At 59.3% G+C, this 43972-nt stretch carries 35 protein-coding genes and 5 pseudogenes (1 of these 40 running past the window's edge); 9 read left to right on the top strand and 31 right to left on the bottom strand.

Going from position 1 to position 43972, the window contains the following annotated elements; translation table 11 throughout:
• Positions 1-134: 134 nt before the first annotated feature.
• Positions 135-302: pseudogene (locus AKN84_RS45925) on the top strand (transposase); the annotation flags it as partial.
• Positions 303-496: 194 nt separating this feature from the next.
• On the opposite strand, the gene AKN84_RS23470 reads toward AKN84_RS45925, so the two are convergent.
• The 26 genes from AKN84_RS23470 to AKN84_RS23360 all read right to left on the bottom strand — a co-directional run bounded on the left by AKN84_RS23470 (position 497) and on the right by AKN84_RS23360 (position 27522).
• Entirely contained in the window at positions 497-1744 is a 1248-nt protein-coding gene (locus tag AKN84_RS23470) for a cysteine desulfurase (protein WP_050422967.1), read from the bottom strand.
• Entirely contained in the window at positions 1741-3063 is a 1323-nt protein-coding gene (sufD, locus tag AKN84_RS23465) for a Fe-S cluster assembly protein SufD (protein WP_050422966.1), read from the bottom strand. The genes AKN84_RS23470 and sufD overlap by 4 nt, the downstream gene beginning before the upstream one ends.
• Positions 3064-3082: 19 nt before the next feature.
• On the bottom strand, positions 3083-3835 hold the full coding sequence (sufC, locus tag AKN84_RS23460) for a Fe-S cluster assembly ATPase SufC (RefSeq protein WP_050422965.1): 753 nt from the start codon (positions 3833-3835) through the stop codon (positions 3083-3085).
• 71 nt (positions 3836-3906) lie between these two features.
• Positions 3907-5403: a Fe-S cluster assembly protein SufB gene (gene sufB / locus AKN84_RS23455; protein ID WP_050422978.1), complete on the bottom strand. Its 1497-nt coding sequence runs from the start codon at positions 5401-5403 to the stop codon at positions 3907-3909.
• Between the two features lie 192 nt (positions 5404-5595).
• Entirely contained in the window at positions 5596-5790 is a 195-nt protein-coding gene (locus tag AKN84_RS45920) for a 4Fe-4S dicluster domain-containing protein (protein ID WP_128971097.1), read from the bottom strand.
• Positions 5791-6431: 641 nt separating this feature from the next.
• A complete protein-coding gene (ald, locus tag AKN84_RS23450; protein ID WP_050422964.1) occupies positions 6432-7544 on the bottom strand; it encodes an alanine dehydrogenase in 1113 nt (370 codons plus the stop codon).
• A gap of 401 nt (positions 7545-7945) precedes the next feature.
• Positions 7946-8992 carry a hydrogenase expression/formation protein HypE gene (gene hypE, locus AKN84_RS23445; RefSeq protein ID WP_050422963.1) on the bottom strand — a complete coding sequence of 349 codons (1047 nt, stop codon included), beginning with the start codon at positions 8990-8992 and terminating at the stop codon, positions 7946-7948.
• Positions 8989-10131: a hydrogenase formation protein HypD gene (hypD, locus tag AKN84_RS23440; protein ID WP_050422962.1), complete on the bottom strand. Its 1143-nt coding sequence runs from the start codon at positions 10129-10131 to the stop codon at positions 8989-8991. The genes hypE and hypD overlap by 4 nt, the downstream gene beginning before the upstream one ends.
• Positions 10128-10364 carry a HypC/HybG/HupF family hydrogenase formation chaperone gene (locus AKN84_RS23435; protein WP_094193819.1) on the bottom strand — a complete coding sequence of 79 codons (237 nt, stop codon included), beginning with the start codon at positions 10362-10364 and terminating at the stop codon, positions 10128-10130. Before AKN84_RS23435 ends, hypD begins: the two co-directional genes overlap by 4 nt.
• Before the next feature lies 1 nt (position 10365).
• Positions 10366-12624, bottom strand: a complete 2259-nt coding sequence (hypF, locus tag AKN84_RS23430; protein WP_050422960.1) for a carbamoyltransferase HypF — start codon at positions 12622-12624, stop codon at positions 10366-10368.
• A complete protein-coding gene (hypB, locus tag AKN84_RS23425) occupies positions 12621-13568 on the bottom strand; it encodes a hydrogenase nickel incorporation protein HypB (protein ID WP_050422959.1) in 948 nt (315 codons plus the stop codon). The genes hypF and hypB overlap by 4 nt, the downstream gene beginning before the upstream one ends.
• Entirely contained in the window at positions 13568-13909 is a 342-nt protein-coding gene (hypA, locus tag AKN84_RS23420) for a hydrogenase maturation nickel metallochaperone HypA (protein WP_050422958.1), read from the bottom strand. Before hypA ends, hypB begins: the two co-directional genes overlap by 1 nt.
• Positions 13902-14996, bottom strand: coding sequence for a hypothetical protein (locus AKN84_RS23415; protein ID WP_050422957.1), 1095 nt, complete (start codon positions 14994-14996; stop codon positions 13902-13904). Before AKN84_RS23415 ends, hypA begins: the two co-directional genes overlap by 8 nt.
• 94 nt (positions 14997-15090) lie before the next feature.
• Positions 15091-15954: a hydrogenase expression/formation protein gene (locus AKN84_RS23410; RefSeq protein WP_050422956.1), complete on the bottom strand. Its 864-nt coding sequence runs from the start codon at positions 15952-15954 to the stop codon at positions 15091-15093.
• A 48-nt stretch (positions 15955-16002) separates the two neighbouring features.
• On the bottom strand, positions 16003-16401 hold the full coding sequence (locus AKN84_RS45915; protein ID WP_128971092.1) for a hypothetical protein: 399 nt from the start codon (positions 16399-16401) through the stop codon (positions 16003-16005).
• A 186-nt stretch (positions 16402-16587) separates the two neighbouring features.
• Positions 16588-16878, bottom strand: coding sequence for a HypC/HybG/HupF family hydrogenase formation chaperone (locus AKN84_RS23405; protein WP_050402936.1), 291 nt, complete (start codon positions 16876-16878; stop codon positions 16588-16590).
• Between the two features lie 16 nt (positions 16879-16894).
• Complete coding sequence (locus tag AKN84_RS23400; protein ID WP_050422955.1) at positions 16895-17494, bottom strand: HyaD/HybD family hydrogenase maturation endopeptidase; 600 nt, start codon at positions 17492-17494, stop codon at positions 16895-16897.
• Entirely contained in the window at positions 17491-18210 is a 720-nt protein-coding gene (gene cybH / locus AKN84_RS23395; RefSeq protein WP_050422977.1) for a Ni/Fe-hydrogenase, b-type cytochrome subunit, read from the bottom strand. The genes AKN84_RS23400 and cybH overlap by 4 nt, the downstream gene beginning before the upstream one ends.
• A gap of 4 nt (positions 18211-18214) precedes the next feature.
• A complete protein-coding gene (locus AKN84_RS23390; protein ID WP_050422954.1) occupies positions 18215-20005 on the bottom strand; it encodes a nickel-dependent hydrogenase large subunit in 1791 nt (596 codons plus the stop codon).
• Positions 20006-20028: 23 nt separating this feature from the next.
• Entirely contained in the window at positions 20029-21120 is a 1092-nt protein-coding gene (locus AKN84_RS23385; RefSeq protein ID WP_050422976.1) for a hydrogenase small subunit, read from the bottom strand.
• Between the two features lie 207 nt (positions 21121-21327).
• Positions 21328-21621, bottom strand: coding sequence for a hypothetical protein (locus tag AKN84_RS45910; protein ID WP_128971090.1), 294 nt, complete (start codon positions 21619-21621; stop codon positions 21328-21330).
• Between the two features lie 309 nt (positions 21622-21930).
• On the bottom strand, positions 21931-23193 hold the full coding sequence (locus AKN84_RS23380) for a serine hydrolase domain-containing protein (RefSeq protein ID WP_050422975.1): 1263 nt from the start codon (positions 23191-23193) through the stop codon (positions 21931-21933).
• 102 nt (positions 23194-23295) lie between these two features.
• Positions 23296-23976, bottom strand: coding sequence for a molybdate ABC transporter permease subunit (locus AKN84_RS23375; RefSeq protein ID WP_050422953.1), 681 nt, complete (start codon positions 23974-23976; stop codon positions 23296-23298).
• Positions 23977-24725: 749 nt separating this feature from the next.
• Positions 24726-25706 carry a PDR/VanB family oxidoreductase gene (locus AKN84_RS23370; protein ID WP_050422952.1) on the bottom strand — a complete coding sequence of 327 codons (981 nt, stop codon included), beginning with the start codon at positions 25704-25706 and terminating at the stop codon, positions 24726-24728.
• A 10-nt stretch (positions 25707-25716) separates the two neighbouring features.
• A complete protein-coding gene (locus AKN84_RS23365; RefSeq protein ID WP_050422951.1) occupies positions 25717-26469 on the bottom strand; it encodes a GntR family transcriptional regulator in 753 nt (250 codons plus the stop codon).
• Between the two features lie 3 nt (positions 26470-26472).
• A complete protein-coding gene (locus AKN84_RS23360) occupies positions 26473-27522 on the bottom strand; it encodes an aromatic ring-hydroxylating dioxygenase subunit alpha (protein ID WP_050422950.1) in 1050 nt (349 codons plus the stop codon).
• A gap of 1606 nt (positions 27523-29128) precedes the next feature.
• Here AKN84_RS23360 and dctA point away from each other — a divergent pair.
• The 5 genes and pseudogenes from dctA to AKN84_RS51000 all read left to right on the top strand — a co-directional run.
• Complete coding sequence (dctA, locus tag AKN84_RS23355) at positions 29129-30433, top strand: C4-dicarboxylate transporter DctA (RefSeq protein WP_050422949.1); 1305 nt, start codon at positions 29129-29131, stop codon at positions 30431-30433.
• Positions 30434-31513: 1080 nt separating this feature from the next.
• Positions 31514-34186, top strand: coding sequence for a PAS domain S-box protein (locus AKN84_RS23350; RefSeq protein ID WP_050422974.1), 2673 nt, complete (start codon positions 31514-31516; stop codon positions 34184-34186).
• Positions 34183-34854, top strand: a complete 672-nt coding sequence (locus AKN84_RS23345; protein WP_050422948.1) for a response regulator transcription factor — start codon at positions 34183-34185, stop codon at positions 34852-34854. The genes AKN84_RS23350 and AKN84_RS23345 overlap by 4 nt, the downstream gene beginning before the upstream one ends.
• Before the next feature lie 93 nt (positions 34855-34947).
• Complete coding sequence (locus tag AKN84_RS23340) at positions 34948-35334, top strand: response regulator transcription factor (protein ID WP_050422947.1); 387 nt, start codon at positions 34948-34950, stop codon at positions 35332-35334.
• A 980-nt stretch (positions 35335-36314) separates the two neighbouring features.
• Positions 36315-36410: pseudogene (locus AKN84_RS51000) on the top strand (hypothetical protein); the annotation flags it as partial.
• A 574-nt stretch (positions 36411-36984) separates the two neighbouring features.
• On the opposite strand, the gene AKN84_RS23330 reads toward AKN84_RS51000, so the two are convergent.
• Positions 36985-38949, bottom strand: coding sequence for a glycoside hydrolase family 127 protein (locus AKN84_RS23330; protein ID WP_050422945.1), 1965 nt, complete (start codon positions 38947-38949; stop codon positions 36985-36987).
• Positions 38950-39737: 788 nt separating this feature from the next.
• On the opposite strand from AKN84_RS23330, the gene AKN84_RS45900 reads away from it, so the two are divergent.
• Positions 39738-39995 (top strand): hypothetical protein, encoded by a 258-nt coding sequence (locus tag AKN84_RS45900; protein WP_244485434.1) that lies wholly within the window; start codon positions 39738-39740, stop codon positions 39993-39995.
• Between the two features lie 11 nt (positions 39996-40006).
• Here the strand turns inward: AKN84_RS45900 and AKN84_RS23320 are convergent, their stop codons facing one another.
• On the bottom strand, positions 40007-40630 hold the full coding sequence (locus AKN84_RS23320; protein WP_244485440.1) for an IS66 family transposase: 624 nt from the start codon (positions 40628-40630) through the stop codon (positions 40007-40009).
• A 213-nt stretch (positions 40631-40843) separates the two neighbouring features.
• Here AKN84_RS23320 and AKN84_RS48565 point away from each other — a divergent pair.
• Positions 40844-41029 (top strand): annotated as a pseudogene (locus tag AKN84_RS48565) (IS110 family transposase); the annotation flags it as partial.
• A 3-nt stretch (positions 41030-41032) separates the two neighbouring features.
• Here AKN84_RS48565 and AKN84_RS23315 read toward each other — a convergent pair.
• The gene (locus AKN84_RS23315; RefSeq protein ID WP_050422943.1) at positions 41033-42130 is read right to left on the bottom strand and encodes an ISAs1 family transposase; all 1098 of its coding nucleotides are present in this window, start codon (positions 42128-42130) and stop codon (positions 41033-41035) included.
• 90 nt (positions 42131-42220) lie between these two features.
• Here AKN84_RS23315 and AKN84_RS23305 point away from each other — a divergent pair.
• Positions 42221-43056, top strand: a pseudogene (locus AKN84_RS23305) (IS110 family RNA-guided transposase); the annotation flags it as partial.
• Positions 43057-43145: 89 nt separating this feature from the next.
• On the opposite strand, the pseudogene AKN84_RS50995 reads toward AKN84_RS23305, so the two are convergent.
• Positions 43146-43680 (bottom strand): annotated as a pseudogene (locus tag AKN84_RS50995) (IS66 family transposase).
• A 226-nt stretch (positions 43681-43906) separates the two neighbouring features.
• Positions 43907-43972 carry the 3' end of an IS66 family transposase gene (locus AKN84_RS49255; protein ID WP_244485432.1) on the bottom strand. 321 nt of this gene lie beyond the right edge of the window, so 66 of the gene's 387 nt are visible here — the last part of the coding sequence; the start codon falls outside the window, past its right edge; the stop codon is at positions 43907-43909.

Genomic DNA, 43972 nt, shown 5'->3' with positions numbered 1-43972 from the left:
AGCAAGCCCGGCCAAGTCCGCTATGCCGCCGAAAGCGGAAGCATATGCAAAGCGTTACCGGTACGGCCGCGGGGCGTTGCCGGTTGATGGCGCGGCCCGAGAACATGATTCAAGCTTCGAAACTGGAGCCTCGAATCATGCGCTACGAACTCAGCGATTACGAATGGACCGCCATCAAACCGATGCTGCCGAACAAGCCGCGCGGCGCTCAGCGCGTAAATGTCCGTCGCGTGCTTAACGGCATCTTTTGGGTCCTGCGTTCAGCTGCGCCATGGCGCGACCTGCCGTTAGAACTACGGCCCCCGCGCTCGACGAAGGCGGACGCAAAGGAAAAACGGCTGCAAGGTGCCCTGGCCGACCAGGCTTGCCAATGCGAACTTTGCTTGCCGAGACCTCAGGTGTTGACCTTCTGCGATGACGATGATCAGGCACTACGTCATTCTACTTCGCAGCTCAATGCAGCCTCCCTCTCACCTTGACGCAGCACGCCCGCCGATCACGCCAATAGCTGGCGTGCCTTGATAAGTGCGCGCGCGAGCACATCAATTTCTTCACGGGTGTTGTAAAGTCCAAGGGACGCACGGCATGTTGCCAGTGTGCCGAAGCGCTTGAGCAGCGGCATCGCGCAGTGCGCCCCCGCCCGCACCGCTACGCCGGCGCGATCGACGACGGTGGCAATATCGTGCGCATGCGCACCTTTCACATCAAACGAGATGATCGGCCCCTTCTCGGCCGGCGTCCCGATCATGCGCACGAAGTTGATGTCCCCGAGCTTCTCCTGCGTGTAAGCGAGCAGTGCGCTCTCGTGCTTGCGGATCTGCACCTTGCCTATCGAATTGATGTAATCCACGGCTGCGCCCAACCCGATCGCCTCAACGATCGGCGGCGTACCCGCTTCGAACCGGTGCGGCGGATCCCCATAAATGACGCCGGAACGCGAGACCTCGCGGATCATCTCGCCGCCGCCATTGAAGGGCGTCATCGATGCCAGATGCTCGGATTTTCCGTAAAGCACGCCGATCCCGGTCGGACCATAGAGTTTGTGGCCGGTCATGACGTAGAAATCGCAATCAATGTCGCAGACGTCGACGCTCAGATGGACGCATCCTTGCGAGCCGTCGACCAGCACCGGGATACCACGAGCATGTGCGACCCGCACAAGGTCTTTCACCGGCAAGACCGTGCCGAGCACGTTCGACATCTGTGTGATTGCGACCATCTTGGTGCGCGAGGTCAGCAGTCGTTCAAATTCATCGAGCAAGAAGTTACCGTCATCATCCACTGGAGCCCATTTGATGACTGCACCGAGCCGCTCCCGAAGAAAATGCCATGGCACAATGTTGGAGTGGTGCTCCAAAATTGACAGAACGATCTCATCACCCGAGCTGATGCGCTCACGACCAAATGTCTGTGCGACCAGATTGATCGCCTCGGTCGCGCTGCGGGTGAAGATGATCTCTTCGTTCAAACGCGCGTTCACAAACCGCGCTACTTTGGTACGGGCGCCCTCATACGCCTCGGTCGCCGCATTGGCGAGATAGTGCAAGCCACGATGAACATTGGCATATTCGCTGGAGTACACCTGCATCATGCGGTCAAGTACCGCATTTGGCTTTTGCGCGGACGCAGCGTTATCGAGGTAGACAAGCGGCTTGCCGTACACGGTCATGGCCAGCGCCGGAAAGTCACTGCGCAGACGATCGACCTCGTAACGACCATTGCTGACCGCGGGATGTTCGCTCATTGCCGTTCCTGCAGCCAGTGTTCAGCTTGCGCGGTCACAAAATCGCGCAGGTTATCGGCCAAGATCTCCTCAATCGACTCTCCAATGAACGCTTTAATCAGCAACATCTGCGCATCCTTCTCGGACAGCCCCCGCGCGCGCAAATAGAATACGAGGTTGCCGTCTAGCGCTCCTGAGGTCGCTCCGTGGCCGCAGGTCACGTCGTCGGCCGAGATTTCAAGTTCCGGCTTATTGTCCGCCTCGGCCTGATCGGATAAGAGCAACGCTCGGGTCGACAGGCTGGCGACGGTCTTCTGGGCGACGGGACGAACAACGATTCGGCCCTGAAACACCGAGCGGCCGCAATCATCAACGACCGCGCGGAACTTCTGCCGACTGGTGCAATGCGGCACGGCGTGGTCTACCACGATTGTTGTGTCGGCGTGCAGTTTATCTTTGATGAGATTAACCCCGTTCGCAGAGAGCTTGGATCCCTCGCCACCCAGCGTCACGAATCCCTGATAGCGATTGATGGAGCCGCTGCACGTCATGCTGAAGAGATCGAGCTTAGCTCTGGTGCCGACCGCGATGATCCCCGACGAGATGTTCACCGCATCAGCGGCGTCAGCCGCTATGCGGAGATGCGAAAGGCTCGCCTCGTCCCCAGCCAGGGCGATTAAGACATCGTTGGCCTGATAGCCGCTCGCGCCTTCGGCCGAGATGAAACTTTGCACCACGGTCGCATGCGCCCCTTTATCGAGCTGCAGATATGAGCGTGTAAAAGCGGACACCGACGATCCCGTTGCGACCTGAACGATTTGAATAGGGCGTCTAATCGTGTTGCCTTCGGCAATCGAAATTACCAAACCATCTGAGGCCATTGCCGCATTGAGCGAGATCACCGCATCGTCCGTCGTCGAAAGCACCAACCCGGCCATTGCGCCAGTGGCCGAATTCTCCAACACCTCTCGCAGTGACTGCACATGGAGCTCGTTTTCCAGCTCGCCGAGATCCGATAGCTCAGGCGCGAATATGCCGTCCACCAAGACCAATTTGACCGCCTGATCGACAGCCACTAGCCTGGCCGACGCCTTTGCGCGCGCCAACGCCGCTGCATCCGGTCGCGGAGCGAGTGGCAACACCTCGCCGATCAGGGTACGAAGATCCGTGTATCTCCAGGCCTCCATGCGCCGATGCGGCAGGCCGGCGCGCTCATAGGCTTCGAATGCCCTCGCACGGATATGGGGGACGAGGCCCGCGCCAGGCAACCGTCCGAGCGCGGCTGCGAGAAAATTGCTCGTTGCGCACCCGGCATCGGCCTTAGCCAATACTTGCTTCATGGGGAAATCCCTTGAGCCGTCAGGCCGCGGTTTCGAACTGGGCGTAGCCACAGGCCTCGAGTTCCAGCGCGAGTTCCTTGCCGCCACTCTTCACGACGCGGCCTTTCGACATCACGTGCACATAATCGGGCACGATGTAATGAAGGAGCCGCTGATAGTGGGTGATCACGATCATCGCCCTTTCCGGCGAACGCAGGCCGTTGATGCCGCTCGCGACAATACGCAGAGCGTCGATATCCAGCCCGGAATCGATCTCGTCCAGTATGCATAGACTCGGCTCGAACAACGCCATCTGCAGTACCTCGTTGCGCTTCTTCTCGCCGCCCGAGAAGCCGACATTGACGCCGCGCTTGAGCATATCCCGGGTAATGTTGAGTGACCCGGCCACCTCACGGATCTTTTTCAGAAATTCGGGCGTGGATAATTCCCCTCGGCCGCGCGCCTTGCGCTGGGCGTTCAGCGCCGTGCGCAGGAAGTTCATGGCGGTGACGCCGGGGATCTCGACCGGGTACTGGAACGCCAGAAACACGCCCTTGGCGGCGCGCTCATTGGGCTCCATCTCCAGGAGGTCCTCGCCCCTGAACAGGATCTGGCCGCCCGTGACTTCATAGCCCGGCTTGCCGGCGATGACGTGCGACAGCGTCGACTTGCCGGAGCCGTTCGGCCCCATGATCGCGTGCACTTCGCCCGCATTGACCATAAGATCGAGGCCACGGATTATTTCACGACTGTCGACACCAACATGCAGATCTTGGATTTCGAGCAGCGTCATTTTTGATCTGATCCCTCAAAATGCGTCGTCCGGAACGGCGAGCCGCGTTCGGGGGCTCGCGGGACGTTTGGTTATCCGACAGATCCCTCGAGAGAGATCGAGATCAGCTTCTGCGCCTCCGCTGCGAACTCCATCGGAAGCTTTTGCAGGACATCTTTCGCGAAACCGTTGACGACAAGGCCGATGGCCTGTTGCTCGCTCAAGCCTCTTTGCAAGCAGTAGAACAGCACGTCCTCGGAAATCTTCGACGTCGTCGCTTCATGCTCGAACGTCGCCGAGGAATTCTTGGCCTCGACATAGGGCACGGTGTGCGCGCCGCACTTGTCGCCGATCAGGAGCGAGTCGCAGGCGGTGTAGTTGCGCGCGCCGGTCGCCTTGCGATGTGCGCTGACGAGGCCGCGATAGGTGTTCTGCGACTTGCCGGCAGCGATGCCCTTGGAGATGATCCAGCTCGACGTGTTCTTACCGAGATGAATCATCTTGGTGCCGCTATCGACCTGCTGGAAACCGTTCGAGATCGCGATCGAGTAGAACTCACCGCTCGAATTGTCGCCGCGCAGGATGCAGCTCGGATACTTCCAGGTGATCGCCGAACCGGTCTCGACCTGGGTCCAGGAAATCTTCGAGTTCTTGCCGCGGCAGTCGCCACGCTTGGTGACGAAATTGTAGATGCCGCCCTTGCCCTCGGAATTGCCGGGGTACCAGTTCTGCACCGTCGAATACTTGATCTCGGCGTCATCGAGCGTGACCAGCTCGACCACCGCGGCGTGCAGCTGGTTCTCGTCGCGCTGCGGCGCGGTGCAGCCTTCGAGATAGGAGACGTAGGAGCCCTTGTCGGCGATGATCAGCGTGCGCTCCAACTGGCCGGTGTTGCGCTCGTTGATACGGAAATAGGTCGACAGCTCCATCGGGCAGCGCACGCCCGGCGGCACGTAGACGAACGAGCCGTCCGAGAACACCGCCGAGTTCAGCGTCGCGAAGTAGTTGTCCGAGGTCGGCACCACGGTGCCGAGATATTTCTGCACCAGATCGGGATGCTCGCGGATCGCCTCCGAGATCGGCATGAAGATCACGCCGGCCGCCTTCAGCTCCTTCTGGAAGGTGGTCGCAACCGAGACCGAATCGAACACAGCATCGACCGCGATCTTGCGATTCGGCGTCTGTTCGCCACCGGGCGGCGGCTCGACGCCTTCCAGGATCGCGACCTCGCGCAGGGGAATGCCGAGCTTCTCGTAGGTCTTGAGGATTTCCGGATCGATCTCGTCGATCGACGACAGCGTCTTCTTCGGCTTCGGCGCCGCGTAGTAGTAGATGTCCTGATAGTCGATCTTCGGATAGTCGACGCGCGCCCAGGTCGGCTCGGTCATGGTCAGCCAGCGGCGATACGCCTCCAGGCGCCACTCCAGCATCCAGGCCGGTTCATTCTTCTTTGCGGAGATAAAGCGGACGGTGTCTTCCGACAGCCCCTTCGGGGCCTTGTCGGATTCGATCTGCGTCTCAAACCCATATCGATACTGGTCGACGTCGATGCGCCGGACGCGCTCGACCGTCTCTTGTACAGCTACCATTGCCCACTCCATTCGCGCATGGACGCTCTCCGACGGCGATGATTGCGTCGCCTCTCCTCCGAGCAGATCGCCCAAGTCACGGCCGACTTGCAGCCAGGGTGTGAAAGAGCTAGGAGACCGACCCAAAAGGTAGCCGCCCTCGATAGGATTTCGATCATGTCTTGCGCCGGAGGCCCCCGTCGGCTACTCGATCTATGCTGGCACACAGGTATCGGGCACCGGACAAACGACGGCGCATTGCGGCGCATCAAAATGCCCTTCACATTGAGTGCACTGGCTCGGATTGATCACATATATGTCGTTCTTCAGGCTGATCGCGGCATTAGGGCATTCGTACTCACACGCACCGCAGACCGTGCATTGTGACGCGATTATTTTGTAGGCCATCACTCCGATTCCATAAGCAAAGGTGCGGGACTTCGCCTTGCCTTCAAGTCTCATGCCAAGGAGTCTTGTGCTTGATTTGTCTCGGCTACTTTCGATAGCGCAAGCCGCCGCCTCGACCAGGTGTCGTAAACCCTACAATCGGCATCGCAGCTGCTTGATCTCGTAGCTTGCGCATTGTCGAGATTTCGCGATAGCCAGCGATCATGTGAAGGGGTTCGCCAATAAGACGCAGCTCGGCTCGACCTGACGTGGCGGCGGAGCGCTTTTGAAGTGGTATCGATTGTAGCCGTGCCACCGCCTCGGTGGGGATCGCAGATCGCCCTCTGGTGATGGCTCTGCTCACCCGGACAGCGGCAGCGAAGGCACCACGATGTCAATCGGGCGACGTCGTCATCGGCTCAACCAACGCCTCCATATCGCAACCAGAAAAATCGTCGCGATGGCGCTAGATAAAGCCGCTCCGGTGATCGAGGCCCCCTGGCCGAGCCGGCGCACGCAAATGTTCAAATCTCGCAGATTACGGCCGCGCTCGGCGTCGCAAATAAATCTCAGCGGATCCCAGCAGATTGACAGAGCCGAAAAAAAGCCACCCCGGAGGGTGGCCCAAGTTAGGGAGGAAACGCCCGTAGGGGCCTCTGGGATCAGGCTGCAGCCTGCTCGATCGGTGAGAACGGGAGCCCGAGACTGTCGGCCACCGCCTTGTAAGTCAGCCGGCCTCGATGGACGTTGAGGCCTGCACGCAAATGCGGATTTTCCAGCACGGCGGAAAAACCCTTATTGGCCAGAGCCAAGCCAAACGGCAGCGTGGCGTTATTTAGCGCCTGGCTCGAGGTCAACGGCACGGCGCCGGGCATATTGGCCACGCAATAATGAATGATGCCATCCACTTCATAGGTTGGATCGGCGTGAGTGGTTGGGTGCGAAGTCTCAAAACAGCCGCCCTGATCGATAGCGACATCCACGAGCACGGCCCTCTTACGCATCGAGCTCAGCATGCTCCGGCGGATCAGCTTCGGCGCACTCGCACCTGGAACGAGCACGGCACCAATCACAACATCGGCCGCAAATACCTCTTCCTCCACAGCTTCGATGGTCGAAAACCTGGTTCGAACGCGCCCTTCGAACAGCTCATCCAACTCGCGCAACCGAGGTATCGAGCGGTCGATGATGCTCACCTCTGCACCCAGACCGACCGCCATCCGTGCCGCGTGCGTACCAACGACGCCACCACCGATCACCACGATGCGGGCCGGCTGAACACCGGGCACGCCACCGATCAACAGCCCTCGTCCGCCTGCACTGCGCTTTAGGGCGCTACCCGCCGCTTCGACCGCGAGCCTGCCTGCGACCTCGCTCATCGGAGCCAGCAGCGGAAGGCCACCATGGCCATCAGTCACGGTCTCATAGGCGATCGCGGTGCAACCCGATTTTAGAAGCCCCTTGGCCTGCTCCGGGTCCGGTGCCAGATGCAGATATGTGAACAGGATCTGGCCCTCCCGCAGCTGGCTCCATTCGGACGGCTGAGGCTCCTTGACCTTCACGATCATTTCGCTCGATGCGAATACCTCAACTGCAGAATCCAGAATCGCTGCGCCGGCGCTGCGATAATCGTCATCGGTTGCACCGATGCCAGCGCCGGCATTGGTCTCGATCATTACGCGGTGTCCTGCTGCCGCGTATTCGCGGACGGCTCCAGGGGTCAGGCCCACTCGATATTCGTGTGCCTTGATTTCCTTGGGAACTCCGACCTTCATTTGCAAACTCCCTGCCTAGTGAGCCTTTCTAATTGAAAGAGCGCAGCGATATTGCGACGCAGCAGCCCAAATTGCGCAGGAATTCAGCGATCTTTGACCAGCCGTGCAGGTTTTCGATGCCGAATGGGTTGAGCGACCGTGCTCGCTAAGCTTAACCGTCGTACTCCGCGATGGAGATGACGCGCTTAATCGGATTCTCGGCTCGCGGAAAAGTTAATAATGATTCCAGTCTTGCCGACCTTGTTAAAGAACGAACAACGTAATCTGCCAGTGAGGCAGGATTTGCCCAGCGGCTGGATTGTTTGCCACCGCTGATGGCCAAATGACCATTGATCATCAATCTGATTCCTAGATGCGCACGCTTGACGCCTTCATGCTCGTCGCAAATGGGCGTGGATTGTTCAACAAATCCGAGGCAACTGTTCGCCTGACAACCAATCGACGATCCGTCCGCCGCCGAAACTGGTCGCTATCTGCACAAATTTGTGATCGTCAGCTACCGTCTCGCCAATATCAGCAGCATCGCGTCCGAGCGGATGCGCCTTCATAGCTGCAAGCACTGCATCGGCCAAATCGGGCGCGACGATCGCGACGAGCTTGCCCTCATTGGCGACATGGATCGGATCAAGCCCAAGGAGTTCGCAGGTTGCCGCGACCGCTGCCTTCACCGGAATGGCTGCTTCCTGTAGACGGAAGCCAAGGCCCGATTGATGCGCAATTTCGTTGAGGGTTGCGGCAAGACCGCCGCGCGTGGGGTCGCGCATCACCCGGATGCCGGCGCCGCCAGCCGCAATCATAACGGCGACAAGGTCATGTAGCGCTGCGGAATCCGACACGATCTCGGTTTGAAACGCGACGTTCTGGCGTTTTGACATGATCGCCACGCCATGGTCGCCAAGGCTGCCGGACACCAACACACGGTCCCCGACCATAGCCTTATCGGCGGAGAGATCGAACCCGTGGGCCAGAGCCCCGATTCCGGTCGTGGAGATAAACAGACCATCAGCCTTGCCGCGCTCGACGACCTTAGTGTCCCCCGCAATGATGTAGACGCCCGCGCCGCGTGCTGCCGCGCCCATCGAATCCGCAATCGTCTTCAGATCAGACAGCGGGAACCCCTCCTCAATGATGAAGCTGGCCGACAGATAGAGAGGGCGCGCGCCGGACATCACGACGTCGTTGATCGTCCCGTGCACAGCGAGTGAGCCGATATTGCCGCCAGGAAAGAACAGCGGCGAAACCACATAACCGTCGGTCGTCATCACCATTTTACCCGTCGCAACGTCAAAGGCCGATTGATCATTGCAGCGGGCAAGCCATTCATTACCGAAGGCTCGGTGAAAAAGGCTGGAGATCAGCTGTGCCATCGCTCGTCCCCCGGCCCCATGGGAAAGATCAACGCGTCCGTTCTCGAGATCGAGCTTGCGTTGATAGCCCTGTACGCTCATGACGTTCGCCTCACCTGATCATCGCGAACCCGGCCATATGTCCAATACGCCGCACAGGCGCCTTCCGATGAGACCATGCAGGATCCTATGGGAGTTTCCGGCGTGCAGAGGGTTCCAAACAGCTTGCAATCGACTGGCCGCTTGGCGCCGCGCAGGATGGCGCAGCACTCGCACGCCGGATTGTCGGCGACCCGCAGTTCGTGCATCGCAAAACGCGCCTCCGCGTCGAACCGCGCGTAGGCCCGCTTCAGCTTCAGTCCACTATTTGGTACGAAACCGAGCCCGCGCCATTCGAACTGCTCACGCGGTTCGAATGCCTGCGAGACCTCGTCTTTGGCGCGCCGATTGCCTTCACGCCTCACTGCACGGCTGTATTGGTTCTCCACGTCGTAGCGGTCTTTGTTCACCTGTCGCACCAGCATCAGGATCGCCTGCATCACGTCGAGCGGTTCAAATCCCGCGATCACGATCGGCTTGCCGAATTGTTCCGCCAGGAGCTCGTAAGGCTGCGTCCCGATGATCGTGCTGACATGTGCAGGCCCGACGAAACCGTCGATTGCAGCCCCGCCGATATTGCGGATCTTCGGGTTCTCGAGAATGCTCTGCATCGCAGAGGGTGTAAGCACGTGATTGCAAAACACGCTAAGCCTCTTCAGCCGCTTCTTCTCGGCTATCCGGATCATCACGGCCGTCGGGGGTGTCGTGGTCTCAAATCCGATGGCAAAGAACACGACCTCGCGGCTCGGCGCCTGTTCGGCGATCCGGATAACGTCGAGCGTCGAGTACACCATCCGGATGTCTGCGCCGAGCGCCTTGGCTCGCAACAGGGACTGTCCTTGCGAGCCAGGCGCCCGTATCAGATCGCCGTAGACGCAAAGTGTGACCTCCGGCCGCTCGACGAGACGAATCGCCATGTCGATCCGGCTGGCAGGTAGAACACAGACCGGACAACCGGGCCCGTGGATCATGCGCACATTCGCGGGCAGCAGATCCTCAAGGCCATAGCGTGATATGGCATGAGTGTGTCCACCGCAGAATTCCATGAACCGATAGGCTTTTTGCCGATCGGCTTCGGCGCTAATCGCAGCGGCGAGCCCCTGCGCAAGGGTCTTGTCGCGAAATTCGTCGGTATATCTCATGGCCGGAGTTCCTGCCCTGTGCTGCCTAGCTCCTGCAGGAGCTCCAGCGTGCGCTTGGCTTCTATCGGATCGATCTTGGCCAGCGCATACCCAACATGGACAAGGACGTGATCACCGACGTCGAGCTCGTCGATAAGAGCAATCGATATCTCCAGGCTAACACCATCGATGCACACGGCGGCCATGTGGTCAGGAAGAATTTTTACGATCTTTGCCGGAACCGAAAGACACATATCAGCCTCTCCCTTCGCTGGCGGACGACTGTTCAGCAATCTGCAAAGCGGCAATCCAGGCTTGGCCAAGGCTCAAACCACCGTCGTTTGGCGGCACCCGCTGTGGCACCAGCGGGGTCAGGCCGGCAGCGCAGCACCCGCGCCAGATTTCATCCATCAGTATCGCGTTCTGAAAGCAGCCTCCGCTCAGAACGACGGTATTGACGCCGGTTGTCCGCGCGGAGCGCATGACCCAGTCAACGCAGGCAGCGGCGAAGGTGCCATGAAACAAGCCGGCTCCGCCCGCAGCGTCAATGTCGTCCGCAATCAACCGCGCAAACAGCGGACGAAGCGACAGCACGCCACCATCGATCGTCCACCCGGCCTCTAGAATCGCAGTCCGCCGCACTAGCGCCTCGAGCTTGATCGCGGCTTCTCCCTCATAGCTCTGCCAACTCACAATCCCCAGCAGCGCCGCCACCGCGTCGAATAGCCGGCCCGCGCTGGTCGTGGTGGCCCCGCCCGACTGATCGAGCAAGGCCGAGATACATCGAGCATGCCGTTGCGCTGCAAAGCGCGGCGCGATTTCGTTACCCCGTCCGAGCCAGTGTAGTATCGCGCTCGCCATGCGCCACGGCTCACGGGCTGCGCGATCACCACCAGGCATTTGCAGCGGCGCGAGATGCCCGATGCGTCGGCACATCGCGCCTTCGCACAACAATAGCTCGCCACCCCAGTTACCAGCATCCGAGCCAACGCCATGGCCGTCGAGCACCAGAGCTAGCGCCGGTCCCGCATGGCCATGTTCAGCGATCACGGCGGCGGCGTGTGCGTGGTGGTGCTGGACTGCAATCAGCGCGCGGCCGCTTGCTTGCGCAAAGCGGGTGGATGCCACGTCGGGATGCAGATCATGAGCGATGACGACAGGCTCTACCTCAAGGATCGATGTAAGGTGTTGGATCGTCCCCTCGAACACACGGATGCCTTCGGGCGTATTGAGATCGCCAATATGTTGGGAAACGAACGCTTGGTTGTCGCGCGTGATGGTGACGGTCGATTTCAGCGCGCCGCCGACGGCGAGCACGGGCGGCACAGATTGCGCGAGCTGGATCGGTTCGGGAGCATAGCCACGAGCGCGACGAATGAATTGGGAGCGGCCAGCCACCACCGCGACCACGGAGTCATCAGCACGCGTTAAGATATCCCGATCATGGGTCACGACAAGGTCGGCGATCGCCTCGAGTCGGCGCAGCGCCTGCGCGTTGTCGATCAGGAGCGGCTCGCCGCAAGGATTGGCACTCGTGACGACGATGACCGGGCTTGGTTCCGCAATCCACGCTCCTGTCGAGCGAAGCGCATGAAAGATCAGATGATGCAGCGGGGCTACAGGCAACATGACGCCAACGCGAGACAAGCCGGGCGCTATGGCGGGCGCCAGACATTTGCGCGAAGTTAAAAGCACAATGGGCCGCGCTGCGGATTCGAGTAGCGCGAGCTCGAGAGCGTTCGCTTCCGCGATCTCGTTGACGCACTCTATGGAACCGAGCATAACTGCAAACGGCTTCTGACGGCGCTGCTTTCTGCTGCGCAGGCGCTGCACAGCGTCCTGGTTACGGGCATCGCAGAGGAGCTGGTAGCCGCCGAGACCCTTTATGGCTATGACTTGACCGCCTGCGATTGCAGCGACAATGGCGTTGATCCCATGGCTAAGCCGAGGGCCGCATTCTGGACACGCGATCGCCTCCGCATGAAACCTGCGGCTCGCCGGATCCGCATATTCGGCCGTGCAGGCGGCGCACAGCCTAAACGCCTTCATCACCGTGTTGTGGCGATCGTATGGGAGCCGCCCGGCAATAGTGTAGCGTGGACCACAATGGGAGCAACTAATGAAGGGATAAAGGTAATGGCGATTCTCTGGATCGAATAGCTCGCTGAGGCATTGCCCGCAGGTCGCGGCGTCGGCGATGATGTGCGTTGACAATTTTCCGCCTTCGCTCGCGCCGATCGAAAAGTTTTCTGTCGCGAGCGCCGCTGTCTCCTGAACGCAGATGTGGTCGATGCGCGCCAACGGAGGCGCCTCGAGCGGCAATGTGGCAAGAAATTCTGACGCACGGCCACCTTCGACTTCGATTGTGACGCCCTCCGGGCCGTTGGCGACAAATCCCGCCAATCCGTACCGCGTAGCGAGGCCATAGACGTAAGGACGAAAGCCGACCCCTTGCACCGCTCCGCTCACGCGCACGCGCAGTCGTGTTCGGTCGCAAATGGTTGCGGCGCTCATCGCCTGGCGTCCTCTACGGCCTGCCTTTGGTGGGCCACCTGTCTATCGATCCAAGCGTAGAGCGCGCCAAAGCCCTCGCCGGTACGGGCCGAGACCGTAAGCACTTCGATCTTTGGATTGGCGCGTCTGGCATATCCAATGGTCTTGTCCAGATCGCACTCAAGCAGTGAGGCCAGATCGATCTTGTTGATCACCATGAGTGAAGAAGCCGCGAATATATCGGGATATTTCAGCGGCTTGTCTTCACCTTCGGTCATCGACAACACAACGATCTTGCAGGCCTCGCCAAGATCGAAGGCCGCGGGACAGACTAGGTTACCGACGTTCTCGATGAAGAGAATACCGCGCGTGAGCCGCGGCAAGCGGCGATAAGCCTCGCCAATCATTGCAGCATCGAGATGGCACCCCTTACCCGTATTGACTTGAATAGCTGGCACACCGGCCGCTCGAATGCGCTCGGCATCGTTTGAGGTCTGCTGATCGCCCTCGATGACTCCGGTCGGATAGCTGAGCTTGAGCTCGGATACGGCGCGGACGAGCAGCGAGGTTTTGCCCGCACCGGGACTCGACATAAGATTAAATACCAGCAGCTCATGGGCCGCAAAGAGCGTCCGGTTGTCGGCCGCGATCGCATTGTTCTTACCGAGGATGTCACGCTCGACCCAAATGATGCGTTCGCGGCTCGTGCCCTTGACCTTCAATCCAGCTGGGCCGGCGCCGCAGCTCAGAAGCGCTTGCCGACCATCACTCTGATAATGTTCGTGATCATGACTGTGGCGGGCGTGGGACGAATGCTGCACCCTCTCGTCGCCGTGAAAATGCGCGTCATGGCGCTCGCCATCGTCCTGCCTATGAGGACAGCAACGGCCTTGGCTCTCCGGATCACGCCCTCTGGCAAGTTCGATCGAAGACGTCGCTTGGCTGCAACCGCAAACGGTACACATCAATCGATCTCCAGTTCTTTCACTCGCATCTGCTCGCCGCCGGTTACTTGCAACTGATAGCTCCCGCAGCAAGGACAGGGGTCACCGCGGCGAGCAATTTCGACACTGCTAGAACAGCTCATGCACCAGGCGATCCCCGGGAGTTCGAGGATCTCAAGAGCTGCCCCCTCGGCAATCGTTCGCGTTGCAACGGCAGCAAAGCAGAACCTGATCGCATCAGGTGCGACATGGCTCAGCGCCCCGATTTCGAGACAGATGCTCCGCACCCGCGACAACGATCGGTGACGCACCTCCTCCTCGACGATTTGGATGATGCCCAGACAAACCGCCATTTCATGCATCGTCAACTTTGCGAAACCTGAGTGTGAATCCGACACAGGGGTCGAGCGATTCAATCACCGCACGAACCGCTTTCTGATGCCGTCTCGCCGTCAGCACCGCGCCCTGCAGGTTCCGGACAACCGGTCCGCTCCTATGGAAATTCCATTCCGTCGGAGCAAGAAATTCGAAGCGGCATATCTGGCCCTGAGGATCAAGCTCGACCGCGTGATAGAGCCTGCCCCTGGCGCATTCGACCGCGGCCGCGGCGCGTCCCGAACCCAACCGGTAGCTTTCGATGATCCCAGGCTCCGCTGAGTCGATATGAGCGCCGGACTTGAGCCAATCGCAGAGCCGAACGATTTCTGCAGTTCTGGCCTTCAGCCGCTCGACCGCACCCGACCGACCCAGCCAGAGCCGATCACGCGTCATTTGGCGTGCCCATGGACCCGTCTCGGGCGCACGCCCCCCAAGGTCGGGACAATGACAAAATGTCGGGTCATCGCCGAGCAGCCGTTCAATGATGTTTCGGTCGTCGGCAACGGACAGGAACGAGTGCGCGATCCGGATCGATTTCAGGTCGATCTCGTCCAGCGCGGCTATACGAATTGCCAATGGGCTGCCGGGCCTGGGCGCGCCATCTCCGTTCGGCATGCCGATCGCGGCCAGCCCAGCCACAATTCTTGCCGTCGCTTCGCGTCGAGCAGCACCGCAGGCCGGTTGTCCGCTGCCGATAAGTGCGGACATTCCCTGCATCACGGAACGAATCGCGGCGGCACCGGCGATGTCCTGCGCAAGGTGTCCGACCAAGAGGCCCCGCAGCAATTCCGCGATGCGCTCGGCAACGACCAGCGCAATACGATGCTGTTTCGTCGTGCGGGTAATCGCTTCGTCACGCGCCGTCTCGATCGCAGACAGCAGCGCGGTTTGCTGCGCAACAGCACACAATGCGAAGAGCCGTGGGATCTGTTTGAGCAGCGACGAAGCCGGTCTGCCGGCGAACAGCCGCGCCAGCAGTGGCCGGGCTCGCGGCAGGATCTCGACCGCGGCAATTACGTCGGCAGCAAGCCAGACCGTGACATCGATTTTGTTGCGGATCGCGAAGCTCATATGCACCGCTGCGTCATTAGCTTTCGCGGAACGGCAGCCGCGCTGCCCGCGCTGTCTGCGAGATCCCACTGGATTTCGAGTATCTTTAAGTTCTTCATGTGAGGTACGCCTCCATAATTTCCTGCAGGCGCCCGGCGGAGTCCTCGAAATCCTCGTCAGCAGCCAAGGCTACGATCGGCACGTCTCCCACCTCCACCGTATCGAGGATGACGTCGTCCAAAGAATTGAAGTACTGTACCGACCAGACGTTCCTCACCCCGGTCGCCTGCACGCGGCATGTGCCGTAACCGCGGAAGATAAGCTGGACCGGACCATTGCCCAAACTTTGCTGTAGGAACGCCATGTCCACAGCACTCATCGGCAGCAACGTCAGATTGATAACATGCGCCCGCATGCCCGACCGCCAGACACGCGCCCGCTCGCGTATTTCCGCAAGTACCGCGAGCACGTTCATGGCGCCGTCCGGCGCCGCGCCGATCAGAAAGTCGGCAGACGTCAACTCAGTTGCGGCGCGCTGCACAATCTGCGGGATTGCCCCAACCTCGACATATTCGTGCGTCGGCTCGGCCCCGATACGCACGCGCCAGATTCCTGCAAGGACCGCCTCCCGGAGTTGCGCAAAAGAGCCATCTGGCAGCGCAACCACGCCGGCGACCTCGCCCTCCCCGAGCACCTCGCCAATCAGCTTGCGCTCGAGCTCGCTGAGATTGGCGAGTCCGTACAGCTGCGTCCGAGTGCTCTGCCTCTGGCCGCGAGCGGCGGCGGCGACATTCGACAACAGCACCGTGACATTCGGATAGTTCCTTGCAAGCTCGTTGCCGTCGCGCCGGGCGCGCTTGGCTACCGCCTCCATAGTCGTCAGCCCGCTATGGAATACATCGAGACTTTCCGTGCCCGTGGCAGACTTGCTCACCACCTGCTCGACGTCCCCGGATACGACGCGGACCGCTGTCTTCATGATACGATGTCCCGTTGGATATATCGGGAGGCATAGCCGGCACAAATGCTACCCGCGTACAGCCAAACGATCGGTACGACGATGCGGTCGATCTTGACCAAACGGACCAGGCGCCTGCCGATCAGGCAGAGCGTATCGTGCCGATGGCACAAAATTGGCGTCGATCGACGACGCGGGCCGCGTCTTCCGACCAGCTTTCCAGCCAACGCATGCGCAGGCCCTGCGCCTTGCACGCAACGCCGAAAAGCCTTGATCAATTAAAGCCTTGATCAATTCAGGAAGGGATAATGCGACATGGACGGCCCGGAGCGAATGCATGGCAGCGACCGCCAGCAGCACTTCGGGCGCGCTCGCGGAAGCGTGCGTGGCCAGGCGTGCATGCGCGCTGATGCTCTCCACCTCGGACGGACAGGGTGCGAGATCATGCCGCGCCGGCTGGAACTTCATCAGACTCCCTTCAGATAGTCCTTGGTTTGAGCTAGGTGAGATGTAGCAAGGCACGTGCCAATCATCGTCGGGCTGTGAGGGAGACTGGAATCATCGCTCGAAGCATTGACCTTTCCATGCGGAAGGTGCGCGCGATTGATCGATTTGCGAGCAGGCGTAGTCACCGCAACATCCGCAGCAGAACCGCTAACGTAGATGCTCGGGCAATTGCGGCTCACGACCGACCAGGTCCGCAAAGAAGGGGCCGCAGTCCTGGCCGTTACGGCTGGCGTCAAGCCCGTCGAGTGCTTCCGAGATCAGTCTTGCTTCATCCTCATCCAAGAGTCGCACGGCGGTGTCGATATGAACGAGCACCCTGGCGCCGACCGGGGCGCAGTAGAGCAGCATGACCGAGACACGCCGCTGTTCGTTGCGATACTCACAAAGTGCCGTGATGTCGTCCGTCTCAACAATCATCATTGGTAAGCCAAGGCACATGATCAATCGCGGGCCGCTAGATCGGCTGCGCTCCCATCTCATAACTTGCATGGTCGATACTGTTCGCCAACAGCCGTTCTGATGCAGGCAGCGGCGCCGTTCGCGGTGCGGCCGGCGAGCCCCACTGCGCCAGGAGTTTGCAAGCCAATTCGATCGCCGGCGCAATCTGGAAGCGCACCGGAGCTGTCAGCGGACCGCCCCAGTGCTGCAGGTCCAGCGCCTGACATCCGATGAGAGCGAGGTCTCGCGGGCAGCGGCCAAGCAGATCGGCCGCACTCAAGACCTCCTGAAAGCCGGTCTGATGTAGGCTTATCTTCTTGGCACCAGCAAATTTTGGCACCTCGGCATCCCGCATGAGCTTCAACTCTCCGGGCGGGAGTGCAAAGTCGATGGCATCGAACACGATCAGGCAATCGGCCTGCTCAAGATAGCTCACGAGGTAGAGCCCCTGCGTGCCGCCATCAAGGATGGTGACGTTGTCAGCGACTACATAGCGGCGATGGAACTCCTCTACCGCCCGCACGCCGAACCCCTCATCGGCCCACAGGATATTGCCGATGCCAAGCACAAGGATCCGTTGCTTGTTCTCCGGAACTAGTAACCGCGTGCCATTCAATCGCGAAACTCGCGCTCACCCGAAATCATGGAGGAGATGCTCCGGCGCGACATGATGTCCTCCCGGATCACTGCGTAGATGTGAACCAGAACAAAGACCAAGATCACCCACAGGCCGAGATGATGCCAGGTATGGACGTCCTGGCTATTCGGCCAGATTGAAAACACCCAGCCGAACAGCCTGTCCTGCCAACTGTCGCTACCGGCGCCTTGCCCATAAAGTGCAAAGCCTGTGACGATCATGAACGTGATCGTTTGCGTAAACATAAGGAACATTGCGAGCTGAGCCAGGGGGTTGTGCCCGACGCGTCTGTCGGGCTCAACTGCAAGGAACCCGTACCGGCGAATCTCGTGGAGCACGTCGCGCCAAAAGCACCCGCGCCAGAGCGGAACACAAAAGATCTGCGTGGCATGTCGATTTCCAATCAGGGCCGAGTAAATGCGCAGAACAAAGCCGACGCTGAGGACATATCCCGCAGAGAAATGCGCAAATCGGATATAGCCGAACAGGAAATCGCCGCTTGCTTGTCCCGACATCGCCGGTGTGCCCGTTCCAATCAGATAGCCGGTTAAGGCCAGCATCAGAATGGCCGCCGCATTGACCCAGTGCCACAGTCGCACCGGCGCGTCATAAACGTAGGCGCCGCGATGGCCGATGCCGCGCTCGGTCGGTGCCGCATCGACGGCAGCGGGGGGCTGCCGAGCCTCGTTTCGCATGTCCCTAACGAACATTGACTAAAGCCATTTCTTGGCCGTCAAAACTCATTACATGGGTCGAGCACGCCAGGCACGGATCAAAGGAATGGATCGTACGCAAGATCTCCAGGGGCCGCAGCGGATCGGCCAACGGGGTGCCGATCAGCGAGGCTTCAAAGGCGCCAATATTGCCCTTGGGATCGCGAGGAGATCCGTTCCATGTCGTCGGCACGACACATTGATAGTTGTCGATCTTTGTGTCCTTGATCTTGATCCAGTGTCCAAGCGCACCGCGCGGCGCCTCAGCGAAACCGTAGCCCATGGCCTCCTTGGGCCAGCTTTCCGGCTTCCATCTTGTGACATTGGCAGTTGCCGTATTGCCTGCCTTAATGTGGACGACCAACTTATCTTGGAAATAACGCAGCTGATGCGCCGCCCACTGACATTCGAGTGCCCGCGCCGCGGTACGGCCGAGCGTCGAGAACATCGCCGTCAGGGGAAGATTCAGTCCCTTGAGCAGTCTGTCGGCCGGCTCCTTGAACTCGGCTTTGCCCTGCGCATAACCGATGATGTATCGCGCCAAAGGCCCGACCTCGACGGCGTGGCCGCGCCAGCGCGGCGCTTTGATCCACGAATACTTGCCGCCTTCGTCGAGTTCCTTGATATCAGTCTGACTGCCCTTGACTTTTGGCCCGAGCTCGAAACTCGGTTCGGTGATGCCATCCCATGGATGCAGTCCACAGCAATCGTGCGGGTATTTATACCACGAATGCGTGACGAACTCCTGGATCTGCTCCGGATCACTATGGTCGATCGGCAATATCTCCGTGAGGTTGCCATCAAGGATCACGCCGCGCGGCAGCTTGAGATTGTTCGAAGAACAGTCGTTGGCGTTTTCGAGGATGTCGCCATAGGACATTACGCTTTTGCTTGAAAGTCCGCCGCCATGGAGCCAATCCTTATAGAACGAGCCGATCATTGCGACGTCGGGCAGATAGACCTGCTCGACAAACTCGATCGAACGGTCGATGATCGAGGATACGAGATTAAGTCGCTCCATGTTGATCGCACCCACCGCACCAGTTCCGTCGATGTTGATCGCGCAGGGCACGCCGCCGACCAGCCAGTTCGGATGCGGATTCTTGCCCCCATAGACGGCCTGGATTTTGACGATCTCCTTCTGGAAGTCGAGCGCTTCCAGATAATGCGCCAGGGCCATCAGGTTCGCCTCCGCTGGAAGCTTGTAGGCCGGATGCCCCCAATAACCGTTCTTGAAGGGACCTAATTGCCCCGATCCGAAGAATTTAGTCAGCCTGATCTGCAGATCCTTAAAATAGCCGGGAGACGACAACGGCCACGGCGAGATGGACTGCGCCAGCGCGGAGGTCGACTTGGGGGCGGCCTGGAGCGCGGAGACCACGTCGACCCAATCGAGTGCGTGCAGATGGTAGAAGTGCACGAGATGATCATGCACGAGCAAACACAGCTGCATGATGTTTCGGATCGAATTGGCATTCTCCGGAATCGTGATCCCTAACGCATTCTCAACCGCGCGCACGGAGGTCAGCGCATGGGTGCCGGTGCAGACACCGCAAATCCGCTCAGTAAACGCCCAGGCGTCGCGTGGATCGCGCCCGCGCAGGATGACTTCGATGCCACGCCACATCGTCCCGCTCGAAACCGCATTGCGGATCACGTTGTCGGCATCGACATTGGCTTCGACACGCAGGTGGCCTTCGATGCGCGTCAACGGATCGATGACAATTCGCTTGCCGGAGCGATCGAGATTGAACCCATTTGGTATCTGTCCGGCCACCGTCGCCCTCTTCTCAATTCCGTTTACTTTGGTGGAGCTGTGCGATCCGGCTTGTTGGTCAACCGCTTCACGGCGGTGACCGCCGCATGGGCGGCGACGGTCAGCCCAACCACCCCGGCAGCAGCCATACCAATCTGATCGGCGTTCTTCTCAATGCCGAACTGCTTGATGGTCGTGAGTCGGTCGTAAAATGAACCCTTGTCCCAAAAGCCGTCTTCGGAGCAACTGAGGCAGCCGTGGCCGGATTGAATCGGAAATGAAACACCGCCGTTCCACCGAAGGGCCGAACAGGCATTATAGGTGGTTGGCCCCTTGCAGCCCATCTTGTAGAGGCAATAACCCTTGCGCGCGCACTCATCGTCCCACTCTTCGACGAATTGGCCGGCGTCGAAATGGGAACGTCGATAGCATTTGTCGTGGATGCGCTCGGAATAAAACATCTTTGGGCGCCCTTGGCGATCGAGCTCCGGAAGCTTTCCGAACGTGGTGATGAAAGTCACCAAGCCGCTCATGACCTCTGCGATAGGCGGACACCCGGGCACCTTGATGATCGGCTTGTTCTTGATCACCTGATCGATCGGCGCAGCGCCAGTCGGATTGGGCTTGGCCGCCTGGACGCATCCCCAGGACGCACACGTGCCCCAAGCGATGATCGCCATCGACTCTTCCGCCATCGACCTGAGCTTTTCAACGAACGGCTTGCCGCCGTCAATGCAGAACATGCCCCCCTGCTTCAGCGGCGGATTACCTTCGACCGCAAGCACATACTTGCCTTTATACTTGGCGCGGGCTTCCTCCAGGATGGCTTCAGCCTGCTCTCCTGCCGCCGCCATGATCGTATCGTCATAGTCGAGCGAAATCATCGACAGCAGCGTGTCTTTGATCAGCGGATGGGCCGAGCGGATGAAGCTTTCCGAGCAACAGGTGCACTCGAGCCCGTGCAGCCAGATCACGGGTACGCGCGGCTTGGTCTCCAGGGCGTCGGCAATAGTGCTTGCGGCGAGCGGACCAAGTCCCAAGCTTGCGGCAGTCAAACTGCAGAATTTGTGGAAACTACGACGCGTGATGCCCTGACGTCTGATCACGCTGTAAAGCGTCTCCGTTGCCCCACCCATGAACCCTTCCATGTGAGTCGTCGTCGGCAGTAACGAACCGCTGACGCAGCAGCAAGAAACAGGCCATCGGAGCGCAACGCTTGACTGGGTGGCAAGTCAGCCTTTCGACTCTTGTCCTATCGGCGAGCCGGCCAGCAAGCCCCAGGCTCGCGCCGTTGAGCCCGGTCACGCCAGTGATGTCGGGCTTTGAACGTCGATGTGAGAACTTCAACAGAGCAGCACCATGATTTGCCAATCCAGGGCAACCACGTCATACCCGCTTTTGCACGATCGGAACACGCGCGCGCATACCGGTCGTTGAACGAGTTGGTGCAGTTGACGGGCACCGTCCATCTCAATCAGACTTGCGCTCTGCGGGCCAAATGGGGTTCGATCCGCGTCATAGTCCGACTGCTGAAATACGCCAACGTGGCCGGTCCAGCGCCGAACAGAACGCGATGCCGAGCCGCGCAGCGCACATGCTTTGATCTGCAAGGCGGATCGGTCCGATTTGTCTGTCATTCAATGTGGCTGCCGCACGGCATTACCAAGGGATCGGGCGCCACGGTCTGGATGTTCTAAAGCGATCATCTAGGAGAGCATCGCGCGGGCCAATCGACGGCAAGCCGCGGTCGTATTAGCATATCACGACACCGCACTCGCCTGCGAGCGTCTCTTCGCGATGCCGGAAGCGTCACGTTCGTTCCTAGCACCGGCGCAATCCGGCCGAGGATAGCAGCTCCGGCGGTGAGTTCAGTCATCGGTGTCCAGCGGCTACGCCGGTTTCCAACCACCCAAAACTGTCGTCGGGTTCTTTCAACGCCGGGCGAATTATCGAATTATTCCAGCATAGACGATGTACTGGACTTGTTCGCGATAGTACTTGCGGATTTCTCCGGGCGCGGCCGTTCCGACCACCACGATCAGACGCTCCTTCGGGTCGCAGAAAAATTGTGTTCCGTAAGCGCCGGTCCAGGTGAACTCACCTGGATTGCCCGGAACCGCCGAGATACCCTCGCTTATGCGCACAGCCACTCCGAGTCCAAAGCCGAAGCCGGCACGATGCGCCTCCACATTGGCGACCTTATTCTTGATCTCCGGCCCGAGGTGGTTGGAGATCATGTGGCGCACGGTCTTCGGGCCGAGAATGCGCTGCCCATCGAGCTCCCCGCCGTTTAGCAGCATTTGCCCGAAGCGCACATAGTCACCGACTGTTGCAAACGCGCAGGCTCCTCCGCAGTCAAACATTGTCGGACTTTCGAGGAGCTCGATCTCTTGAGGCTTTGCAGTCAGCGGGTCGTCTGGAAACGGATGCGCGAGGCGCTCGCGTTGTGATGTGGATAAATGGAAAGTGGCATCCTGCATCCCGATCGGCTTCCACAGGTTGCTGGCAAGATAGTCGCCCAATCGTTGTCCGCTGACCTGTTCCACGACAGCTCCGAGCACGTCGGTCGAGAAGCCGTATTCGAATTCCGTCCCCGGTTGGTGCGCTAGCGGCAACTTGGTAATGGCCTGGATGAAAGCCTGCTTGTCACCCTTTAGCGGCGGGGCTGCAAAATCCGGGTAGAGACGCGCCACTTGGTCTGGACTATCTGGAGGCGCGCCATAGGTGAGACCTGATGTGTGCCGATAAAGATCGTGGATGTAGATCGGAGAACTCTGCGCTTGATACTTTAACGAACCGTCAGGCCGTGGCACCGCGACCTTCATGTTTGCGAATTCCGGGTAATAATCCGTGAGCCTGCTCCGTAGAGGCAGGCGACCTTGCTCCATGAGGGTGAGTCCGGCAACGGCCACCATCGGCTTGGTCATAGATGCAAGCGCAAACATCGCATCGAGCCGCATCGACGATCCTTTTGCAGGATCAAGTTGGCCATACGCCTTGTAATGAATCAGCTTGCCGTCTCGGGCGATTGCAACCACCGCGCCCGGTACGCGCTTGCTTTCGATCTCACGATCGAAGAACTCGTCTAGCTTGGCAAGGCGTTGCTGAGAAACTCCAACGTTATCGGCCATGGCCTCGGGCAGAGGCGCTGAATGCACTGAATTGAAGCTGATTCCAGCAACCACTGCGGCCATAACAAGCTTGTTCATTCTATCCTCGCCAATAGACGGAGCTGGCTTGCGCTGCTCCAGCTTTGGCATGTCTGGTCTGACAAGCCGAAAGCCACTCGATCCGGTCTGGCGCGCCTGCGCTCATATGCTTCTCGTGGCACCGCGTCTGTCGAGGAGAGCTAAGGTGAAGATGACCGCAAGAGCGAACATCACCATACCGCCCGCAACCACACTCGCCTCGCGCCAGCGTGATGCTTGGACGTAGTCTATGACGTAGGCTGACAACACCTTGGTGCGGCCAGGAATATTGCCGCCGATCATCATCACGACGCCGAATGTGCCGATCGTATGAGCAAAGCCAATCACAGCGGCTTTGACAAACTCCAATCGCGCCAGCGGCAAACCGATGGTAATGAAGGCATGCAACGGAGAAACCCGCGCCGCGGCTTCCAGCGGAGGGTCGCCCATCGCAACAAAGGCGTTGCGGATCGGCTGCACCACCAAAGGCAGCGCCGAGAGCACCGATCCGACTACGATTCCTGCGAAGGTAAAGGCGAGCGAGCGCTCGCCCCAGAAAGAAGCGAGAAGCCCCCCCGGTCCGCCGGGCCCGAGCAGCACGAGAACACAGAAACCGAGTGCCGTCGGCGGTAGCACCAGCAGAAGCGTGATGATCGCTGCCACCGCCTCGCGCAGAACAGTATGTGAACGCGCTAGCCACCACGCGAGCGGCGCACCAATCACCAAGAGGATGATGGTCGTCACGCTGGCGAGCTCGATCGTAAGCGCAACGGATTGCCAAATCTCTGCCGAAAACGCATCCATAGGCGTCAGCCCCCCAGTGAGAGACGGTCGCCGTCTCGGGGCAGTGATCGCCTACACATCCGGCGCGCCGAGGCATGGGGCGCGCAGCGCCTCTTAGTGGTGCGGACCTTCGCAGCGGCCACTACATTGACGCGCGTCGTTTTCGCGAGCAAGAGCAGCGTCGCAAACTTCATAGGAAACTCCTTCCCGGGGCCGCTTCGACCGGTCTTGACGGCGGCAGCTCCTCGCTCGTCATCCAGCAATTCCTGTGCCGCTTGCGCAATGTGGTGCGTTCTAGGCTCAACGTGCGAAAATACGCACAGACGACGAGTTCGCTGTGGAGTGGATCTTGCGCTCTGTCAGGTTTCCGGCATCTTTGTTCCCGAGCAGACAGCGACGGCACAATGATGCGGCAGAGTTTGACGCCCTCAGGTTTGTTATTGGATCTTACGGCGCTTCATGATCACTCGACGCGATCCTTAAGTGGATTCTGTTTCGAAAATTGCCCCGGTCGTTTAGAGTTCGCTCGAACGCGGGCGCGGCTGAGCGCAAGCACAACCCGCCACAGTCCCATTTACGATAATGGACGCGGCTGGTAGCAAGGGTATCGGAATTCATGCCTTGCTGGACATTGCCGCAAAGGACCTCCAAGTAGCGACGCCTTCATCCGGTAATCATGTGCGCACTGTGATAAACGAGCGCACAACCTTGCAACATGCAGCTAGTTGGGCCGGAGGCAGGACCTGCCGCCGAAAACGGTTTGCAGCGACCTACAGAGCGTCCGGGCGGTGCCGTATATCGACCGTGATAGTGCCCCGGGCGCGAGAGACACATGCACAGATCTTTTCGTTCGCGCGTTTCTGCGGCTCGCTGAAGAAGACGTCACGGTGATCAAGCTCACCGTCGATCTTGATGATGTCGATGGCGCAAACACCACACTCGCCGCGCCGGCAATCCGCAATCACCTCGCAACCGGATTCATTGAGTACGTCCAGCAGCGAGCGATCACTCGGAATTTCGATTTCGAGGTTCCTATCGACAAAGCGAACCCGAAATCCTTCAGTCGGCAGCGAGCCGCTCGACCCGAAGGTTTCGTAGCGCAGGTCGGACACCGTTCGTCCTGCGCTATCCCAGGCCCGGCGCGCGGCATCGAGCATCCGCATCGGACCGCACAACATGGTCAAGGCGTCAGGCGGCAGCGAGGCGAACAGATTATCGAAATTGAGCCGGCGCCCCTCATTGCCTGCATGGACAACAAGCCGCTCGTTCAGCAAGGGGGCGAGGACATCCAAATAGGCGGCTTGCTCGCGCGAGGGCACAGCATAATGCAGCGTGAAATCGGCATCGCGGCGGGCGAGCACCTGAGCTGCCCCAACCAGTGGAGTAATGCCGATGCCGCCCGCGATCAGGCAGTAGTGCCGGCGCGCCCAGTCGATCTGCAGCAACGAGGCAGGCAATGTGATGCTCAGCCGAGCACCCGGCGCAAGGGACCACATGTACCGCGAGCCGCCGCGGGTGTCCTCGGCGCGGCGCACCGCGATACGATAGCCGCCTCGGTCGGCTTCGCCGACCAGCGAGTAAGACCGCGTCTCTGGGCGCCCATCGATAGTGACAGCGACATTGATATGGCTGCCGACCGGATAGGTCGCGCCATCACAGCTTTCCGGTCTGATTAGCAACTCGCGGATCGAAGGCGTCAGATCGCGCGTCGCGACAAGGGTTGCCGGTATCCAGCTTTCAATGAACCGCATGCAGATTCCTTTACTCGCCTGCCATCCTGATAAGCGCCAGCCCCGGCAGTAGGTCAAAATGCGTCTTGTTCTGGAGCACCAAGCGCAAATTGCGCGCAGCCACTCGCGCATGCTCGCGCATGATCGCCTCAGCGCGCGCACCTTCGCGGTTTTCGATTGCGTCGATCACGACGCGGTGTTGATCTTGCGCAATCATGAGCGTGTCGCGCGCGTCCGGCAGTGTCGATTGGGTCATCACAAAGCCGCTTGGGGAGGCAAAGGGCAGCGCGGAGGCGCGATCCACCTGCCGGATCAAGGGCGGGCTACGCGACAATTCGGTCAACATGGCGTGAAGGCGCGCATTGAGTGCGACGTAGGAGGAGAAAGCGTCCACAGAGATTGGATCCTGCCGCACCACGCCGTCGATCTCGTCAAGGCATCGTTTCAGGGGCTCGAGATCGCGCGACGAAGCACCGCGCTCGGCTGCAAAACGAGCGGCGAGACCTTCGAGCGTGCCACGCAGCTCAATCGAATCCATGACATCTCGCTCGGAGAACGTCTTCACCATGAAGCCGCCAGAAGGAATCGCTTCCAGAAGTCCCTCCTCCTCCAGGCGGACCAATGCCATTCGCACCGGGGTGCGCGAAGCGCCGGTCGTCTCAACAGCCTGCAATTCGGAGATCCGCTCGCCCGGCCGCAAGTCGCCGGACAGGATCAGATCGCGCAAGCTGAGCTGGGCACGTACAGTTTGTGAGACGGAGCGATCGCTTTCGCGCTCGGCCATGCCCTACTCCGCGGCCTGCCGACTGTGCGATGGATTCTCGGCGTCGATCATCCGGTCTACCAGGCGGCGGGCCCACATCGCGCCCGCATCGATATTAAGATTGTAAAAGGCGCGGTCAGGATTTTCGTCAATCGCGCGCTGCTGCGCCTCGAGGATGACCTCGTCCTCACGGAAGATGCCAGAAACGCCTTGGCGGAGCTCGGTGGTCAGGCGCTGTTCGTTTAAGCGATAATTGCGCACAAATACCCAGAAATAATGGCAGCTCGTTTCCGTTTCGGGCGTGATCGTGTTGAGCACAAGACCATTGACGCCGGCAGCGCGATTGCCTTCGGGCGCGCCGGTTCCAGTGGGCGCTACACCGACGTCGATATTGATCGTGCACGGGGCTTCGAAACGAATGATTTGCCAGCGGTCTACCGGACCGGGTTTTTGCAACTGCTTGGCCCAAAATGGCGGCGCGGTAATCCCCTTCATCCAACGCGTTACGGTGGCGGTCTTCTCCCCATGAGTGACGTCAAACGGCGCTTCCGCGATGGCGTCATTGCCGATACTGGCGCCGTGCACAAAAGTTTCGTGCGTCAGGTCCATGAGATTGTCGATAACCAGACGATAATCGCATTTCAGATGAATGGTATCACCATCGCCGGCCCAAGCGGGATCATCGTTCCAGTGCATGTCCGGCACCAAGGCCGGGTCGGCTAGCGCCGGATCACCCATCCATAGCCAGACGAAGCGATGGCGCTCGACGACGGGATAGGCACGCACACAGGCGGAGGGATTGATCGTTTCCTGCGAGGGCATGAAGGTGCAGCGGCCCTGCGCGTTGAATTTCAGACCATGATAGCCGCAGACAACGCTGTCGCCCTCAAGGCGGCCTTTTGAGAGAGGCACTAGTCGATGCCAACAGGCGTCCTCGAGCGCTACCACTTCGCCATTGGTGCGCCGATACATCACCACGTGCCTGCCGCAGATCGTGCGCGGCAACAAGGCCTGTTTCACCTCGGCATCCCAAGCGGCTGCGTACCAGACATTCATCGGAAAGCACCGGCTCACGTATCAACCCCTTCAACTTTGGACACTACATGTATACAATATCCGGTAACTTCGGTTGAAGTGTGGCCGCAAATGCATAACTGAGTGGCAGGCCTAGAAAATGTGTATACAGAAAAGGTCCTAAATCGATCTCGCCCGCCAAGCATCAGCTTGGGTTAGCGCGCGGCAAAACGGCAGTAGCCGCTGAGTTCGACCTCGCCGGCGCGCATGCCCGACCGCATCTCGCCCCAGAATCTGCGCTGACCTCATATGGCGATCTGCTGGGTCCCTAACCTGATCGGGCTCTCAGCACGGGGCACTGCCTGGCCGGCAGCACAGCCCTCCCCCTTTGCCGGGATCGGACGTGGAGGCCATAGTGCCGAGACCGGCCCGCACTCTCCAATCATCTAGTGCGTCGCGCCCGCGATCTTTGGCAGCCCTGCGCCATATGCACGGCGCTTCTCAAGCGTGCGGCTCCAGATAAGCGCAACCTCCAGCGTGCGCAGCAGCCGCGCGATAGCCCGAGATCGGATCGAGCTTGATACCTCCAGGTGAAATGGGCAGCGCGAATGGCAGCACTTTATTAATGCCGAATTAATGCCGACATCATGCAGAAGCGCGCCCCGAAGCGATAGCAAAATCCGATGGGCGACATTCGACACCCAAGCTGAAGGCGCCATTGGTCCGTGCGATCCGGCCGCGACAGTCGGTAATGGCCTCCGCCAATTTGCCGAAGCGCGCCTCTGCATCAGCCGCGCTGCATGCGCCCGTGCTCGGAGATTCTCATCGAACGACGATTCGGTTCTGTAGCGCGCGCCTACATGCGGGGGCTTTCGCAGCATGTGCGGTGTTCTCATTCGATTTGAAGCCCCTATGTCAACGCCGGTGGCGCCACCCCTGGCCAACCGCGAGGCCGAGCAGCGGCGACGGTAGTCCGTCTTGAGGTGCCACGTTGCCACTGAAATCGGCAACAGACGGAAGGACTTCAAGGGTCATAAGATTGCTTCTTCTTGGAAGACCTCTGCGAGCTCTTGTACGCACAAGCAGATGTCCGCCTTCTGCTGAACTGTGCGGTCACATCACCTGGAGACAAATGCCCCGCGAACGGACATGCTTTGCCGCTAGCGAAAATGCAGCGCTTCCATCTCAGAATTTGCAGGCAATCGGGTTCTAGATCTTCGATGTGCCAGACATCCATTGCGTGAATGCCTACGATCGAAACTATCGATTTTACCAATCTCACGCAGTGTTGCATCAATCTTATCAGTCAGCGCATACCGATCACCCTAGGCTTCTAGGTCGAGAAGTGCCCACACTACGCCCAGCCGACCAAAGATGCGTATTATGCCGCCACGTCATGTTCGGGCTTGCGACCGCGGTGCGAGCATTTGGATCGAGCCAATGGCGAGTTTATCCGCGAACACTTGATTGGCCGCAGATCGGGCATCTGGTGCATATCTTGCTTAGCGAAAAAAGATAACGTAACTGGACGCCTGCCTTTGGGATGACGCGCCGCCTCGCGGATCGTCCTCAATCGGACACGGCTAAAACAACGAGCCTCGCATGATGCTGTCGCCTCTCAACGACGCGGCGGCTTGCATTCGAGTATATTCGGGAAGGAAGCGTCATGACCACCATGGCAACCGCGGCACCCGCGCGCGCGTCGCAGACTTGGTATAAGATCCTCTACATCCAGGTGTTGATCGCCATCGTGGTTGGTGCCTTGGTCGGTTGGCTGTGGCCATCTGTCGCGACCAACGATTGGATCAAGGCGCTCGGTGACGGATTCATCAAACTCATCAAGATGGTGATCGCACCGATCATCTTCTGCACCGTCGCATCCGGCATCGCGCACATTCAGGATGCAAAGAAAGTCGGTCGCGTCGGCGTCAAGGCATTGGTCTATTTCGAGATCGTCTCCAGCTTTGCGCTGCTATTGGGCCTTATTATGGGTAATCTGATCCAAATCGGTCGTGGCCTTGCACTCAAGCCGGACGCGGCAGCGGTCGCCAATTACGTCAAGCAAGCGGAAGCGTCCAAGAGCGTCGATTTCATCCTCAACATCATTCCCGATACCGTTGTCGGCGCGTTCGCTCGCGGCGATGTTTTGCAGGTACTCCTGTTCGCGATCCTGTTCGGTTTTTCTCTGATGGCGCTAGGAGAACGCGGGGAGCGGTTGCGCGGCATGATTGACGACGTCGCGCGCGCGGTGTTCGGCGTAATCGCCATCATCATGAAAGCGGCCCCCATCGGGGCCTTCGGCGCCATGGCCTTCACGATTGGCAAGTTCGGGCCGGCAGCGCTCGGTAATCTGATCGGTCTGATCGCGCTATTTTACGTGACGGCTGCGCTTTTTGTTGTGGTGGTGCTCGGCGTTATCGCACGCATCATCGGCTTTTCGATTTTCAAGTTCATTGTCTATATCAAGGACGAGCTTTTGATCGTGCTCGGCACTTCCTCCTCGGAAAGCGCGCTGCCGCAATTGATGGAGAAACTTGAGCGACTGGGCTGCTCCAAGCCCGTGGTCGGCCTAGTGGTCCCAACTGGGTACTCCTTCAACCTCGATGGCACCAACATCTATATGACGCTTGCTACATTGTTCATTGCCCAAGCGCTCGGAGTCGATCTCACCTTTGGCCAACAGCTCACGATCTTGCTCGTGGCAATGCTGACCTCCAAGGGGGCAAGCGGCGTCACCGGCGCGGGCTTCATCACGCTCGCCGCAACATTGTCGGTCGTCAACCCAGCGCTGGTACCGGGTATGGCAATCGTGTTCTCGATCGACAAGTTCATGAGCGAAGTACGCGCCCTTACCAACATCACTGGCAATGGCATTGCAGCCGTGTTCGTATCCTGGTGGGAAGGCGAACTAGAGCACGCGACGTTGCACGCTCGGCTCGACCGGCCCACCACTGTCGACACAGGGAGGTAGGCCGCGGATCTTGGTCGCCGTCATTGCAAGACGCGTCGAATCCAAGCGCAACCGCATTCACGATTCTTCGTAGTTCAAGTCGGCACCGTGCCTGATCTGCGAATCGGAGCTTTCTCCCACGGCATCCCGGGAACGCAGCTCTTGCTCCGCGTCACGCCCCCGGCAGTCGCCTGTGAGGGGTTACCGTACGCGATAAGGAGCTGCAGTTTTAGAAAGTCATTTTCAAGCGTGGTCTTTCGAGGTCAGGCCTCTGGCCAGCCGAGCGCCTGTGCAACATTGCCGAGCCAGACAGTAAGACTGCGAAAGAACGTATCCAGCGTGACGGACCAAGGTGTTGGCCTGCCCACAAATGCCCATGTGCGTGGTCAACACACTTGCCTCGCCCGGCCGACGAGGCGGTAGCGTCTTCCGTGCAACTCAGTACTAAGGTGCGTATCAGATCGCGATGGATGTGATCAGCGTGGACTAGATTGGCACCTTGACTGAGACGAGGCAGCTCGCTGAAGCAAGTGTCGGCTCGGCCCTCATATACCCGCCCTGGATTCCGGCTGACGGCTCGTCGGCACCGAGCCTGGGCGGACATGGCCGCGAGGCATAGATAGCAGTTGCATAACTTCGCCTTGCTATCTCGGCACATTACATTGCGCTTCCTTCCGCATGATCGATCGCGAGATGCGTGGTCCCGCAGGTTGCACCTGCCCTTTCCGGGTTCGACGAGGGGCCTGCTTTTTCAGCCGCGACGTCTGGCTGAACTGAAGTCCTTGTCCTCGTCGTGGGTGCCACTGGATCGCGGCGGCGGTCCTCGGCCGCAGCCTCGAATGCCTGCCCCGAGGTCACCGGCGGCGGAGGAAAGCAGACAACCCAGCCTCGATTGTACAGAGGTCAGGATGCAATATTGAAAGGTTTAGGACAACTATACGTACGTTTGTAATGCGTCTTCCTTCGGCGCGTGCTGAGTTCAACAGAAGGCAATCAATCTCGGAACCGCGTACGAGCGTCTGTCGGCACGGAAAGGATTGCCTCATTTTTGCCTAAAATGTTATGGCTCTCCCGCCGGAGAAAAGGCCGGACGATATAAAAATGCGTAGCCAGATCAGCAGTTTGAAAGTTTCAGCCCCTCAGTTTACCTTCGGCAGCATAACGTTGGCCGTGGTAACGCTGGCTTGCTTGTACCTTCACGCGCAGTTCGCTGCGACGGCGTTCGCCTATTTGTTAGTCGTATTGCTGTTTTCGTTGATGGGCAGCCTCATCGCGTCATCCGCGCTTTGTGTCGTGGCCATCGTAGCTCTGGCTTACTACTTTGCGCCGCCAGCGTTCAGTCTGCGGATCGATGACCCACAAGATCTTCCGGTGGTCGTTGCGTTCTTCATTGTCTCGATCATTGGAACGCACCTGATGGGAAAAGTCCGCCAAGAAAGCCAAGCCGCGCGTGAGGCCGCAGCCAAACTCCGGATCAGCGCGGCCGATTTGGAGGACCGCGAGAAACGCTGGCAAGCAATCTTTGAACACAATCCGGCCATGTACGTCATGGTCGACGAAGCCGGTACCGTTCTCAATACCAATACGTTCGGCGCGGCACAGCTCGGCTATGCGCGTTCCGAACTGATCGGCCATTCCATCCTGGGAGTCTTTCTGGAGGAGGATCGCGAGTTAGCTCGCGAACGCATTCGCGCCTGCCTTGAAGATATCGGTCAATCGCGGACCTGGGAGGCCCGGAAAGTCAGGAACGATGGCTCGGTACTGTGGGTACGTGAAAATGCCAAAGCCATGCTCTGGGCTGATGACCGGCCCATTGTTCTGATATCCTGCGAAGATATCACGGAACGGAAGCGGACCGAGTTTGCCCTGCAACGGAGCGAAGCACATTTGGCCCAGGCGCAGGAGCTGAGCAATACGGGCAGCTTTGGCTGGAACGTCGTCACCGGCGAGGTCTTCTGGTCAAAGGAGACGTTTAGAATATTTGAGTTGGACCCGCAGACCGTTCCGTCGCCGCACCTCGTCGTCGAGCGCACCCATCCAGATGATAGGGCTTCGGTTCAAGAGGTCATTGATCGGGTGATGCGAGATCCGAAGGATTTCGAACATGAATACCGGCTGCTGCTGCCGGACGGCTCGGTGAAGCACATCCATGCGCGGGCACGAGCCACGAGAACCGCCAGCGGTGATATTGAGTTTGTCGGAGCAGCGACGGATGTTACCGCCGAGCGGCAATCAGAGCAGAAGCTGCGCCGCAGTGAGGCCTATCTCGCCGAAGCCCAGCATCTCAGTCACACGGGCAGTTGGTCCTGGGACTTTCGCGGGCTCGATTTTGTGTATCGCTCCGCCGAGCTCGATCGTCTGTTTGAGTTTGATCCGCAAGAGACTGTATCAATAGAGACCATTCGCTCGCGCATCCATCCAGACGACCTCCCCGGGCTCCAGGAGGTGCACCGCCAGGCTATCGAGCTCAGGGAAGATCGCTTCGAGCATGATTTTCGAATTCTTCTAAAAGACGGCGGGATAAGGCGCATACACTCCGTTGCGCATATTGTGGTCGGCAACGATGGCCGCGTGAGCGAACTGATCGGAACGCATATGGATGTGACCGAGCAATACGCCGCTAGAGAGCGCCTGGAAAACACACTGGCTGCGCTGCGCGAAAGCGAGCAACGCTTTCGCGATTACGCCGAGACGGCTTCCGATTGGCTCTGGGAGACTGGGCCGGATCACCAGGTTACGCACTTGTCCGAGCACACCAGCGCTGCGGGAATCTTAGCGACAGGATTGATGGGCCTGCTCCGCTGGGACATTGCGTGCGATGTGGAAGAGGAACCTGAGAAGTGGCGGAAGCACCGGGCCACACTGGAGGCGCATCTGCCGTTCCGGGATCTCGTCTACCGTACTGTCAACCGGACCGGATGTCCGATCTACGTTCGGACGAGCGGCAAGCCCTTTTTTGATGCGAACGGCAAGTTCCTTGGCTACCGCGGCGTCAGCACCGACATCACCGCTATTATTCGCGCAGATCAAGCCGAACAACAGTTGCGGAAGGCACAGGCGGAACTTGCGCATGTAACACGTGTGACGACGTTAGGAGAGCTGACAACCTCCATTGCCCATGAAATCAACCAACCACTCGGCGCTATTATCAGCAACGCTGACGCGTGCCTCGGTTGGATGGGCCGCGAAACTCCTGATCTATCGGCGGCGCGCTCTTCGGTTGAGTGGATCATCGAAGACGCAATACGGGCAAGCGAAGTGATCCGTCGGGTGCGCACACTTGCGAAGAAGGGCGAGATCGAGAGGGTGCCGCTCGATATCAATGAGATCGTTAGGGACGTCATTGCGCTAGTGACACGAGAGCTGGTGAGCCACCAGGTGGCGTTAAGAACCGAGCTGACGGCAGCTCTCCCTACGATTCTCGGTGACCGGATTCAGCTGCAGCAAGTGATCATCAATCTGGTGATGAACGGGATCGAAGCCATGGACGCAGTCAGGGACCGAAAGCGTGAGTTGCTGATTCAGTCGTCCATGGACGATATGGGGCACGTGCAGGTGGCCGTGACAGATTGGGGCGTCGGGATCGCCGAGAATGATGCGGACCGCGTGCTAGAGCCTTTCTTCACCACGAAATCCAGCGGCCTTGGAATGGGTCTTTCGATCTGCCGGTCGATCGTTGAGGCTCACGGAGGACGGCTGTCCGTGGTGCGCAAGCAGGAGCCGGGCGTGACATTCCAGTTTGCCCTGCCGTTGCATGAGGAGATCGTCTCATGACGCAACGCTTTGACTCTCCAAGCAGCAATCCCGAGGCTTCGACAAAGGCGATCGTCTTCGTCGTCGAGGACGATATCTCCATGCGTCGGTCGCTCACCAACCTTTTTCAATCGGTAGGTTTGGACGTCGTTGCATTTGGATCGGCCCGCGAAATGCTGCAGAGCGCACTTCCGGATGTTGTTAGCTGCCTGGTTCTTGATGTCCGGCTCCCAGGCTTGAGCGGCCTGGAGTTCCAAACCGAGCTGGCGAAGTCGAACATACATATTCCGATCATTTTCATTACCGGCCATGGCGACATTCCCATGAGCGTCAGGGCGATGAAAGGAGGCGCGGTCGATTTTCTTACCAAACCGTTTCGCGATCAGGAATTGCTTGACGCGGTGATCGCCGCGACCGAGCGCGACCGCAAAAGACGGGAAGCCCAGCAAACCGTCGCGAACCTGCAGTCCCTATTTGAGACCCTGAGCCCGCGCGAACAGGCGGTGATGAAGCTGGTCGCTTCCGGCCTGATGAACAAGCAGGTCGCCGCTGAGCTTGGGCTCGCCGAGATTACGGTCAAGATCTACCGGGGACACGTAATGAGAAAGATGCGTGCCCGCTCGCTGGCCGATCTGATCAGAATGGCTGAGACTTTGGGGATCGGCGCCAATCGTTCTGAACAAACCTAAGTATGATTTTACAATTTCGTCACTCGAGCCCACTTTTCGCCCAGGGTGGCTAATGCCTCGGCAGCCGTTAGTCCCGCGCCAGGAGGAATCGTCTTGTCCACGCCTTTGATTTCTGTCGTTGACGACGACGCATCTGTCCGTGCGGCGACGGAGAACCTATTGAAATCGCGCGGCTACATCGTTCAAACATTTACATCGGCGGAGGATTTTTTGAGATCGCCGCGGTTGAACGAGACCTCTTGCGTAATTACGGACGTGCAGATGCCGGTTATGAGCGGCTTGGACCTGCTGGCGGAAATGCGGACCCGCGGTTACGGGGTGCCGTTCATTTTCATTACTGCCTTCCCGAACGACCGCGCGCGCGCCTCAGCCTTGAGCGCAGGAGCGATTGGCTTCTTGGCCAAGCCCTTCGCCGGACATGCACTGATCGAGCATCTCGATGCCGCACTGAAGGAAAACCGCAACGGAGGACGCACTTGAAACGATCAGCCGGCGGCGAGTCATTTCAGCCCTGAATGTTGAGATCCGGTCGCGAGCTCGGCGCGATCTTATTGAAGCGGGCTCTCCGAAATCAGGTGGCACCAGCGGCAGTCGATGTCGTATTGCCTTCTTCGCCCGTGAGCTGTCCACCAGGCATCAGGCCGGTCAGAACGACGTTGCCACCAAGGGTCGGTATACTTGGCACCTCTAGACCCCGCTCGTCTCTGCTTTTTGGCACTTCAGGTGACTTTGCGCAGAAGTTATTCGACAAGCTCAAGCGCTTCTTCGCTCAGATTCGTAGCAGCTAAATGCGATTGCGACATACCGCCTGGCGCAACAAAAGAACTTCGTTCAACTCAGAAGCTCTCTGTGGGGCCATCGTGAGAAATCATGCGTGTTTTGGGCGATATTGATTGGCGCGCGAAAGCTCTGCGCGAGCTCCTTCGGCTACGGCGCCAGTCGGCATATTTTTGCCCTGCTTGTCTATGGTGCCTGGCATCGCTCCGCGCTTTTCTTCAGACCACCCCTTATGGTGGCCTCCTCGACCCTCCCCAACTCCTGCGCATGTTAGATGGTGTACAAGACCTCCACAGCCAAGCCGCCCAGATACTCATGCGAAACGCCCGGCAGCCTAACGGCGGCCAGGCGGACTTTGGTCTGATCCGACGCAGCCCATCACCGGATGCGAGCCATTTCATTGCGCACCGGATCGGCTGCTCAGTAGGCACTAAGCCCGGCGATGCGGCTGCACTCTAGACGGACTCGAAGCCAGCAGGCTCTCTACGGGCTGCGGCCGCAATAGGCCGCTTAGTAACGCAACATTTTCCGAAGAGCGGCGCTAAATAGTCTAGACGACGATCTTATGTAAGATCCTCTCGTCACATGAAATCGTCCTCGTAGTCGTACGTTGACGAGCTTACTGCGTTCTCGTCATCGCTACCGTCACTATCGTCAGCTTTTGAAAGGTACCGGCCGCCGGCGATATCTTGCTTGAGCACCAGCTCCGAATGGACGGCGAAAGGCCATTGCTCAATTTGCGTCCGGCTAATCCAGAAGCAATACGGTCTTGTTGCTGATGATGAGCTGCCGCTTGACCCAGATTCGCCCAACCGCATGTTGGTGAACGCATCCGCAAAGCTGTTTGCATCCGCTTACTCGTCAGCTTCGGCAAAGGGAGGTGATTGGTAGTAGTGTGAGCCGTTGATACGATTATACATGGCGATTGGTGCTCCCGTCGGGCATAGATTTCTGCACTTGGTCAAAGGCCTGTTAGGCTGTGTGGAGCTGATAGGCAGCCTGGCTTACGAAAACCTGGCGTGGATCCCGCTAATCGTACTTCACCGTGCTTGCTTCCAAACGAGCACGGCGCACGCTCAAGCCATTGGCAGTCAGTAGGTTTGATGAGGCCGCGAGCAAGTCCCAGAATGCCTCTTCACGAACAATTGGATCGTTCGATGTTGGCCTGCTGACTCCAAGCGGATCGTTGGCTTTCCAAAACTCCCACCGCACCGCCTCATATCCTGTTCTTCGTTTCGATGGTTCAGTGCAGGTCGTAAGCGGGTCGTCTTAAATAGATTGACGATGTCCAGGCTTTGACCGGCGATATCGCCTATCTAACTGCGGCTCGTGGAAGCGCGCCCTTTGTCAGCGTCAGCGCTCATTTATCCAAATCCGCATTTCGCCTTCGCCGCGGTTAGCCCAGCTGAACCACGGGATGAATGTCAACCGCTGCGGTTCTAGCTGTCCAGGCACCTTGTCGTAGTGATAAAGTGCTGCTTCTTCGGATTGCGTGTGTTGCAAGCGCACTCCGTCAGCCTGCAGCAAAATCTTGCCCTTGAAGAGACCAGTTCCGTCGACAAGCGAAAACTGGCTGTCTGCATGAAGCCAAACGTTGTGTAACTCGGTCCCGTTGTCGACTTCCTCAAGGCAATAAACTAACGGGCCACGCTCTATGGCCACCTTGCCGGCCAAATTGCGAACTTGCGGATGGCCGTAGACGCGACGCACTTGCATCGGCAGCAATAGTTTGACGCGATCTCCCTGCCTCCATGTCCGGTGAATGTGCAAATAGCCATTTCGCGGCTCGCAATTGATACGTTCTCCGTTCAGGCTCGCCGCCGGCGCGCTGCACCATTGTGGTAGGCGCAGAGCGAGCGTGTGAGAAATTGGCAGTGCGGATTCGACGGCGATCTCCACCTCATCTTTCCAGGGATAGTTGCCGTTCATGAGCAGTCGCAGCTTAGCCCCGCCGACCGGCATTTCCACCCTGTTGCCGACGTAGAGATTTACATAGAGCGCATCGGCGCGGAGCGTATAGATATAATGACCAATCGATGCGAAAAGCCGTGCGATGTTCGGTGGACAGCACGCGCAGCCAAACCAGGGCCTTCGCACCGGCGAGACATGATGATAAATGTCATTGGACCTCAGCGTTTTGGGATGCATTTCGAGCGGGTTAACATAGAAATAATGACGACCGTCGAACGCGATACTGCCGAGAACGGTATTGTAGAGCGCGCGCTCCATCACGTCGGCATATTGACCATCCAGCTCCATCTCCAGCATACGACGCGCGAACATCATTAGGCCAATGGACGCGCAACTTTCCGCGTACGCCGTATCGTTCGGCAGATCGTAATCGCAGCTAAACGCTTCGCCCGCGCTTTGCGAGCCGATGGCTCCGATGATATAGATCTGGCGCCGCACCATGTTTTGCCACAGCCGTAGGCAAGTCTGACGTTGCTGATCGTTCTGACGCAGACGCGCAAGATGCGCTACCCCAGTCATGAGGTATACAAAGCGAACCGCATGGCCGGTGGCAGTCCGCTGCTTGGAAAGTGGCAAATGCGCTTGGCTATATGCTTTGTTTTTTAACATCCAGGGCAGGCCGCCTGATTCTGTGGCACAGGATTGCCGGCGGTTCTCGTACTCAATGTCGTAAAAGTGTGGCTCCGAGCCGCGTTGCTCCACGAAAAAATTGGCTAGCGTGAGATATCGCTGCTCATGCGTCACTTCGTAGAGGCGCGCCAACGCAAGTTCAATTTCCGGGTGGCCATCGTAGCCCTGTAGCTGATCGCGTTCCGGGCCGAAAACCGTGTCGACGTGGTCAGCAAGTCTGCAACCAACCTCGAGCAATCGCCGTTTGCCAGTCGCCTGAAAGAAAGCGACACCCGCTTCAATCAAATGGCCAGCGCAGTAAAGCTCGTGGCACTCCGCTAGGTTGCTCCAGCGCTCCCCAGGCGCGTTCAGTATGAAATAGGTGTTAAGATAGCCATCGCCACATTGGGCGGTCGCAATCAATTCAATCAGCTCGTCGGCAGCCTTCTCCAGCTCTGGATTGGGTGCCTGGCATAGTGACCAAGCAACCGCCTCTAGCCATTTTGCGACGTCACTGTCCTGAAAAACCGTTCCATGGAACTCTCCTCTCGCATCTCCTGCGGCGATGCGGAAGTTCTCCACCGCGTGGCTCGGTATCGCCTCGGGATTGCGATCGTTCAGCACCTCCCATTGGTAGGGAATTGCCACTTCCCTTACCAACTGCTGACATTTCCCAATCAGCGGATCCAAAACGTGTAGGTTGTGAAGATCGATTTCGGCCACATTCCGCTCACTCATTTCGTTCCTCCCTGGTGGGTCGGAAGGACGCCTAGCAAGGCAAGCCAACTCACCATGATTGCGTTGCTGGGGTTGCGGCCCTGAGGTTTGCGGCTGCACAATCCTATTCCCGAAGCGAGCGTTGCAGTGACAGAAATGGAGAGGGTTCTCCTGCGGCGTCGTACGACCAGACATGTGCGGGCAGCGGCTCGTTCGAGGAGCGGGCCAGCAATTCCCATGCCGAGAATGAGGGCTGTTCTTCTGGTCGATCCGATCTGCGGCTCTGCGATAAGCGTCCGTTGGTCCGCCCAACCAACCGGATTTACCAGTCGAGCTGAATCCCGCATCGCCGCAGCGCTGGGTCGATCCTGGTATACGAACCGATCGGCCGTCCCCGGGCAGATAATCGCCCACGATCCTCGCCGGCCGCAGATACAGCCGGAATACCGCTCCTTTCGTCGCGACCAGCCGCCCGCACCTGATCCGAGGCCTTCAATACGCTGCGCGGGAATGTCCGGTTTCAAACAATCCTTTGATGACGCGGGCAGGTGGGCGGACCGCAGGGCGCGTGAAACCTAAGTCGGATCGAAGGGGCCGCCGCTACGCAGGGATTCAACGGAGACACTGGGGCGTTAATCCTAGGCAATCCCGACGGGTCGAAGCGCATGCTCAGTAAGCGTCACGAGAGGATCACCGGTTCCTGGGCTTGACCTGCGCGGAATGCTCTGGATAGCACGGTCGGGATGATTGACGCCGCCGGCGCGCGATGATGGGTGGATCCCGGTTCGGAGCGGGCAACGGGGATCAGAATGACCAGCGAGTCGCAGCTGCGCGAGAAGCTTCGGAAGATCGAGGCGTGGGTGCCGGAACTGCTGGTGAGCGCCTTGCAGCGGAAGCAGCACTGCAGCGGGTGCGGGCCCGGGTCGAGGAACTTGCTCGCCACGATCCACCGATCGAACAGCAATTCTCACTTCCCGACCAGTGGTCTCGGCACTTGTTTCTGGCGCTTTGCCGCCGATATGGGCTGCGGCCGTTTCGTTATCGCCGGCAGCGACGCAACACGGTGATGGTCCGTGCGTCACGGGGCTTCGTTGATCGGGTCCTGCTGCCGGAGTTCACAGAGCTTGAGGGTGCGCTGCAAGAGATTTACGACGACGCCAGCGATGCGCAGGAAGTTCCCGACGCCTTGCCGTCGAACTGATCGAGCGGCGATCTTTGCCTCGGAACCGTCGCGCGCGGCTTTCCAATGCCACGGCAACAGCGTGTTCAGCTGATTGATCTTGGTGCGTCCGGAGACGATGCGCTCGAGAACGTCACTAAGATAGTGCCGCGGGTCGATGTCGTGAAGTTTTGCCGTGTTGATGAGCGACGCGAGAATGGCCCACGTCTCGGCCCCGCCTTCACTACCGGCGAACAGATAGTTTTTCTTTCCCAACCCGATCGGCTTGATGCTGCGCTCGACCGTATTGCTGTCAATCTGGATGCGCCCATCATCGATGAATCGCGTCAGGCCTTCCCAATGATTGAGGGTGTAGCGGATCGCCTTGCCAAGGCCGGATTTCTTCGAGACTTCCAGCAGTCGCGCTTCGAGCCGGGGCTTGAAGTCCTCGATCAGCGGTCTGGTGTCGGATTGTCGCACCGCAACTCGTTGCGTCGCCGGCAAACCGCGAATGCGATCCTCAACGGCGTAGAACATCGCGATCCGCTGCAGCGCTTCCGCAGCAATCGGCGACTTCGTCGCGACGTCAACGTCCCAGAACTCCGCCGCGCATGCGCGAAGCAGAACGCCAGCTGCATCAGACGGCTGCCGCTCTTGATCAGGCCCTTGTAGGCGGCATAGCCGATGGAGTGGACGCCCCCGACGGCATCGATTGTGCCAAGATGTGGGTGTTTAAACCCGGTAAGGAGGACGTCCGTGGACGAGGTTAGCATCATTGGTTTGGATTTGGCTAAGAACGTGTTCCAGGTCCACGGAGCTGGGCGAGATGGGAAGACCGTTCTGCGTAAGAAACTCAACCGCAGCAGATTGCTCGAGTTTTTCGCGAGGTTGCCGAGGTGTGTGGTCGCGATGGAGGCCTGCGCCAGCGCCCATTATTGGGCAGGGCTATCGCATGTGGCCGAGGAGTTCGAAGAGGAAGGCATCGTTCCAACCGGCGCGCTTGAGCTTGCCACGCAGGGAGACCGCTGTCTCGGGGTTGGCTCGGGCGACGTTGAGGGCCAGGCGTCTGAGCACGGCCAGATTGGCTGGTCCGTTGTCTTTGCGATTGCGGGCGAGGTCTTCGTCGAGGGTGACGTCGAGCGGCCAATGCAGGCTGTTTTCGATGGACCAGTGGGTTCGGACGATACGCAAGACGTCTTTGCGGCTGTAGGGGCGGCTCATCAGGAAGTAGCGCTCGACCGTGTCGTCCTTGCCCCGCTTGCTGGTGATGCGGGCGACAGCTTTGAGGCCTGGGAAGTTGTGCTTCTTGGCCATGCCTGGAACCGGGGCAACGAGCGCGACGCGCTTCTCGTTGCGTCCATGCTCCGCATCGGTGGTGGTGAGCGATGTCTTGCCCTTGCGTTTGGCGGCACGGATCGCGGCTTTGGCATCCTCCAGCAGAGCGGACTGGTTCTCCTTCACCGCCAGCACATAGTCGCCGCCCCGCTCCACAATCGCTTCGGCCATCCCGCGGTGGCAATGCAGGGCGTCGGCCGTGACCACGCAGCCCTTGAGTTGCAGAAGCTCCAGCAACTGCAGGGCGCCGTCCACTTCGTTGTTGTTCGGCGCCAGGACATTGGCGAGCGCCATGCGCGTCTGCGCCGCCCAGGCCGTCACCATCACCGGCGGCATATGGCTCTTGCCGCGCTCGTAGCCGCGTCGCAATGCCTTGCCGTCGAGCGCGATCACTCCGCGCGGCCGTTTGATCTTCGCACCTTGAGCAAAGGCCTTCATAAACTGCCGGAACGCAGCCTCAAACGCCTTTGGATCGAGCATCCGGAACACCCGACTGAACGTGTCGTGGCTCGGCAGGCCGTTCTTCAGCTCCAGCACATCTTGCCAAAGATAGGCCTTCATCCGGGCAAACAGCGCCATGTCGGTGCAACTGGTCGCCCCGCACAGCGTCGCCATCAGCGAGATAAACAATATCTCCGTCAGGTCATGCAGTGCGTTGTCGGCCCGGGGGTCTGGCAACTCGGAAAAGCATTCCGCAAATCGCTGCATCGCCGGCTCCTTCCAGATCAGGAGCCACCTTCAGAATCGCTTTCTGCCGATTTGGCAACTACTTGCTGAATCCCACATGCGATTCCCCTGCATTATTGGGGATGGGAGATTGGTATCCGGTTGATCCATCCCTCGTACGTGAAGCCCTTCGTTAAGCGTCAGAAGAACGATGCGGCGGATGCCGAAGCGATCGCCGAAGCCGCGTCCCGACCAACGATGCGCTTTGTCGGCGTTAAGAGCGCCGAGAAGCAAGGCTCCTCAATAGCGTTTAAGGTTCGTGATCTCTTAGTTCGACAGCGCACAAGGCGATCAATGCTTTGCGCGGACATCTTGCGGAATTCGGTTTGATCGTGGCTCAGGGCGTGAGACATATCCCCCGATTGGATGAGCTCCTTGCAACATATCCGGACCTGCCCGATCTAGCCCGCAGCCTTTGCCAGAATCTCTTGACGCATGTGAAATTCCTGTCGGAGCAGATAGCAGAGCTGGAGAAGGGACTACGGGTGCGCGCGAGACAGGACGAAGTCGCCTCTCGCTTGATGACCATTCCGGGAATCGGCGCAATCTGCGCTACAACGATAGAGGCGTTATCGCCGTCGGCGGAGACCTTCTCGAAGGGGCGCGATTTTGCGGCCTGGATTGGTCTCTCGCCTAAGCAGAATTCTTCCGGAGGCAAGGATAGGCTCGGCAAGATCTCCAGGATGGGCCGGCGAGATCTGCGACGCTTCCTTGTGCTTGGTGCGACCGCCGTTGTGCGATGGGCAAGACGCTATGGATCGCCAGCAGGATCCTGGCTGGCAAGAATGCTCTCGAAGAAGCCTCCAAAGCTAATCGCGGTCGCTCTAGCGAACAAAATGGCGCGCATCGCCTGGGCCTTGATGGTCCGCGGTGGCGCTTACCAGGCTCCAGCGTCTGGCGTTGCTTAACGCAAGGCCAGAAGCCGAGAGACGTCGGGAATGTGGTAAGGTCTGACGGAGGGTTATGGGCAATCGGTCAGGGACTGGGATTGGAAGAATCAACAGGTCGATGAGTGCCAGCGAGCACGCGTAGCCGAATTGGATCCAATCCACGCATTCCATAAGGGCCCGCGACGTGTCGAGGTCGCATTACGAGGCCGGACACACGTCAGCACCCGACCACATGCCTGTTCCGAAGTTATATTTTGCTTGCATTCACTGGGGCGTCCACACACATCGACCTGCAGGATGCCGCGGTACTCCCCGAACAGCCGCTTGGCGCGGATCGCCTTACGATCCTCGGCGAACACGTGGATCACCGCCGGCGGCGCCGGGCCGCCCCATGGGCGGTCATCGGTGGCGATCGCCCAGAACTGGCAGACTTTGGTTCTGCCACGGCCGGGATCGAGGACTGGCAGCGGCGAACAGCCGCGGGTAGGACATCACCGCGTGGTGCAACAGCGCGTGAAGCGGCTTCAGCCACCAGGCGAGGCGGTCCATCCACGAGGCCAGTGTTTGCCGGTCGAGCGTGATGCCTTGGGCGGCAAACATCTGTTCCTGGCGATACAACGGCAGCTGGTAGCCATATTTCATCACCGCGACGTGGGTCAGCAAGGCTTCCTTCACCATTCCACCGTCGATCGCCTGGGCCGACGCGGGTGCCTGTACCACACCCTGGCGGCAGCCCCGGCAGCCGCACCGCGGACGCACGATGCGCTTGATCCGGTACTGCATCGGAATGACGTCGAAGGCTTGACGGTCTCCGCGACCTTGTGCAGCTGCTCGCCGCAGCAGGGGCAGCCGTGGCTCTCGATATCGATCACGGCGTTGATGCGCGGCATATGCTCCGGAGGCTCCCGCGGTTGCGTCGCGCCGGTCGCTTTCC

Source organism: Bradyrhizobium tropiciagri, from assembly GCF_001189845.1.
In the GTDB taxonomy this organism is placed as follows: domain Bacteria; phylum Pseudomonadota; class Alphaproteobacteria; order Rhizobiales; family Xanthobacteraceae; genus Bradyrhizobium; species Bradyrhizobium tropiciagri.
The sequence above is the reverse complement of the archived record's forward strand: the minus strand, read 5'-3'. Positions and strand labels throughout refer to the sequence as shown.

Coding starts and splice junctions, on each gene's coding strand:
- AKN84_RS23470 (WP_050422967.1), bottom strand. CDS start 1,744: ATGAGCGAACATCCCGCGGTCAGCAATGGTCGTTACGAGGTCGATCGT.
- sufD (WP_050422966.1), bottom strand. CDS start 3,063: ATGAAGCAAGTATTGGCTAAGGCCGATGCCGGGTGCGCAACGAGCAAT.
- sufC (WP_050422965.1), bottom strand. CDS start 3,835: ATGACGCTGCTCGAAATCCAAGATCTGCATGTTGGTGTCGACAGTCGT.
- sufB (WP_050422978.1), bottom strand. CDS start 5,403: ATGGTAGCTGTACAAGAGACGGTCGAGCGCGTCCGGCGCATCGACGTC.
- AKN84_RS45920 (WP_128971097.1), bottom strand. CDS start 5,790: ATGGCCTACAAAATAATCGCGTCACAATGCACGGTCTGCGGTGCGTGT.
- ald (WP_050422964.1), bottom strand. CDS start 7,544: ATGAAGGTCGGAGTTCCCAAGGAAATCAAGGCACACGAATATCGAGTG.
- hypE (WP_050422963.1), bottom strand. CDS start 8,992: ATGAGCGTACAGGGCTATCAACGCAAGCTCGATCTCGAGAACGGACGC.
- hypD (WP_050422962.1), bottom strand. CDS start 10,131: ATGAGATATACCGACGAATTTCGCGACAAGACCCTTGCGCAGGGGCTC.
- AKN84_RS23435 (WP_094193819.1), bottom strand. CDS start 10,364: ATGTGTCTTTCGGTTCCGGCAAAGATCGTAAAAATTCTTCCTGACCAC.
- hypF (WP_050422960.1), bottom strand. CDS start 12,624: ATGAGCGCCGCAACCATTTGCGACCGAACACGACTGCGCGTGCGCGTG.
- hypB (WP_050422959.1), bottom strand. CDS start 13,568: ATGTGTACCGTTTGCGGTTGCAGCCAAGCGACGTCTTCGATCGAACTT.
- hypA (WP_050422958.1), bottom strand. CDS start 13,909: ATGCATGAAATGGCGGTTTGTCTGGGCATCATCCAAATCGTCGAGGAG.
- AKN84_RS23415 (WP_050422957.1), bottom strand. CDS start 14,996: ATGAGCTTCGCGATCCGCAACAAAATCGATGTCACGGTCTGGCTTGCT.
- AKN84_RS23410 (WP_050422956.1), bottom strand. CDS start 15,954: ATGAAGACAGCGGTCCGCGTCGTATCCGGGGACGTCGAGCAGGTGGTG.
- AKN84_RS45915 (WP_128971092.1), bottom strand. CDS start 16,401: ATGAAGTTCCAGCCGGCGCGGCATGATCTCGCACCCTGTCCGTCCGAG.
- AKN84_RS23405 (WP_050402936.1), bottom strand. CDS start 16,878: ATGTGCCTTGGCTTACCAATGATGATTGTTGAGACGGACGACATCACG.
- cybH (WP_050422977.1), bottom strand. CDS start 18,210: ATGCGAAACGAGGCTCGGCAGCCCCCCGCTGCCGTCGATGCGGCACCG.
- AKN84_RS23385 (WP_050422976.1), bottom strand. CDS start 21,120: ATGGGTGGGGCAACGGAGACGCTTTACAGCGTGATCAGACGTCAGGGC.
- AKN84_RS45910 (WP_128971090.1), bottom strand. CDS start 21,621: ATGACAGACAAATCGGACCGATCCGCCTTGCAGATCAAAGCATGTGCG.
- AKN84_RS23380 (WP_050422975.1), bottom strand. CDS start 23,193: ATGAACAAGCTTGTTATGGCCGCAGTGGTTGCTGGAATCAGCTTCAAT.
- AKN84_RS23375 (WP_050422953.1), bottom strand. CDS start 23,976: ATGGATGCGTTTTCGGCAGAGATTTGGCAATCCGTTGCGCTTACGATC.
- AKN84_RS23370 (WP_050422952.1), bottom strand. CDS start 25,706: ATGCGGTTCATTGAAAGCTGGATACCGGCAACCCTTGTCGCGACGCGC.
- AKN84_RS23365 (WP_050422951.1), bottom strand. CDS start 26,469: ATGGCCGAGCGCGAAAGCGATCGCTCCGTCTCACAAACTGTACGTGCC.
- dctA (WP_050422949.1), top strand. CDS start 29,129: ATGACCACCATGGCAACCGCGGCACCCGCGCGCGCGTCGCAGACTTGG.
- AKN84_RS23350 (WP_050422974.1), top strand. CDS start 31,514: ATGCGTAGCCAGATCAGCAGTTTGAAAGTTTCAGCCCCTCAGTTTACC.
- AKN84_RS23345 (WP_050422948.1), top strand. CDS start 34,183: ATGACGCAACGCTTTGACTCTCCAAGCAGCAATCCCGAGGCTTCGACA.
- AKN84_RS23330 (WP_050422945.1), bottom strand. CDS start 38,949: ATGAGTGAGCGGAATGTGGCCGAAATCGATCTTCACAACCTACACGTT.
- AKN84_RS45900 (WP_244485434.1), top strand. CDS start 39,738: ATGACCAGCGAGTCGCAGCTGCGCGAGAAGCTTCGGAAGATCGAGGCG.
- AKN84_RS23315 (WP_050422943.1), bottom strand. CDS start 42,130: ATGCAGCGATTTGCGGAATGCTTTTCCGAGTTGCCAGACCCCCGGGCC.